This is a genomic window from Cellulophaga sp. 20_2_10, from assembly GCF_023476645.1.
Classification (GTDB): domain Bacteria; phylum Bacteroidota; class Bacteroidia; order Flavobacteriales; family Flavobacteriaceae; genus Cellulophaga.
Window position 1 is genome coordinate 379,590 of record NZ_JAMCOJ010000002.1, and the last position, 57,671, is coordinate 437,260.

A 57,671-nucleotide genomic window follows, 5' to 3' on the forward strand; every position below is an offset into this window, starting at 1 on the left:
ACTATACCTTAAACTGTTAAATATAAAGTAGATACACCAGAAAGTAATGTGGTGTTTGTAGTTAATATCAAAACCTTTAGAGGAGTTGTGATCAATAAAAGAGTCTACATTATTATTTATGTTCATTTATTTGGTTTCGTTGTTTTTGTCTCTACTATTTTATCGTTTAGCATTTGCCTGTCGTTATTGGTCTAAAATTATTTTCAGTATAAATAAAAAAAAGAATATTTATAAAGAGTTGTTGTACAGTATAAAACTAGATAGCCCTGCTTTGTACTATATGCAGAATAGGACGCGTGAAAAGTATAAAAAATAATTTAATTAACAACTAAATTATAATAAGGTTAAAATAAAGTTACCAATAATATAAGATTATGAGTGTAGATACTTCTGTAAAAACCAAACAAAAAATAGCTGTTTTTCTTTTTTTATTATACCTAGGTTGTGCTGCTGCGGCTGCCCAAGAAATGCCAAAAAAATATACAGCTTTTAAAGTGTTAGATAGTCTAACTGTAGATGGTTTAGATACAGAGGAATCTTGGAAAAATGCAGAGTGGTCAGATATTTTTATAGATATTGAAGGAGATAAAAAAGCAAATTATACCACAAGAGTTAAAATGCTTTGGGATGCAAAATACCTGTATTTTTTCACAAAATTAGAAGAGCCTCATATTTGGGGAGATATAACAAAAAGGGATGCTGTAATTTTTCATAACAACGATTTTGAAATCTTCATAGACCCTAAAGGCACCACTCATAATTATATGGAATTAGAGGTAAATGTGTTAAATACCGTTTGGGATTTGTTGCTTACAAAAACCTATAGTCAAGGTGGTGCCGCTATAAATAATTGGGATATAAACGGATTAAAATCTGCCGTACATGTAAACGGAACTTTAAATAATAGTTCTGATACAGATAAAAGCTGGACAGTTGAAATTGCTATTCCTTGGGCAGCTATGTTAGAACCTTCTAATTTAAAAACAATACCTGTAAATGATTTTTGGCGTATAAATTTTTCGCGAGTGCAATGGCAGCATACTATTACAGATGGTACGTATGCAAAAAAGAAAGATGCTAATGGTAAAGCACTACCAGAGTACAATTGGGTTTGGTCTCCGCAAGGTGTAATTAATATGCATAAGCCTAATAAATGGGGTTATGTTTATTTTTCTGATGAGGTGGATGGATCTCTACCAGAATGGAATATTCCAAAAGACGAACATCTTAAATGGTATTTGTATGATGTTTTTTTAAACTTTGTAGATCATAAGGATGAAAAATTAATACAACCTAAAAAGGTATTAGGTGCACTAATAAAACCTACGTTAGAAAAGCATACAACAGGATTTAATATTTGGGTAAAGAGTCCATTTACAAATAAAATACTAGCAATTAAAGAAGATGGTAAATTTAGTAGTTATGAAGCAGAATAAGATATTTTTACAGGTAGTAGTGGGTTTTTTAGCCGTGATATTGTTGTTTTCTTGTGAAGAGAAAAAATCCAAAGAAACAGTGGCTCCAGTGGCTAATGCTACTACAGATAGTTTTACATTTTGGACGTGGACATCTGCGAATGCAGAAAAAGAAGATGCTGCATACCAACAAGAGTTTGCTAAATATAACGCAAACGGAATTACAGATGTTTTAATTAATACAGGTACAGACCCTAAGTTATTAAGTAGAATTACGCCTATAGCAAAAAAAGAGGGTTTAAATGTACACGCGTGGATGTTTACAGTTAACAGACCAGGAGATGCAATTGCAGAACAACACCCAGATTGGTACGCAGTTAGTAGAGATGGTAAATCTTGTTTTGATGAGCCACCGTATGTGGGTTATTACAAATGGTTGTGTCCTACTAGAAAAGAATCTAAAGCACATATTTTAAGTTTGGTAGAAGGTTTAGCAAAAGTAGAAGGTGTAGCAAGTGTACATTTAGATTATATTCGTTATTCAGATATTTTTTTACCTATTGGCTTATTACCAAAATATAATTTAAAACAAGAGGTAGAGTTACCTGAATTCGATTTTTGTTACTGTGATGTATGTGTAGCTGAGTTTGAAAAGGGGCACCATAAAAACCCTAGAGATTCAGAAAATCCTGCTATAGATATGGAGTGGAAACAGTTTCGATTAAATAAAGTAAAAGCTATTGTAGACGAAGCTTATGAAATTGCCCATAATAACAATAAACTATTAACTGCAGCAGTATTTCCTTACCCAGAAATGGCAGATCATATGGTGCGTCAACGCTGGGATAAATGGAACGTAGATAAAGTATTACCAATGATTTATCACAATTTTTACAATGAAGAAATAGATTGGATTGGTTATGCTACAGGAGAGGGAGTAAAAGATCTTAAAAATTCTAAAACCGAATTACATACAGGTATTTATGTGCCTGATATGTCGGTTTCTGATCTAGAAAAAGCAATTCTATTAGCAAAAGATAATGGCGCAAAAGGAGTTTCTATCTTTGATGGTAATGCACTTACAGATGAACAATTTAAAGTGATAAAAAGACTTAGTCAAGAACTAAATTAATTGTTGCAATTTATGAAGCACTCTAAATACATATTAGCCTTTTTATTGTTAGTAGCTGCTTTTGGTTGTGAAAATAAAGAAGAAAAAATATTTACAAAAGAGGATATAAATATAATTCCTAAACCACTATTTACAAAGCTAAACACCGGTAGTTTTAGGTTTACGAATGCCACCAAATTAGTTGCAGAAACAAAAGAACAACAAAATTTATTGCGCTCTTTTTCTATTAAATTGGAGAAAGTCTCTGGCATAAAAACAGAAGTTGTTTCTACAGTACCCACAAGTAATTATATTCAGTTTGTGGTAGATACTACTTTAAAAGAAGAGGAGTATAACCTGGCAATAAAAACAAATACAATAGTTGTAAAAGCAAATGCATATTCAGGTTTTGTTTATGGTCTAGAAACTATTAAACAACTACTTCCTGTAACTATAGAAAGTGCTACGTTGGTACAAGAAGATTGGGTTGTTCCTAATCTAGAAATTAGAGATACTCCTCGTTTTAAATGGCGTGGTTTAATGTTAGATGTTTCTCGTCATTTCTTTGAGGTAGATTATATTAAAAAAACCTTAGACCGTATGGCAATGCTAAAAATGAATACTTTTCATTGGCATTTGGTAGACGATCAAGGCTGGCGTATAGAAATAAAAAAATATCCAAAACTTACAGAAGTGGGTGGTTTTAGAGTAGACCAAGAAGATAAGCCTTGGAACGCTAGACCTAACGCTTCTTTAGGAACAGAAGCTGCTTACGGTGGTTTTTATACCCAAGAACAAATAAAAGAAGTTGTTGCTTATGCAGCAGAAAGAGGTATTACGGTAGTTCCAGAAATAGAAATGCCTGCTCATGTTAGTAGTGCAATAGCAGCGTATCCAGAATTTTCTTGTTTTGCTAAACCTATTGTGGTTCCGTCTGGTGGTGTTTGGCCAATAACGGATATTTACTGCGCTGGAAAAGAAGAAACGTTTACTTTTATAGAGGATGTTTTAACAGAGGTGATGAATTTGTTTCCGTCTAAATATATACACGCTGGCGGAGATGAAGCTACTAAAACCAATTGGAAAACCTGTCCGCATTGTGCAGCTAGAATACAGGCAGAAGGTTTAACAAACGTAGAAGAGTTGCAAAGCTATTTTATTAAAAGAATAGAAGGTTTTATAAGTTCTAAAGACCGAGTTTTAATTGGTTGGGACGAGATTTTAGAAGGAGGTTTGGCACCTGGAGCAACGGTGATGAGTTGGCGAGGTGTAAAAGGAGGTTTAGAAGCATCTGCAGAAGGGCATGATGTTGTAATGACTCCAGGAACACATTGTTATTTTGATCATTACCAAGGAGACCAAGATAAAGAACCTCTTGCTTTTGGTGGGTATACACCTTTACGTAAAGTGTATAATTTTGATCCTGTAGTAGAGGGTATGTCTGTTGCACAAGAAAAGCACGTGTTAGGCGGACAAGCTAATCTATGGGCAGAGTATTTGCCAACAGAAGAGCAGTCCGAGTATATGATTTTTCCTAGACTAGCAGCTATGTCAGAAGCTGTATGGAGTTCAAAGGAAAATAAGGATTGGACAAATTTTTCAGGCCGCGTAAAAGAGTTGTTTAAGCGTTACGATGTAATGGGGGTTAATTATGCTAAAAGTGCTTATCAAATTACAACAGATACTAAAATTGATGTAAAAACGGGAATTTTAACCATTGCTTTAAAAAATGAATTTCCTAATTCTGATATTAGATATTCTATAGATGGTAGTGCTGTTCATCAATCTTCATTTCAATATAAAAAACCTATTACGTTAACTGCTTCAACAAAGATAAAAGCAGCAATGTTTGAAAACGGAAAAAAAGTAGGCCCGGTTTTAGAGAAAGAAATTAACTACCATAAAGCTACTGCTAAGGAGGTTGTTTACAAAGAGGAGTATCATAAAAGTTACCAAGGAGCAAAAGAAGTGGGATTGGTAAATGTGCTGCGAGGTTCTAAAAATTTCCACGACGGTCAATGGCAAGGCTGGTTAGGTAACAATATGGAAGTGGTTATAGATTTAGAGAAAGAAACCGAATTTTCTAAAATGACTTTAGGTACATTAGAAAATCAAGGTTCTGGTATTTATTTTCCAATAAAAGTTGAAGTGTTTACATCTAAACATAGAAAAAAGTTTACCAAAGTAGGAGAGATTAGTAGAGCATTTAAAATCAATGGAAAATCAGAATTAAAAGATTTTACAATAGATTTTGATCAAACAAAAGCAAGGTATATCAAAGTAGTAGCAACGAACTTAAGCCGTCCGCCAACAGGAGGAGGAGCTTGGTTGTTTGTAGATGAAATTGTTGTAGAATAAATAGATAAATATGAGATTTAAAATTTTAAGTATTTTTTTGGTTGCAGTTGCATTTGTTTATGCGCAAGAGCCTGTAGATTATGTAAATCCGTTTATTGGCACTTCTAATTTTGGAGCAACAAACCCTGGAGCTATTGCACCAAGAGGTATGGCAAGTGTATCTCCTTTTAATGTAGCTGTAGAGAAAGATGCTGGTTGGTTGTCTAACCCCTATGTAAAACAAAATACCTTTTTAACAGGTTTTACTCACGTTAACTTAAGTGGTGTTGGTTGTCCAGATTTGGGAGTAATATTAACAATGCCTACAACAGGAGTACTTAAAACAAACCATATGGACTATGGAACTACATATACAGATGAGGTTTCTAGAGCAGGTTACTATTCGGTTAACTTATCAAAATACAACATTAAAACAGAACTTACTGCAACAACAAGAGTAGGTGTTTCTAGATATAGTTTTCCTGCAGGAGAATCTAATATACTTGTAAACCTTGGATTGGGTTTAACCAATGAGCAAGGTGCTATGGTAAAAGTAGTTTCTAATACAGAGATTGAGGGGATGCGTACTGTTGGTTCTTTTTGTTACAATAGCCCAGAACACGCTTATCCGGTATATTTTGTTGCTAAATTCTCTAAACCAGCCGAAGAATTTGGTGCCTGGAAAAAACCTAGAAAATACAATGGTGTAGAAGCGCAATGGATGACTTATAATGGTAAAACCAGACTTATGAAGGGGTATACTAAAGAGGTTGTTGGCGATAGTATTGGTGCATATATGCGTTACAATTTTAAGCAAAAAACGAGTGTTGAGGTTAAAATAGGGGTTTCTTATGTGAGTATAGAAAACGCTAGAGAAAATCTAGAAAAAGAAACAGCAACTAAAAGTTTTGAGGACATATACTCGGAGACAAAAGCAGCTTGGAACAAGAATTTATCAACGGTGGAAGTAGAAGGTGGTACAACCGATGATAAAACAATATTTTACACAGCATTGTATCATACACAAATACACCCAAATACGTTAAACGATTTTAATGGGGACTATCCAGAAATTGCAACTGGTAAAATTGGAAATACAAAAGGAACTAGATATACTGTTTTTTCACTTTGGGATACCTACAGAAATTACCATCCGTTAATGAGCACCTTGTACCCAGCACAACAATCTAATATGGTTAATAGTATGCTGTCTATGTATAAAGAGAATGGTTGGTTGCCTAAATGGGAGTTAAACTCAACCGAAACTTTTACAATGGTTGGTGACCCTGCACCTGTAGTTATCGCAGATACCTATTTACGTGGTATTACAGATTTTAATGTTGATGAGGCATATGCTGCAATGGTAAAAGGAGCAACTCAGCTAAATAATAATCCGTTGCGACCAGGAATTAAGGAATATTGGAAAAATGGATATTTAAGTGTTGACGGAGGCGGAGAAGGACCTGTTTCTTCAACCGAAGAATATAACATATCTGACTTTGCAATAGCACAATTAGCAAAGGCATTGGGTAAAAAAGACGATTATAAAAAGTTCTATAATCAGTCTTTATCATACAGAAAATTGTTTGATAAAAAACTTAAACTAATGCGACCAAAAAATAGTGATGGTACTTGGTACACACCCTTTGATCCATACAAAGGAGCTAATTTTGAAAAAAATGTTGGGTATATAGAAGGTAACGCTTGGCAATATGCTTTTATGGTACCGCATGATATAAAGGGATTAATGAAATTAATGGGAGGTAAAAAACAATTTGTATCTCATTTAGATTATATTTTTGAGAATAACCAGTTTGATATGGCTAACGAGCCAGACATAGCATATCCCTTTTTATACAACTACAGTAAAGGAGACGAGTGGAAAACGCAACAACGTGTACAACAATTAATAAAAACATATTTTACAAATACACCAGCAGGTTTACCAGGTAATGATGATACAGGTACTATGTCTGCTTGGTTGGTATATGCAATGATGGGTATATATCCTGTTAGTCCGGCTACACCAATTTATACTATTTCTACGCCAAGGTTTACATCTATGACCCTTCATTTAGATACTACCTATTACAAAAATGAAAAGTTGGTTATAAAAAGAACAGGAGATTTAGACGGAAAAATAAAGTCCATTACATTAAATAATAAAGCTGTACAAGGTTACTTTATTAGTCATCAAGACTTATTAAACGGTACTGTTTTAGAAATAAATATGGATTAAGAGTACTTTTTTTAACAAGTTTTTTCCTTTGTAATCTTCTAATTATCTAGTAGTTGTAAGGTTTTGTGCTTGTTTGGTTTAACATAAGATAGCAAGTATTAAGCAAATGGTTAACGCTTATTCCTTTTTTGTACCTCTTTTTAATGTCGCTTAGCTTTTCCACAAAGTTGTTAGTCGAATTAATTTCTGTCTTTAACATGAATAGGCAAAATTTAATCATTAATTAACTAAAACTAACGTAACAATTAAACTCAATTAAGTATGCAAAGAAAAACTCATTACTTACTATTGTTTGTGCTGTTTCTCCTTACCACTGGTATGGTAGCACAGAGCAAGACTGTAACCGGTACGGTTACAGATGAATCTGGGATGCCTCTCTTGGGGGTTAATGTATTAGAGAAAGGAACTTCTAACGGTACATCTACAGATTTTGATGGAAAATATACTATAACTGTTGCAGATGAATCTTCTGTTTTAGAATTTACATCTATTGGTTATACGCTTAAAACTTCTTTTGTAACAGGTAAAACTACTGTAAATGTTACAATGGCTGAGGATGCAGAACAATTAGGCGAAGTTGTTGTAACGGCTTTAGGTATTAAAAAGGAAGCAAAAGCACTAGGATATTCATTAACAGAAGTTGGTGGAGACGAATTATCTAATGTAAAACAAGTTAGTGCAATTAACTCTTTACAGGGTAAAGTAGCTGGTGTAAACATTACACAAAACTCTACAGGTGCAGCAGGTTCTAGTAGAGTAATTATTCGTGGTAATAGTACATTAACGGGTAATAACCAGCCACTATACGTAGTAGATGGTATTCCTATTGGTAATGATAACAATGGATCATCTGGCACATACGGAGGTAGTGACGGTGGTGATGGTATCTCTAGTATTAATCCAGATGATATAGCTACTGTAAGTGTGTTAAAAGGTGGTGCAGCAGCAGCTCTTTACGGATCTAGAGCAGGTAATGGTGTTATTATTATAACAACAAAAAATGGTTCTCAGAAAAAAGGATTAGGAGTAGAAATAAGTAGTTCTGTTACTTTTGATGAGGTAGATACTTCTTTAACAGATTTTCAAACTACATACGGACAAGGAACTAGAGGTAGAGTACCATCTAACCAGTCTGAAGCTTTTGATTTAGGTTTATCTTCTTGGGGTCCAAAATTAGATGGCTCTAGTGTTGTACAGTGGGATGGTGTAGAAAGACCTTATTCTTATGCAGGTGATAATAGAGAGCATTTTTATAGAACAGGTACTACGTTTATTAATACAATTGCAATAACTAGTGGTTCTGAAAATATGAGTTACAGACTTTCTGTATCTGATCTTGATAATGAAGATATTGTTCCTAATTCAGGAATTAACAGAAAATCTTTTTCTTTAAACACAAGTGCAGTATTAGCAGATAAATTAACGAGTCAGGTTAACGTAAAATACATAGTAGAAAATGCAACTAATAGACCAAGATTATCTGATGCTCCTGGTAATGCAAACTATTCTGTAGCATTACTTTCTCCTAACATAGATGTACGTGATATGAATCCGGGTGCAAATCCAGATGGATCTGAAAGAGGATATTCTGCAAACATATACTCTCAAAACCCATACTACGCAGCTTATAACTTTAGCAATGAAGATTCTAAAAATAGAATTATAGCTTCTACTTCTCTACGTTACGAGATTTTAGATTGGTTATATGCTTCTACTCGTGTTGGTGTAGATCATTATACAAGAAAAGCAACTAATGTAGAACCTTGGGGAACAGCTTATAAAGTTTTAGGAGGTATGACAGAGACTGAGGGAAGATATACTCAGATTGATGCAGATGTAATGTTAGGTGTAAATAAAGCTATTACAGATAAATTTACCATAGATGGTTTATTAGGTGCAAACTCGAACCATATTAAAACTGAAAATTTATATTTAGGAGGAGACAATTTTGTTGTTCCTGGTTTTGAAGATATTTCTAATTTAAGAGATCAGTCTAGAAGTAGAGACTACCAAGAGAGAAAAATTTCTGGTATTTATGGTTCTCTAGGTTTTGCTTATGATAAATGGGCTTACTTAACATTTACAGGGAGAAACGATTGGTTTTCTACATTATCTTACCCTGGTAAAACAACACCAAATAACGAATTTTACTTCTCTGTAAATTCTAGTATTATTTTATCTGATGTTTTAGAGTTACCAAGCTTTATAGATTTCTTAAAAATTAGAGGTGGTTATTCTGGTGTAGCTGGTGGTGGAGATTCTGCCTATCAATTATCTCCAACATATCAAATATTTGGACAAGGACATCAAGGGCAAACATTAGGTAGAATTAACGGTAGTTCAGTTCCTAACGCAGATTTAGTTCCTTGGGAAAAGGATGAAACTGAAATTGGTTTAGATCTTAGACTTTTTGGTAGTAGATTATCTTTAGATGTTGCTTATTATCAAAATGAAACAACAAAAGATATTGTAAATATTTCTACATCTGTATTCTCTGGTTACGATAGTGCTACGGCAAATATTGGTAGCTTAGAAAATAAAGGTATAGAGTTTTTAATATCTGGAACACCAATAAAAACTGAGGATTTTAGTTGGAACACAAGCTTTAATGGAGCTTATAATAAAAGTGAAGTTACTGCAACTAATGATGACGGAAATCCTATTAGTTTAGATGAGCCAAGAACACAAAATGCTAGAATTACGCATATTGTAGGTGAGCCTTACGGTTCAATCGTAGGTGTATCTTATAATAGAGATGATACAGGTAATATTATTTACGATATAGATTCTGATGGTGTGCCAATTGCACAAGAAGGTGAACGTAAAATATTAGGAGAAGGTGTGCCACCATTAACTTTAGGATGGAGTAACACATTTAGATACAAAGATTTTAATCTTGGATTTTTAATAGATGGTAAATTTGGTGGGCAGATATTGTCTGGTACTAATGCATTAGGCTATAGTACAGGTTTACATAAAACAACTTTAGAAGGAAGAGAAAATGGATTAGAAGTTTCAGGGATAGATGGAGATACAGCTTTGCCATTTACAACAACAGTTGCTCCAGAAGATTTGCAAACATACTACGGAAGAGTTAGTCGTATTGCAGAAGAGTTTGTTGAGGATTCAGATTACATAAAATTTAGAGAACTTAGTATTGGTTACACTTTACCAGAAGCAATGTTAGAAAAGACATTTATTAATAGTGTAAGCGTTTCTTTAATTGCAAGAAACTTATTCTACATTTCAAGAAGTATAGATAATGTAGACCCAGAAAGTACATATAATGTAGGTAACTCACAAGGGTTAGAATATTTTGGTGTACCATCAACTAGAAACTATGGTTTTAGTCTAAATGTAAAATTTTAAGAACATGAGAAAAATATTATTTATATTATCATTTGTATTAGTTCTTGGAGCCTGTGATAAGGGTTTTGAAGAGTTAAACGTGAACCCTACTGCACCAAATCAGGTGCCAGTTACAACCAAATTTAGCGCAGCACAGTTGTATACTTCTGGTGAGCGTTATGAAAACTGGAGAGCAAATTTAATTTACTCTTCTACAATGATGCAACATTTGTCTACTACCGCTGGTTACTGGTCAGGAGATAAGTATACGTGGAATAAAGGGTATGCTTCTTCTATGATAGACCGTATTTACGGCAATGCTATTAAAACTGTAGAAGATATGCTTGTTCAATTAGATGAAGAAGAGCAGCCAGAAGAAATGAAAGCTATTACTAGAATAATGAGAGTTTTTATTTACCACAGATTAACAGATTTGTATGGTGATGTTCCTTACTCAGAAGCTGGTAAAGCTGTTATTACTGGTAACTTAACTCCTAAATATGACAAGCAAAGCGATATTTATGCAGATATGTTAAAAGAATTAGAAGAATCTGTAGCCGCTTTAGGTTCTGGAACTTCTGGTTTTGGAGATGCAGATTTAATGTTTCAAGGAGACCAGGCTAAATGGAAAAGATTTGGTAATTCTATGATGCTTAGATTAGGTCTACGTTTAATAAAAGTAGATGCTAGTGCTTCTGAGGCTTGGGTAACTAAAGCTATAACAGGTGGTGTCATGGAGTCTAATGCAGATATTGCTTACATACAGCATACTGTTGGACCAGAAGGGATTAATAAAAATGGTAATGGAGAAGCTTTTTCAGCGGATAGTAATCCTCGTATGAGTAAGACTTTTGTAGACTTTTTACAAGACGATCCTAGATTGCCAATTTTAGCTGCTCGTAGAAGTGATGGTAGTACTGCTATTGCAGATCTTAAAGGTTTACCTAATGGTTTAGATAGTCAGTTATTAGAAGAAGCAACAGGAGAATTAGATACAGATTTGTATGCAGAACCTAATAGAAGTATTATTACTGGTGAAGGTGCTCCAATGTTTTACCAAACATATGCAGAGGTAGAATTTATGTTAGCAGAAGCAGCAGAGCGTTGGGGCTTAGCTGGTGGTGATGCAGAGGTACATTACAATGCAGGTGTAAGAGCAGCAATGAAAATGTTATCAATTTATGGTGATGATGCTATTATTGCAGATGCAGACATAGATACATATTTAACTAATAACCCGTTTGATGCAGCTAATGCTATAGAGCAGATTAATACACAGTATTGGGCTGCCACTTTCTTAAATGAATATGAAGCTTTCGCAAACTGGAGAAGAGTAGGTTTTCCTAATTTAACACCAACAAATTACCCAGGTAATGAAACAGGTGGAACCATACCAAGAAGACTTACATATGCAACTAGCGAACAAAGTAATAACCCAGAGAACTATGCAGCAGCAATAGCTTCTCAAGGACCAGATGTACTTACAACAAGAGTATGGTGGGATAAATAATTTTTTAGTGTAATTATTTAGTTTTTTAAAAGAGGAGGGAATTATTCCTCCTCTTTTTTTAGTTACAATAAGAGCGCAAATAGCCTTAAATTAGTAAAATATTTCCTATTCAAAATAGTGTAACAATCTCAAAAAATGAAATTAACAAAAATACTTTTTCCCCTAATTGTACTTGTAAACACAGCCATATTTGCTCAAAGTAAATCGGCAATATCTTATGTAGATTATGTAAACCCATTGGTAGGTTCAGATTCTGAGTTTGCTTTATCTAACGGTAATACGTACCCAGCAATTGCTACGCCTTGGGGAATGAACTTTTGGACACCCCAAACAGGTAAAATGGGAGACGGCTGGGGATATACCTATGATGCTTTAAAACTTAGAGGTTTTAAACAAACGCATCAACCAAGTCCGTGGATCAATGATTATGCTGCTTTTTCCTTGTTTCCGGAAACAGGAAAATTAAAAATTAATGAAGATGATAGGGCTTCTTGGTATTCGCATAAATCAGAAATTAGTAAACCGCATTACTATAGCGCGTATTTGGCAGATTATGATGTAACTACAGAAATTACACCAACCGAAAGAGGAGCACAGTTTAGGTTTACATTTCCGGAGTCTAAAAAATCTCATATTCTTGTAGATGGTTTTTTTAAAGGGTCTATGGTAAAAATAATACCAGAAGAGCGTAAAATTATTGGCTATTGTAGAAATAATAGTGGTGGTGTGCCAGATAATTTTCACAATTACTTTGTCTTAGTTTTTGATAAAGATTTTGATGAGGTTCTAACGTGGAAAAAAGAAAAAGAAGGTAAAGAACAAACATCTTCTAGCAAAGAAGCAGAAGGCTATCACGTTGGTGCTGCAATTAGTTTTTCTACAAAAGATGGCGAGCAGGTTACGGCAAAAGTGGCATCGTCTTTTATAAGTTTAGAGCAAGCAGAGATCAACTTAAAAAGAGAAATTGGTAGTGATAGTTTTGATCGGACTAAAGAGAAAGCTGCAACTGCATGGAATAAAGAATTAGGACGTATGGAGGTAGCTGGTGGTACTGTAGAACAATACAGAACATTTTATACAGCTTTGTATCGTGTGTTATTATTCCCTAGAAAATTTTATGAGTTAAATGCTGCAGACGAAATAGTACATTATAGTCCTTACAATGGTAAAGTTTTACCTGGTTATATGTTTACAGATAATGGCTTTTGGGATACGTTTAGAGCTGTTTTTCCATTCTTTACTATCATGTATCCAGATTACTTAAGTAATGTAATGCAAGGCCTAGTAAATACATATAACGAAAGTGGTTGGTTGCCAGAATGGGCAAGTCCAGGACATAGAGATTGTATGATAGGGTCTAACTCTGCCATAAATATTACAGATGCATATTTAAGAGGTATTAGAGGTTTTGATATTGAGACCTTGTATGAGGCCGTTGTTAAAAACTCAACAAGTAAAGGACCTGTTAATTCTGTAGGTCGTTTTGGAGCTGAATTTTATAATGATTTGGGCTATGTTCCTTATGATGTTGGCGTAAACGAAAATGCTGCACGTACATTAGAGTATGCATATGCAGATTGGAGTATAGCAGAATTAGGAGAAGCTTTAGGAAAACCTAAAAAAGAGGTAAAATTGTTTAGAGAACGTTCTTTAAATTATAAAAATGTATTTGACCCTAAAATTGGTTTTATGCGTGGTAAAAATAAAGATGGTTCTTGGGCAACTACATACACGCCAGATAAATGGGGGGATGCTTTTACAGAAGGTGCTGCGTGGCATTGGACGTGGTGTGTTTTTCACGATCCGTTAGGGTTAGCAGATGACTTTGGTGGTGTAGACAAAATGCGTTCTAGATTAGACGATGTTTTTACAACAGCACCAACTTTTAACGATTCTTATTACGGACAACAAATACATGAAATTACAGAAATGTTAGTTGCAGATATGGGGCAATATGCACACGGAAACCAACCCATACAACACGCAATTTATTTGTATAATTGGTTAGAGCAACCTTGGAAAACGCAAATGCACACACGTAATGTAATGGATAAATTATATTCTTCTGCACCAGATGGTTTGTGTGGTGATGAGGATAACGGACAAACATCTGCTTGGTACGTATTTTCTGCAGTTGGTTTTTACCCTGTAACCCCAGGAACGGGTGAATATGCTCTGGGTAGTCCTTTGTTTAAAAGTATAAAAATGCATTTAAGAAATGGTAAAACTTTTACAGTAAACGCAGCAGAGAATACTAAAGAGAATATTTATATTGATGCAGTACAGAAAAACGGAAGTAGTTATGCTAAAAACTATATTACGTTTGATGATATTATGGATGGTACAACATACGATTTTAGTATGAAAAATGTGCCAAATAAGAGTAGAGGTACAGCTAAAGAAGCTAAGCCATACTCTATGTCAGTTACTAAAAAATAGGTTATAATTTTAAGAACTGGGTTATGTTTTAGTCAAGCGTAACCCAAGTTCCTAAATGAGCCTTATTGCTTAATGTATACCCTACTTTGTATGCATTCTCTGTTATTTCTATAATTTTCCCAGGTGCAGGTATAATGTTATTTTTTAAAAGTAATGTATTGTAGATTGCTAGATCTTTAGCAGAAATTACCTTTCCATTTTTTTTAATATTGGTGCCGTTAATTTCTAAAAGAAACTTCTCTTTTAAGGAAGATATATATCCTTTTTCTTTTAAGTTTTTTAAGAAATTAGTTAAGCTGGCATTGGCATTAAGAACTACAATGTTAGAATTTGTTTTGTAAAACGAGAAAGTATTGTTTTTGGTAATATTATATTTTGCTAAAATATTTTTATACTTCGCAATTTGGTTGTTATTTAGTTTAGTACCATTAATATATACTCCACTATGGTCTGCATTGCAAGCAATGTCATCCTTAGATGTTATTATACGGTCACTTAAAAGAGCAGATACTAGCTCTTTTTGCGCAGTAGGCCAGGTATAATTGTTGGCGTTTTGTGTAGTACTACTTAAAAATGTTTTATCACTATTTAATAGCGTTTTTAAAGGTGCACTAATGGCACCTTTATGACTAGCTTCTGTACTAATATTTGCAGCCTTTTCTGCTAAGCGTTTTGCTTCTTCTGCAATATGCATAGCATCTTCTTGGTAGCTTTTTAAGTTTGCTTGCTCTATACGTTTTGCCTCTTGTTGTATTCTGGTAGCTTCACGTTGCATTCTTTCTGCATCTCTAAGTAACTTATCAGCTTCACGCTGTAATTCTTCTGCTTCACGCTTTGTATCACTATTGCCAGTAATTGCTGTTTTTAAAGTTTTTCCTAGGGCTTCAAATTTATGAATTAGCGTAGCAGAAGCAACGTTTTTATCTAAGAATATTGTTAATTTTTTTGAGGTGAATTCTACATTGTAAACTTCATTATCATCGGCATTAGAAATCCAAGTATAAGAGTTTCCAGACTTTACCATTTTTTTAGATTCTAATTCATTTTTTAAGATGGATAAAAGGTCTGTATATCTTTTACTAGGAAATTTTGCTTTAAACTTATAGCTCCTATTTGTATTGCTAATGGCTATAGATACGTTGCCACTATAATCATCACTATTTGTGCTAGAGTAAGAAACCGTACTAGAGCTTGTTGTGTGTGTTACTGGTGGTGCTGGAGGTGTGGGTACTGTTTGCCCTAAAGCATTATGTATTGTAAAAAATAAGGCTATTTGTATTGCTACTATTGTTACTGTTTTCATAAGTTTTTGTTTTTAGTTTCTGCTTAATGCAGAAGTTTGTGACTACATTTTACTCCTTAATTTTAAATGTTAGACCAACACCACGCGCACTCTCTATAGAGATGTTGTTGTCTTCTTTAAAATATTTACGGAGTCTACTAATAAAAACATCCATACTGCGACCAGAGAAAAAATCGTCTGTACCCCAAACAGCAGTAAGCAGATCATCTCTTTTTACCATTTGGTTTTTATGTTCAAAAAAATAGGCTATTAACTGTGCTTCTTTTTCTGTAAGTCGTTGTGTGGTGTTGTTAAAAAGTAATTGGTAATTAACAGGGTTAAAAACATAGGCGCCTATGTTGTAACTACTGTTGCTTTTTGATTGATGAATGTTTTTTTGTGTTCTTTTTAATATATTTTTTAATCGTAGTATTAGTATATCTGCTTCAAAGGGTTTTACGATATAATCGTCCGCTCCAAGCTTTAAGCCTTTGATCTTATCTTCTTTCATTTTTTTGGCAGTTAAAAAAACAAAAGGAGTTTCTGGACTGTTGTTTATTATTTTTTCGGCTAAGGTAAAACCATCCATTTTTGGCATCATAACATCAAAAACACAAATGTCAAAAGGGTTGTTGTTGCTTGCTTCTTTTGTAAAAAAGTCTAACGCTTCTTTTCCATCTTTAGCCCAGGTAACCGCAAAATCGTGAATTTCTAAGTATTGCTTTAAAATACTTCCAAAATCAAAATCGTCCTCGGCTAATAAAACAGTTGTGTTTTGCATTAGTTTATAGGTGTTTTAATGGTAAATGTTGTTCCTTTATGTAATTGGCTCTCTATTGTAATAGTACCATTGTGGGCATTTATTATTTGTTTTGTATAATAGAGTCCTAGTCCTAATCCTTTTACATTGTGTAAGTTACCCTCTGTAACTCTATAAAATTTATCAAAAATTAAAGTTTGTTTTTTTTCTGATATTCCAATGCCATTATCGCTAATTTTAATACAATACTCACCATTTTTATGCTCTGTTTTTATACTGATTTCTATAGATTCTGTGCCATATTTTACTGCATTTTCTAAAATATTGAGCAATGCTGTTGTAAAATGAAACTTATCTATACGCAACAAAACTTCTGGAGTACAAACTTTGTTTACAATGGTAACATCTTGTTGCTGTACAGATAGTTTAAAATCTTCGATTAAATTTTTAAAATATTCGTTATCTATAACTTGTTCTCTGTTTAAAACAATTTCTTCAGCGCTAAGACTATTGGTCATTACCTGGTCTATTAGTTTTTGCAAACGTTCATTTTGCCTGTCTACAATATTAAGTGTGCTATTAAAAATTGCTTCGTTATTCTTAATTTCTGATTTTTTTAAACTTTTAGAAGCAATACTTAATGTTGCTAATGGCGTTTTTAACTCGTGCGTAATGTTGTTTATAAAGTCGGTCTTAATCGCTGTTATTTTTTTCTGTGTTATTAGGTTTTTTATAGAGTAATATAAAAGACCAATAACTATTAAAAATAAGAGCACGGAGGCAAAGAGTAAAAATGCCATTCTTTTATATACAATGCTTTTCCACTCTTTAATTACTATTTTATTTTCCGATTTAACCTCTAGATCAAATGTGTTTATTTTTATTTCACCTTCAATTTTTTCTACAAACTCTTGTTCAGAAAACCATTTGGCATTATTTATTGTTGTGGCATTTTTACCATCAAACTTTTCCCCAAATAATCTAGATTGATTTTTGCTTGCCGAAAATATAGTGTCGTTTTCAATTTTATCTAAAAGAACAACGCTGGTTAAATTCATTTTAAAATTTACGTCATACCCTAAATTAACTTTTTTTAATTCTTCTTTAAATATTCTTTTAAACTCGGTATTTAAACTGTCACTCTTTTCATTAGATCTACTTATAATTTCGGCTTTAGAGATGCGATTGTTTTTATAATCTGCTATGTTATTTTTTAAATCGTCTCCCCAAATATTATATAAAGAATCTAGTTTAGGGTTGTCATCTATAATAGAAATAACATCTGTTGTCTCGTTAATAAATGCCTTCTTTTTTAGTTGATAGGTATTGTTTATTAGGTATGCCTGTATAGAGGATAACGCTACTAAAACGAGTATAGCTGTACTTATTAATATGGTTGTTTTGTTTTTCATTGGTTTTTTTCTGCACCTCAAAAGTACCAATAAACCTAGATTAAGTAATACAAACGGAAGCCGTTAACCCTTCATTAACGTTAATATATGCTGTGTTTACCGTGTTTATAGGTCTTTTCCTTTTTTGTTAATTATTTAAAGCATCTAGTGGTCTTTGCATTAACCGCCCTTTAACCTTGGGTTAACCAACTTATTAGTAGAACAACCTCACATTTGCCGCATCAATAAAAAAACAATCAATTATGAAACTATCAAATAAATACAAAATGTATAAGTTACTCGTCTTTTGTGTATTAAGCCTTATGCTGTATAAGGTATCTGCTCAAAAAAGTATTACAATACACAAAGTTAGCGAACCTATAAAGATTGATGGAGAAGTAACAGAGTCTATTTGGGAACAACACTTAGAGACCGGTAATTTTATACAAACATTGCCAGAGTCTGGTAAACCATCTAGGCAACATACTGATATTGCTATTTTGTTTGATGATGCTTATTTATATGTTCTAGGTGTTTTACACGTTGTAAATAAAGAAGCAATAAGTAGCCAGTTAACCGCAAGAGACAATACTGGTAATGCGGATGTTTTTGGAGTACAAATAGATCCTTTTGGAGAGGCAAGAGAGGGTTACGATTTTTCTGTTACGGCAGCAGGAGTACAATCAGACCAAAAAATAACGGCAACCGATTCTTATTCTAACTATAACGTAGTTTGGCAAAGTAGCGTAAAATTATATGATGATAAATGGATTGTAGAAATGAAAATACCTTTTAATAGTATTCGGTTTCCTAAGGAGGGTTTAAGCAATTTTAAAATAAATTTTCAGCGTATAACAAATGGTTTAAACGAGGATTCTTATTGGAATCCTATACGGTTAGATGTAGATGGATATTTAAATCAGCTTGGAAATTTAAAGGGATTAAATGCGATAGCGCCACCACTTAATTTATCTTTTAACCCGTTTATATCTGTTGTAACCGAAAAGAGTCCTGTTGGAGATAAAAAGACAACATTTAATGGGGGTTTAGATTTAAAGTACGTACACAAAAATGCATATACATTAGATGTTTCTCTTATTCCAGATTTTAGTCAGGCTCCATCAGACGATCAAATTTTTAATTTATCTCCGTTTGAAGTGAAATTTAATGAGAACAGGCAGTTTTTTGTAGAAGGAACAGAGATTTTTGACAAGGGCGGATACTTGTACACACGTAGAATAGGAGGTAGCCCAATCTATAAGGATATTATTAAAAAGACTGATGAAGAAGAGATTACAGAAAACCCGGCAACCTCCAATATCGTAAACTTAATTAAGTTTACAGGTAAATCTAAAAACGGATTATCTATTGGTATTTTAAACGGAATAACAGCGAAAAGTGAAGCTCTTTTAAAAAATTCAACAACCCATAGCTCTAGAAAATTTGAAACAAACCCATTAAGCAATTATAATGCTATTGTTTTAGATAAAACACTAAAAAACAACTCTTCTTTAACTTTTATAAATAATTCCGTTCTACGTAGCGGTTCTGCATATGATGCTAATTTAACGGCGCTTTTATACAGATATTACAATAAAGATAGAACGTACTCTATGTACTTTAAGAAGGCACTTTCTCAAAAGTATTTTACTGTTGAAGAAGACCAATTTGGACACGAATATTATGGGTATGCAGGCAAAGTAAGCGGTAAATGGACAGGTGGTGTGTCTGTTAAATTAGTAGATGATAAATTTGATTCTAATGACTTTGGGTATTTGTCTAGAAATAATGAGCTACGCTTTAAAGGCGATTTACGATATACAAACAACAACCCAGAAAAAACTTTTTCTAGATACCAACTTTTTCTAGACCACCAACAAGTGTATTACCACAGTTTAATGCAGCAAGAACAAACCTACTACAAGTTGGGAAGCTATGGGGTTTTTAAAAAGAATAATCATACTGCTTTTGCGGAGTTTACATACTTACCCAAAGGGCGTAATTTTTATGAAGCTCGTACTAAAGACAGATATTTTAATATGCCTGCACAGACAGAGACTTTTTTGGAATACCAAACAAACGGTAATAAAGCACTTTCTTTATCTGGGTATATGGTCTTGGTTAAATATTTTAATTCTAATGAGTTTACTAATGCATTTATAGCAGGTTATGGCTTGCGAGCGCGAGTTGGTCAGCATTTTTCATTATATTTTAGTCAGGGTTTAGAAGATAAGCCAAACGGAGTGGGTTTTTTAACAAAGCAAGATAATAGTATTGTTTTTGGTCGTAGAAAAGTAAAAGAGTTAAGTAATGCAATTACATTAAATTACGCCGTAAATTCTAAACTAAATGTAAATATGCGTTTGCGTCATTATTGGATAACGGTAGATTATAAAGATCAATTTTCATTAAAAGAAAATGGAGATTTTACAACTAATAATTTTGCAATACATCCAGATGATTACGATGATAATTTTAATCAGTTTAATATAGATTTTATATCTAAATGGCAGTTTGCCCCAGCCAGCGAAATTAGCTTAGCCTGTAAGTTAGGATCCAATTATTACAGCACAGATGTAAACTCTGGCTATAGTGCCAACCTTAAAAAGGTTTTAGAAGAGAAAAATAGTACTACGATATCTTTAAAAATGACATACTTTTTAGATGCTAATATTTTTAAAAAGAGGAGTTAATTGTAATAAGAATTAGAATATTGACTTGTTGTTATTCCTTTTAAATTATGTACAATAAGATGGTGTAGAATTGTATTAAGATCATAGATCGTAAAAAGATGATCTACTGTAAATGCAATAGATTCTATTCTTAAAAAATAGAGTTCTGTAACTAATTTGAGATTTACATTGTTACGTATATTGCCTTCTTCTTTTGCTTTTTTTAGCAAATCTAAAATAGTAACGTATGCTAGTTCTATTCTAAAATTATCGAAAATAGTATACGCATCAGGATAATATTTTTTTAGGTCAAAAATAAAAGAGGGTTTAAAGTATCTAAGATACTCTAACCCTCTTTTGTATATTAATATAATAGTAAGTATAGCGTCTTTTTTATTATCCGCTACAATATTTTTAATGTCTACTTTGTATTCATCGATTAAAAACTCTAAACTATTTTCTACTAAAGTTTCTTTATTTTTAAAATGTAGATAAATTGTTTTTTTAGATATCCCTAGAATTTTTGCTAATTCATCTAAAGTTAAACGCTTGCTACCAAATTTTATAAAGTTGGTAATTGCACATTTTAAAAGTTCCTTTTTAGTAATCATTACTGTTTTTTATCTCCAGCCACCGCCAAGTGCTTCATATAAATTTACAATACTTGTTAGTTGCTGTAACTTACTGTCTATAATACTAAGCTCTGCATTTAAAGCACTCTCTCTAGCTGTTAATAAATCTAGGTAGTTTGCGTACCCATTTTTAAGTAACTCCTCAGAATTAAGCTCTGCCCTACGTAAAGCTTCAACTTGTTTTTGTCTGTATTCGTACTTTTCAGTTTCGGCATTATAGGTATATAAAGCATTAGAAACTTCAGAACCGGCAACTAGTAAAGTCTTTTTAAATTGTAGTAAAGACTGTTCTTGTTGTGCTAAAGCAACTTCTTTTTGTGTTCTTAGCTTACGCTGATTAAAAAGAGGTTGTGTTAAGCCACCGATGATATTTGCGAAAAGCGAATTAGCATCTATTAACTGGTCTAACTCTAAACTCTGAAAACCTCCAGAAGCCGTTAGTGTTAATGATGGATAAAAACTACTTCTAGCAACATTAGTAAGTTCAAAAGACTGAATTAATCCATACTCAGCAGCCATTACATCTGGTCTGTTGCTAAGTAAGGTAGAAGGTACACCAACAGTTAAATCTGTTGCTATATCTTGTACATCTAAACTAGTTCTTTTAAAATTTTGTGGTGCTTTACCCAATAAAATACTAAGTGTATTTTCAGTTTTAAAAATAGCAGTTTCTAAATCTACTTTTAAAGCTCTAGCACTGTTGTATTGTGCTATATTCTGGTCTACTGCAACTTGCGTTACGTTACCAGCATCTTTTAAAGCTTTTATAGTTTCTACGCTACTTTCTCTTGTTTCAATAGTCTTTTTTGTAACAGCCAATTGAGCATCTAAAGCCAATAAGTTATAGTACGTATTTGCGATACTAGAAATAAGTTGCGTTTTTACTGCTTGATGTCCAGAAACACTTTGCATATAAGCAGCTTGTGTAGCTCTTTTGTTACTTCTTATTTTACCCCAAATATCTGCTTCCCAAGATAGGTTAGCTGTAATATCATATTGGTCTAAACTACCATTAAAGAAAGATCCAAACTGACTATTTTTAGAAAGCTCTTGGTGTGTTAATTTAGCACCAACATCTAAAGTAGGGAGGTAACCAGCCTTGCCTTGTTTAGCATAAGCTTCTGCAGCAGCTAATTGTTGTATTGCAATTCTAATGTCTAAATTGCTTTGCAATCCTTCATTAATATACTGCTCTAAATAATTGTCAGTAAAAATTGTTTTCCAAGACACATTTGCCATAGATATACTATCTGTAGGCAAATTGTCTGTTCTGTATAAGGCTTCAGTTTCTTTAAACTCAGTCCTTTCATAATCCTTAGCAACAAAACAACTTTGTAGTGTAAATGCAACAACTACGACAAGTGCTGTTTTGCTAATAAATTTATATTTCGTTGTAGATTTCATAATTCTTATTCTTCTGTAGTTTGAACTGCTGGTTTACCTGAAACTTTTTCTTGCAACCATTGAAATAAAATAAACAGTATTGGAATAACAAATACACCTAATATGGTACCTATTAACATACCACCTGCTGCACCGGTACCAATAGAGTTGTTCCCTTCTGCACCAACACCTTTTGCTAATGCTAATGGCATTAAACCTAAGATAAAAGCAAATGAGGTCATTAATATTGGTCTTAAACGAGATTTAGCACCATCTATAGCAGCATCTACAATAGATTCTCCTGCTTTTCTACGCTGCAGAGCAAACTCTACAATTAATATGGCATTTTTGGCGAGTAGACCAATAAGCATAATTAGGGCAATTTGAAAATAGATGTTATTTTCTAGTCCTAAGAATTTAGTACTAATATAAGCTCCAAATACACCAAATGGTAATGATAGTACTACTGCAAATGGTAACAAGTAACTCTCGTACTGTGCACTTAATAAAAAGTAAACAAATAAGATACTTAGTATAAATATAAACGTAGTTTGACTACCAGCATTTACTTCTTCACGTGTTAAACCAGAATAAGCAACTGTATAATTACTAGGTAATTTAGCAACCTCTTCTTCTATAATTCTAATAGCATCACCAGTACTAAAACCATCGTTTGTAGCTCCTGTTATTTTTGTAGAATTAAATAAGTTAAAACGAGTTACAGATTGTGGCCCATAAACACGCTCTAAGTTTACAAATTGTGTAATAGGCGTCATTTCACCCGCATCTGTTCTAACATACATGCTGTTTAAATCTTCAATAGTCGCTCTATCTTCTGGTAATGCTTGTATGTAAACTCTAAACTGTTTACCAAATCTAGAGAAATCCGATGCATACACACCACCAATATAACCTTGTAAAGTAGAGAAGATACTGCTAACAGATACTCCTTTTTCTTTAGCTAATGGTACATTTATATCCATCTCATACTGTGGGTAACTCGTATTAAATGAAGATTGTGCATACTTAATTTCTGGGTGAGACATTAAAGCCATTGCAAACTCTTTGTTTGTTTTGTCTAATTCTGTAAACTCACCTCCAAATTTATCTAATAAATTCACTTCAAAACCAGCAGAGTTACCAAAACCACGTATACTTGGTGGAGAGAAGAAAATAATATTTGCTTCTGGCATTGTGGATACCACGCCAAATAACTTACCTGTTATGGCTTGTACAGATGTAGAAGGATCTTCACGCTCTGTCCAATCTTTTAATTTAATAATACCAAAACCGTAGTTTGTACCAGCACCACTAATTAAACTTCGACCTTTAATAAAGTTAACACCAGCTATACCTTCTATACCGTTTATTTTAGAGTATAAATCTCTAGAAACAGCATCAGTTCTATCTAAAGAAGAACCAGCAGGCAATTCAATATTTGCAAATATAATACCTCTATCTTCATCTGGCACAAAACCTGTTGGTGTTGTTTGTGAAGCCCAGTAGATACCTACACCTGCAATTATTAATAATATTACAGATATAAATTTCTTCTTATATAAAAAATGAAGTGATTTACCATACCTGTCTATGGTAGCATTAAAACCACGGTTAAACAAAGTGTAAAAACGCTTTAAAGGACTTTTTCCTTTCAGCTCCTCATCATGCTTATGTTCTTTTAATAATAGTGCACATAAAGCCGGACTTAATGTTAAGGCGTTTACTGCAGAAATTAAAATGGCAATAATTAATGTAACACCAAACTGCTCATAAAATACACCAGTAGGACCTGTAATAAAGGTTACAGGAATAAATACAGCAGCCATTACTAATGTAATAGATATAATAGCACCTGAAATTTCGTTCATTGCTATAAGCGTAGCTTTTTTAGGGTTTTTAACTCCCTCATCCATTTTAGCATGGACGGCTTCTACCACCACAATGGCATCATCTACCACAATACCAATGGCCAGTACTAATGCAAATAAAGTTAATAGGTTAATAGAATACCCAAAAACATTTAAGAAAAAGAATGTACCAATAATAGATACCGGAACAGCAATTGCAGGTATTAACGTTGATCTAAAATCTTGTAAAAAGATAAATACAACTAAGAATACTAGCAAAAAGGCTTCAATAAGCGTACTAATTACTTTTTCTATAGATGCGTTTAAGAATAAACTTGTATCATAAGGAACAAAAATACTTAAGCCTTCTGGTAAGTCTGCCTCAACAGATGCTAATGTAGTTTTAATATTCTCAATAATTTCTTGAGCGTTAGAACCTTTTGTTTGGAAAATCCCCATAAAAACAGCAGGATTTCCTAAACTCATAGCGTTAGAAGAGTAAGATTGTGCATCTAGCTCAATTGTAGCAACATCATTTAAACGTAAAAATTCTCCGTTACCTAATGCTTTAATTATAATGTCTCCATATTGTTTTTGCTCTTTAAAACGGCCACTATATGTTAATGTGTAAGTAAATGCTTCACCGTTGTTTTCTCCTAAAGAACCAGCGGCTGCTTCTAAGTTTTGTTCTGCTAATGCAGCAGATATATCTGATGGTATTAAGTTGTATGCAGCTAATTTTTCTGGTTTTAACCAAATACGCATTGCATAATCTTGTTGAGAAAATACAGATACATCACCAACACCACTAATACGTTGCATTGCTGGTATAACGTTTATCTTTAGGTAATTCTGAATAAATGTAGCGTCATAATCTTCATTCTCAGAATACATAGATATAAACATTAAAGCACTAGTTTCTTGCTTTTGTGTAGTTACACCTGTTTGTATTACTTCTTGTGGTAATAAAGGATTTGCTCTTGCAACACGGTTTTGTACGTTTACAGCAGCAATATCTGCATCTATTTCCTGATTAAAATAAACTGTAATTTCTGCAGTACCGTTATTAGATGCTGTAGAGGTAATATAACTCATACCTTCTACACCGTTAATTTGCTCCTCTATTGGGATAATAACACTTTCTAATACAGTTTCTGCATTGGCTCCTGTGTATGATGCCGACACCTTAATTGTTGGTGGCGCAATATCTGGGTATTCTTCTATTGGTAAGCTTGTTATACTTATAACACCAAGCACAACAATGATAATAGAAATTACTGTTGAAAGAACGGGTCTTTCAATAAATGTTTTTAACATAACTAAATTAGTTTAGGTTTTTAGTTTTTAAATAATGTAGCTATAGGTTTAATAGCATCATCAAAAGAAGTTTCTTGTGGAGCTATTTCCATACCGGTTTTTAACTTGCCAACACCATTTGTAACAATTTTATCTTTAGCATTTATACCAGATTCTACAACATATAAATTAGCTACAGAAGCTTTCACTTTAATAATAGACGTAGTTACTTTGTTATCTTCACCTACTTTAAAAACCATAATGTTACCTTGTTGCTCGTACGTAGCTTGTTGTGGTACAACTGTTACGTTTTCAAAAACAAGAGGAATTTGTATTTTACCACTGTTACCATTAGTTACCAAAAGGTTAGGGTTGTTAAATACTGCTCTTAAACTTACAGTACCCGTCTTTGGGTTAACTTGACCTGTACTGGTTTGTATTTTTCCTTTTTCAGAATATGTACTACCGTTCGCTAATATTAAGTTTACTGCAGGATAATTGGCTAATTTCTCTTTCAAAGTTTTACCTTCTGCTTTCTCTAAAAAGTCTAAATATTGAGTTTCATTTAAGCTAAAGAATGCATATACTTTACTAATATCACTAACAGTTGTAAGAGGAGTAGGGTCACTAGGGCTAATTAATGTACCTTCTCTAAAGTTAATTGCACCAACATAACCATTTACAGGACTTTTAATTGTTGCATAGCCAATATTTGCACTTACACTGCTGTAATTAGCTTTTGCTTGTGCTAAATTTGCCTTTGCAGTCTCTAGCTGTACTGCACTAATAATGTTTTTTTCTACAAGAGGCACTAATTTATCTACCTCTACTTGGGCTACATTAATACGTGCTTTTGCCGCACCAGCATCCTGACTTAAAGATTGTGTTTCTAGTCTAAATAAAACTTGACCTTTACGTACCTTTTGCCCTTCGTCTACTAATACACTTTTAATGTATCCAGATGTTTTAGCTCTAACATCACTATTTACAATACCTTCTATAGTTGTTGGGTATTCTGTGTAACCTGTTACCGTTTTTGGTTGTAATTCTGCAACAGGAAAAGGTGCAGGTGGTGCCTGTGGAGCTTGCTGTTCTTGCTTGCTTCCACAACTTACAATGACAAGGAATACTGCCATTGGTATTAAAATTCTACTAATAGTTCTCTTTTTCATCTTGCTTTATTTTTATAGGTTAATGTTGTCTATGTCTAGTTTTGATATAGACGTAATTGCTTGGTTTAAAAATTGTATGTAATTGTTATGAAATGTTAAATCGAATTTTTCCTCTTCTAATGTTGTTTCTATATTATTAATTTCTTTTTTATAACTTCTAACTTCTTCATGTAGTTCTTTTTCTATTTCCCATTTATGAATCATTGTGCTTATATGATTCTTAATTTTGTTGGTCGTAATTACATAATATTTTTTACGATCACCTGTTTTGGTAAAATATTCTATCTCTTTTAAATCTGATAAGTAATTTAAATGTGTAGAGATGGTACTTTTACTTGCACACAATACTGAAACTAAATCTTCAAATGTTGTTCCTATTTTTCCGGTAAGGATTATATAAGCTAAAATTCTTGATGCAACGGGAGCATATCCATTATTTGCTTCTATATGTACTCCTAACTTTTCTATTAATGCACTTTTTTTTGTACAAATGTTTTTTTCCATTTGTTATATGTTTAATATTTATATTCTTTAGTAAAATCTCTTTTTGTGTAAAAAAAGAAAGTGCAAATATATAGTTGGTTCGGTGAGTACCGAACTAATCGAAGTTAATTAATTGTTAAAGCAATTATTATAATTAAATTAATAACAATCAAGGTGTTATGTTGGTTATTTGCTTAATTAAAGCATTTTTTTATACTAATTTAGCGACTTAAATAACGCTTGTTTTTTTAATTATGAACTACTGTATATGACAAAAAAGTCGCTTAAAAGAATGCTATTATTCTTTTAAGCGACTTTTTATAAAGATGATTAGAACTTGGTGTAAAAAAAAGATACGATAATTTAAGAAATCTTAAATTACCGTATCAATTCAACTAAAAATCTAACTACTATATTTTAAGAATTAATAACCAGCATTTTGATCTGCTTGTGTTAATTCTGAATTTTTTTCAATTTCTGTTTCCGGAATAGGGAACAAGTCATTTTTAGCAGTATAACCTGTGCCAGCTAATTCTGTTGCAGCTTTACCCCAACGTACTAAATCCCAGAAACGTTGTCCTTCATGAGCTAATTCTAAAAACTTTTCGTTTACAATGGCTTCAAATAAATCGTCACCAGCTAAAGATGCATCTACATTTGCTAAACCAGCTCTGTTTCTAACTTTATTTAACTCAGTTCTAGCTTGTCCGTCTTTACTGTCTTTATTATACGCTTCTGCAGCTAATAATAAAACTTCTGCATAACGGAACAGTTTATAGTTTGTACCATAATTTAATTCCTTAACACCGTCAGAACTTGTATCTTCTTCTTTTGTAGCATATTTAATTCTAATACCACCTTCGTAATCCCAAACAGCACCACCAGTTGCAAGAGATTGGTCTACACCACCACCAGCAGCTATTAATTCTGCTTCTGTCATAACAGTAGCTACTTTTCTTTCTGTGTCGCCAGCAGCATCAAAAGCGTTCATTAATTTTGCAGTTGGTAGGTTAAAACCCCAACCGTTTATTAAACCTATAGTAGAAACATCAAAAATACCGTCTCCACGTGGGCCCATTAACTGTATATGTATGTTGTTCTCGTTTCTACCTCCCCAGGCAAAGTTACCCCAGTCTCTTCCGGTAGTAGAAATAAAACCAATTTCGAATAAAGATTCTGGTCCAAATTCGTGATTAATACTCCACACATCTTCTGGATTTGTAGCTAAATCGTGAGCTGGATTAGCAATTACATCTTCGAAAAAAGGAATTGCTTCGCCATGTTTACCTTCAAAAACTAATACTTTACCCATTAGTGCTTGTGCAGCACCTTTAGAAGCTCTAAAGTTATCTGCTAATGCAGATTTATCTTTTAAACCAGCAATTGCATCTGTTAAGTCTAACTTTATTTGGGTATAAATATCTGCTCTAGAAGATTTAGCAATTCCAAATTCTGTAGCAGAAGCAGGTATTGTTAATCTTAAAGGAATATCACCAAACATAGTTGTAAGCTCAAAATAAGACCAAGCTCTTAAAAACTTAGCTTCAGCTAAAGCTTCTTCTTTGTTGCTTAATTCACTATCCTTAATGTTTTCTATAACTAAGTTTGATAAAGAAATTGTTCTGTAAAACAAATCCCAAACGCTTCTTATAGATTGGTTAGATGTAGATACGTTAGCGTAATCATCTATATCTTGCAATTGTGGTTGATCATCACTGTTACCACCAGCGGCATTCATATCATCTCCAGGTAATTGCTTTACCAAAAATGCACTGTTCCAATCTACAGAGTAGTTGTGTTGCATTAGATCATATATACCCACAACAGCAGCATCTACATTTTCTTCTTCAAGAAAAAATGTTGCTAGGTCTTCACCATCCTCACGCGGATTGGTTGTAAAATCTTCACTACATGAAGTAACTCCTCCTATTAATAGGATAGTTACCATTGTTACTATAATTTTTTTCATAATAATATATCTATTTTATTAAAAGTCTAATGAAATACCAAAAACAGTTTTAGCAGCTGTAGGATAAAAACCTCTGTCTACACCAATAGAGTTATAGCTAAAGTTTCCAATTTCTGGATCTAAACCTTTGTAATCTGTAAATGTAAAGTAGTCGTCTAGAGATACATACATTCTTAAATTGTTAATGCGTAGTTTTTCTGCAATTTTCTTAGGTAATGTATACCCAACTTGTATTTGCTTAATTCTCATATAAGAACCGTCTTCTACCATTAAATCTGTATCGTAAGAATCTATAACATTAGCTGCTCCTGGAAAAGTAGCAACATCACCAGGTTGTGTCCATCTTTCGTTATAGAAATGTACTGGTTTGTTAGTTATAGGTCTAGAAGGTTGGTGGTACGTAGCAAAAATATCGTTACCAATAGTACCTTGAAACTGTACATTAAAATCAATAGCTTTGTATCCTAAAGCAATGTTACCACCAAACAATACATCTGGGTGAGGAGAGCCTACATTAACTTTATCTGCATTATTTATGATGTTATCACCATTAGTATCTACCTTAATAACTTCACCAGTTGCAGTATCTATACCATTAGTTTCGTAACCGTAAAAGTACCAAGAAGGTTGCCCTTGTGTAAAACGTGTAACACCATCTGGATTCTGTTGTGCACCAGCACCAATTATAGATGCACCTTCTGGTACAAATAAAATTTCTGTTACTTCATTTTTTAGGGTTGATAAGTTAGCGTTAATATCATACCTAAAACCACTACTAGTTGTATCTCCGTAGCCTAGTTCAAATTCCCAACCTTTGTTTTCTATAGTACCAGCGTTAAATTCGTTAGACTGAAAACCAGCAGAACCAGGAGTAATTAAACTACCATCATTAACAATAGCATCTCTTGTAGTCTTTTTGTAATAATCTACAGATAAGGTTAATCTGTTTTCAAAAGCTCTAAAATCTGCACCAAAATCTAACTGTTCAGATGTTTCCCAAACTAAATTAGGGTTAGAGTAACCAGAAATCTGTGCTCCTGTTAAACCTTCGTAGTTTATACCTGTACCGTTAATTGCTCTAATAACATACGTTTTGTCAGAGTTACCAATAAGGTTACTTCTACTCCCGTTTTGTCCCCAACTAGCTCTTAATTTAGCATAGTTTATTTTAGAATCTTCTTTCCAGAAATCTTCTTTAGATAATAACCAACCTGCAGAAAAAGCAGGGAAAGTACCAGCCTTATTAGCACTTGGGAATTTATCAGATCTATCTCTTCTTATAGATGTTTCAAATAAATATTTACCCGCAAAATCATAAGATAACCTACCGTACATAGAAACCATATTATCAGGGGCAGGTAAAATATCCTTAACTTCTACAGTGTAACCAGGTAAGTCTAAATCGAATCCAGTAAATTGATCTATGTCTACAGAACCATTTCTAGATAATGTTGTTTTAAATCTTGTTTGCTCAGCAGAATAACCAGCTAATAACGTAAAATTATGGTCGTTGATAGACTTAGTGTATGTTGCAAAGTTTTCCCACAACCACTTTTTAGTTTCGTACTTAGTTTGTGATGTCGTGTATTTAGTATTTGAAGCTTCAGAAGAAACGTAATACGGATTTACATTGTTTCTTACTTCAGTTTCTCCATTTTCATATCCAAATCTAGATGTAAAAGAGAATCCTTCAAATAAATTAAATTTTAAATAAGCAGAACCTAAAAACTGATTTGTATCTGTAATAGTTTTATTAATACTGTTCGCAAATGCTACAGGGTTAATTACCTCACCAGTAGAATAACTTGGATATCCATATACATTACCATTACTATCTGTTAATAATGGTACATTGTTATTTGCCGCCTTATCTATTACAGATTGTGGTACTGCACCATTAGCATAAGTAGCAGGAGTTAATGGGTCTATAATTAACATATTTTGTATAACACCTCTAGTGTCACTGTTTTCTTGTATACCGTTTTTGTCTGTAATAGAGTAGGTAGCATTTACGCCAGCTTCTAGCCATTTAGTTACATCTACTTTTACGTTAGCTCTAAATGTAGAACGCTCAAAAGAAGAATTTCCTTTACCTACAATACCATCTTGGTTTAAGTTAGATGCAGACATATAGTAAGATAATTTTTCTGTTGCTCCAGAAAGGTTAACATCATTTCTAAACATAAAAGCATCGTTAAATGTTTCGTCTATCCAATCTGTATCATAACCGTTATTAACAACATTGGCTTGTCCTGCTTCGTTCATATACTTTACAAACTGATCAGCATTCATTAAATCCATTTTGGTTTTAACTGTTTGTATTGCTATTTGTGTGTTAAAGCCAACTTTTAAACCACCAATTTTACCTTTTTTAGTTGTAATAATTACAACACCATTTGCACCTTCTGTACCATATATTGCAGCAGAAGCAGCATCTTTTAAAATTTCTAAATTAGCAATGTCTCCAGGAGCTATATCTACTATAGAAGAAGTTTTCATACCATCTACTATATATAAAGGATCTGAGTTACCACTAGAACCAGCACCTCTAATTCTAATTTTTGCTCCAGAACCTGGCGCACCAGAAGAAGAAGAAACACTAACACCAGAAGTTCTACCTTGTAATACTTGTTCTACTCTTTGACCAGATGCGCTTTTAATGTCTTCGCTATCTATGCTAGAGATGGCACCAGTTACTAAGCTCTTTTTCTTAGAACCGTAACCTACAATAACAACTTCGTCAAGGGCTTGTGCGTCCTCTTTTAGTGTTACGTTTATTGTTGTTTTGCTACCAATAAGAATTGTCTGAGCTACCATACTTATATAGGTAAACTCTAGTTTGTCCGTAGCCTTAGTGTTTTCAATAGTATAGTTACCATCAAAATCTGTACTGGTACCATTAGTGGTTCCAGATACAAGAACAGTTACGCCACCTAGCGGAATACCGCTTTGGTCTGTAACAACTCCGCTTACAGTTTTTGTCTGCGAGAATGCTGCTTGTGTAAAGATAATTACCAGTGTAGCAATCACGTATTTTAACCTTATTATCATATTAAAAAGTTTAAGTTAGTAAATTAGTTTTTTGTGAGTTATAATTGTTTAGTTTTTAGTTTTAATTCGTTTTTGGGTTGTTTGTCATAGGCTTTCTTCATTAATTATATAGTTATTCTAGTTGTTACGTTTTGTAAAAAGTTATTGTTTATATTATGTAAGTAATAATAAAAACGAGGAGTGCAATTATTGCTGCTATTAAGCCAATTTCTACGATGCGTCTCCATCTGGAATAGTTAATCTTCATAGTTCCAAATATATATAAAGAACCCTGCTAGTTGGTAAAACATATAAAGCGTTTATGACAGGATTTGCAGCAATATGCAGTAATACCAGGTATTTGCAACATTTGTAGCATTGTATGCAACATACCTTTTAGTAGCGGGGAGTTTGTTGTGGTGCTGTAGTACTATGGTTATAGTAATTTGTGTGTTTGTGGGTACTAAATATCTTAATTCTTTTGTAGTTAAAACTAATTATGAAATACAGAATACATGAAAACGATGTCTATGCTTCTGTGGTTTTAGTTGTATTTGTAAGATATATGAAGCTCTTTACAACACACCCTTACGAGGTAATTAAGTAGTAGTATTGTACCATAAAAAGAATTGTAATAACCTTTGTATTAGACGTAAATATGTATTGTATTTAGTACCTGTATTGATTAAAGAAAAGTAATTGATTAAATAGGCTTAAGTTAACTTTAGAACTAGGAGTCTGTTGGTTTAATATCTGTGGGTAGCAGGTCAAAATAGTTTTTAAAACACTTTGTAAAGTAAGATGGAGAAGAGAACCCTACTTTATAAGATACCTCACTAATATTTGTGTTACCCATTTCTATAATTTGTTTCGCTTTTTGTAAACGTATATTTCTTAAGAACTCAATTGCCGTTTGGTTGGTAAGTGCTTTTATTTTTCTGTAAAACTGACTTCTACTCAAGTTTAATTCATATGCTAATGACTCTACATTTAGGTCCGGATCTCCTATGTTCTCATTAATGTATACAAGTACTTTTTGTATAAACTCTTTATCTAAAGAAGTTGTATTTATATTTTTAGGCACATCATTTATTAAACTAAAATATTTATTAAAAATGAGTTGTCTACTGGTTATGAGTTGCGAAACTCTTAATTTAAGTAATCGCATATCAAAAGGTTTAACCATATAGGCATCTGCGCCTTTTTCTATGCCCTCTATACGGTCGTCTATCCTAGCTTTTGCAGTAAGCATTAGTAGTGGTATATGGCTTGTCTTTAGGTCATTTTTAATGCTTTCACAGAACTTATAGCCATTCATTTCTGGCATAATAATATCTGTAATTATAACATCGGGCAAAGCTTCTTTTGCAATTTTTAAACCTTCTAATCCATTTACTGCGGTTAATACTCTATACAAATGTTTTAGTTCGTTTTTTAGATAATTTCTTAGTTCAGTATTGTCTTCAACTATTAGGAGCGAGTGTAGATTAGAGCTGTTTTCTATCTCTAAAGTATCCATTTGGGTGTCTATTTCTTCTGAAGAAAAGCGTTCTTGTTTAGCGTTAATACTAACGGCATCTTGTAAAATTTCATCTTCGGAGAAATGAGATTTACCTGCAGGGAGTATAATTTTAAACTTTGTGCCTTTACCAACAATACTATTAACCTCTACTTTACCTTTGTGTAGTTGTACAAAACTTTTTACAACCTCTAAGCCAATACCTGTGCCATCATAATATGTTTTGTTAAGGTTGTCTACTTGGTAAAAGCGCTCAAAAATTCGTTTTACTTGTTCTTTTTTTAATCCGGGACCAGTATCAGAAATCGTAATTTTAATTGCACTAACTGGCCTGGTGGTATTAACAAGCGGTAGTATTGCTAGTGTACTTTTTGGTTCTAATTTAATTTTTATAGCTCCTCCATTAGGAGTAACCTTCATTGCATTAGATAAAATATTAAATATTATTTTTTCTAATTTGTTCTCATCCGCCCAGATAGCTAAATCTTCTATAGTAGAGCTAACCCATAAATTAATGTTTTTAGAATTTGCTTCTTCTTTAAAATGACTTGCAATTTCCTTAGTAAAAGCAATAAGGTTAAGTTCTCTTACTTTAATATTTATTTTGTTAAGTTCTAATTTTCTAAAATCTAAAAGCTCATTTATTAATCGGTAAAGTCTATCTGTGTTTTTATGTATTATGTTTAGTTTTTCTTTAGTACGAGCAGGTAAACTAATAGTACTATCGTTAATAATATCTTCTAATGGATTTAAAATAAGTGTTAAAGGTGTTCTAAATTCGTGAGAGATATTTGTAAAAAACTGAAATTTTTTCTCGTCTAAATCTTTTTCTTGCAGTCTTTTATCCCTTTCATTATTAATAAGCTGTTTCTCTTTTATTCTGCTTTGTGTCATTTTATTTAAAATGTACACACCCAAAAGAAAAAGAATAACATAGGCCAATAGTGCCCAAATGTTTTTCCACCAAGGGGGCAATATTGTAATTTTTAATTCCAACGGATCTTCATTCCAAACGCCATCATTATTAGATGCTTTTAGTTTAAAAACATAATTGCCAGCATCTAAATTTGTGTAAGTAGCATTTCTGGTATTACCAACATAGTTCCAGTTTTTCTCGTATCCTTCTAAATAATAAGCATATTCATTTTTTTCTGGCCTTGTGTAGTTAATACCAGAATATTCTATTGTAAAAACAGACTGTTTGCTGCTTAATGTTAAGCTATCTGTTTCTGATATAACTTTTTTTAAGGGCGATTTAGCTTGTATTGGGGTAACCTTTTTATTAAAAAGTTTAAAATCTGTTAGGTAAATAGAAGTTAGTGTTTTGTTGGTTTGTATATTTTTAGGATTAAAATAATCTACACCCTTATAATTACCAAAATACAGTTTTCCTTCACTGTCTTTATAGGTTGCATTTATATTAAAGTCGTTAGATAATAAACCGTCGTTACTTGTGTAATTAGTAATGCTATTATCTTTTTCTATAATTTTAGAGATACCTGCGTTACCTGTAACCCAAATGTTACCATCTGTACATTCTATAATTCCAGATACATTTTCTTCGGTTAAACCATTAAATTTATTATACCATTTAAAGCTATCTTCTGCTACATTGTATTTGCACAGACCTGCACCTTTAGTGCCAATCCATATACTTCCTTTGCTGTCTTCATGTAGTGTTAAAATATGGCTAGCACTTGCTTGGTTTTTGTATTCTTTAGACATCCTAGCAGACATTGGAGTGACAATAAAATTACCATTGTTTGTTTTTTTAACTCTAAATAACCCTAAAGTTGTACCAAGCCAAATATTATCTTCATGATCTATTAAAACTTTCCAGATATCACTAATAGTAATATCATTTTTTACAAAAATTTCTGTATTATGATGCGTAATTTTTTTAGTTTTTGGGTTGTAGGAATGTAAACCTCTATAAAACGATCCTATCCAAATAGTTCCTTCAGAATCTTCATCTATACTAAGAACGGTGTTAGAACTTAAATTACCATTGGTGTTTTCTATGTTAAAGTGAGTAAACTTAGTTTCTCCTTTTCTTAACATGTATATACCATTATCCCAACTAGTCGCCCAGATATTTTCTTTGCTATCTATAAAAATAGCTTCTATATAATCACTGGTAAGCCCAGAATAAGTGCTATTTTCTTTTAAATTTATATGAGTAAATTTATTTGTTTTAGGATCTAGCACATCTATACCACCACCATCCATACTAATCCAAAGTTTGCCCTGACTATCTTGAGAAATGCCCGTTACAGAACCAATTTGAAGCGAATTTTGAGTGTTATTTAAACTTTCTATGTTTTTAAATTTATCATACAACTTATCATAAACAGCAACACCAGAATTGTAATAACCCATCCAGATTCTTTCATTCTTATCAAGAAATAAAGACCAAATAGAGTTGTATAGAATACTTTTTTCATCAGTCTTACTAGAAAGATATCTTTTTATAATACTGCCATTAGAGTTTAAATGAAAAAGGCCGTTGTTCTCTGAGCCTAACATAATGGTGTTGTCTGGTAGCTGAATAATAGAAAAAATCTTGTTATCAGAAATTGAAAAGTGATATGTATTTAGTAGATTATCAATTTTATATAGTCCGTTACCAATTGTACCCACCCAAATGTTATTTTTTTTATCAACCATTAAAGATTGTATGGGATGTTTAAGGGCAGACGAGTTATCATCTGTATTTAGTAAAGATTGCTTTAAAGTATTTGTGTTAGAATCAAACTCTTGTAAACCAATGCTTGTGCCTGCGTAAATTTTATTGTTGTTATCAAGCCGTAGCGCATAAATGCTAATAGGGATATATTTGTATTGATTTTGTATTTTTTTAGCCTCTAGGGTTTCTAAATTTAATTTAAACAATCCCTGCTCATAGGTGCCAATAAATAGATTTCCTTTTTTATCGCCCTCTAAACTACGTATAGATATGTTTTTACTATTATCTTTTTCTTCTGTAGTAAGGTGTATTTTTTTAAATTGATCGGTATCTCTATCATATACGTTTAAGCCTTCTTCAGTGCCAAACCAGAGTCTATTGCTTTTGTCTAAATAAGAGCAATAAACCAAACTACTACTTATAGATGTAGAGTCGTTTAAAATGTGCTTGTAATATGTGTAATCTATGCCATCGTAACGGTATAGGCCAACACCATTAGTACCCATCCACATAAATCCGTGATGATCTTGTACAATTGTAGATACACCAACCTTAGAGATGCCTTCTTTAATACTTACAAAATTATATTCTTTAGATAAATCTTGAGAAAAGACAGTATTAGAGATTAGGTATAAGAAGATAATAAGCAATACTTTTCTCATAAAAAGCGCATGGTTTTTTGCCTGTACAATTTATAAATTAAAATCTAGTTAGAGAAGAAAATGAACTAATTGCTTAAATTAATGTTAATTTAAGTTGAAATTAGCTATAAAATGTAAGTAGATTTTGTTTTAAAAAGGTATAAATAAGCTAAACTAAATTATGAGATAATGGTATTTTAACAAGGGTACTAATCTCTTTGGTACCCTTGTTAAAATTGGTTTAGTATAGCAAAATTTTAAACAAATTCTGTTCTAATTGTACGAGTGTAAAACTCTGTAGTATTGGTGATTTTTATGCGTTGTATTACAAGTTTAGCAGCTTCTTCTCCCATTTTTTTGGCATTCTGATTTATAATTCTAAGTGCGGGATTCCATGCTATTTTAGAATTGTTGCAGAAGCCTGTATATGCAATTTTAACCGTGTTTAAGTTTCTCTCTATATCCATAGTTTGTGCCAACGCCAAATCATTTGCGCCAAAAATGCCATCTATATTATTTTCTTGTAATACAGGCTTAACTTTAGAAATTAACTCTTCTATAGTTGTAGCATCGATAATACTATCTTCTGTAGAAATATGATGTTTTTTTAACGCATCTGTAAATCCTTTTGCTCTTAATTTACCGTGTTGCAATTGGTTAATTAGAGATACCAAAATTGGTTTTTTACAATTTTTGTTTACTATTAAATACTCAGTAGCCTCAAAAGATGCTTTATAATCGTCAATTCTAACACTATCACACCTTTTTAAATCACTAATTCTATCAAACAGAACAAGTGGCGTACCTTGTCCTATAAGCGTATCTATGTGTTTGTATTTATTTGTAATTTCAGTTTCTTTAGATACACATATAATAACCCCATCTACATATCCACTACCTAAGAGGCTCAGGTACTTTGCTTCTTTCTCTGCAGATTCGTTACTAATACTTGTTATTAATTTGTATCCATTTTCGTCTAAATATTTTTCTACCCCAACTAATACTTTCGCATAAAAAGGGTTTAAAACACTAGGTATAATTAAACCTATATTTTTGGTGTACCCCCTTCTTAAACTAGCAGCAAAACTGTTTGGCCTGTAGTTGCATTTACGAGCAAATTCGCGTACTTTATTTTTGGTACTTATACTAATTTCTGAACTATCTGAAAGCGATTTAGACACAGTGGATATTGACAAATCTAATGCTTTTGATATTTGCGATAATGTAGGTCTTGTTTGTATCATTATTTTTGTTCTTTTCTTACGTTTTGTTCCCATTTCCAAGAAGAACTTATCATTTCATTTAACTCCCTTTTAGGTGTCCAACCTAATTTCTTTGCAGCTAATTTAGTCGCGGCATACAACTTAGGAACATCGCCTTCTCTTCTGCTTGTAATTTCATAATTAAGTTTAGAGTTGGTGACCTTTTCAAACGTTTTTACAATATCTAAAACGGAGTAGCCAATGCCTGTACCTAGATTAAAATATTCAAAAGACTTCTCTTGTTCCTTGTTAATTAATCTTTTTACAGCTAAAACATGTGCTTTTGCTAAATCTACTACGTGGATATAATCTCTAATTGGTGTACCATCTTTAGTAGGGTAGTCGTTACCATATATCATAAGCTTTTCTCTAATTCCGGCAGCTGTTTGTGTTACATACGGCATGAGATTATTAGGTATGCCAGTTGGTAATTCACCAATTAAACCGGACTCGTGTGCGCCAATAGGGTTAAAGTAACGAAGAGATATTGCGGTAAAATTAGGATCAGAATTTGTCAAATCCTCTAGTATTTCTTCAGCTACTTTTTTAGTGTTACCATAAGGAGAGAACGGACGTTTGGTCTTATTCTTTTCTGTAATAGGTAAGGTTTTAGGTAAACCGTAAACAGTTGCAGAAGATGAAAATATAAAATTTGTAATGTTATTTTTTAGTTGAGAATTAAGAGAGTTTATAAGCGAGTAAAAATTATTTTGATAATATTTTAATGGCTCTTTTACCGATTCTGCTACGGCTTTATGTGCAGCAAAATGTATCACTGCTAGTGCATCTTTATGTGCTGTAAATACCTTATCAGTTTCTGTTTCGTTTTTTAAATCGACCTTTACAAAAGTGGGTGTTTTTCCCGTAATTTGTGATATTCTATCAATTGTTTTTTCTGTAGAGTTAGATAAATCATCAAAAATAACAACTTCAAAATTACTTTCTAACAGTTCTATAACTGTATGAGACCCTATATAACCACAGCCTCCGGTTACAATTATCTTATTTTTCATCATCTAAATTATTTAGTTGCGTTAATTTGAAGTAGCTATATTAAGGAAAATAAATTAAAAACCATACTAGTACCTACTAGTTTGTTATTTTGCTTTTTTATTTTATATTTGTCATATGGGTATAGTTTCTATAAAAGGCAATTCTGGTGTGCCAAAGTATAAACAAATTATAGCTTCTGTAGAGGAGGCTATAGAACTTGGTGCATTAAAAAAAGGAGATAAGTTACCATCTATAAATAGTATTAGAGATCAACATAAACTATCCAGAGATACGGTTTTAATGGCCTTTAATGAGCTAAAAACGCGTGGTATTGTACAGTCTATAGCTGGTAAAGGATACTATTTAATTAGTGAAAATGTTAATGTAGTACAAAAAGTTTTTTTGTTGTTTGATGAGCTAAACTCTTTTAAAGAAGATTTGTATAATTCTTTTTTAGAAAGATTAGGAGCTAATGTACAGGTAGATATTTATTTTCATCATTTTAACCCAGCTATTTTTTCAAAATTAATTTATGATAATATTGGTGACTATAAGTATTATGTACTTATGCCGGCCAACTTGCAAAACATTAAGCATATTGTAGAAAAACTACCAAAAGACAAGGTTTATATATTGGACCAGACCAACGAGGAGTTGGCAGAATACCCTGCAATTTATCAGAACTTTAAAAAGAACGTTTTTGAAGGCTTACAAGAATGCTCTTTGTCAATTAAAAAATATAAAAAAATGGTTTTGTTGTTCTCACAACAGAAGCAACCACAAGGTATTTTAGAGGGGTTTAATGTTTTTTGTAAAAATAATGCTATTGCACAAGAACTAGTTTCTAGCATAAAAGAATGTACCCCTGTTAAGGGAGAATTGTATTTTATTTTGGATGATAGAAGTTTAATTATTTTAATAAAAAAGATACAACAACAGCAATTAGTTTTGGGTAAGGACATAGGTATTATTTGCTATAACGATAGTCTTTTAAAGGAAGTTGTAGAAGGTGGTATTACTACAATATCTACCAATTTTAATACTATGGGCGAACGTTTAGCAGAAATGATATTATCTAACGAGAATATACAAATAGAGAACCCAAATAGTTTAATAGTCAGAAACTCATTATAAAATGAATAAGAAGTTAATAAAAGAGGTTAAAAATAGTTTTAAACATACATTTAAAACTAAGCCACTTATGGTTTTTTCTCCGGGTAGAATTAATCTAATTGGTGAGCATACAGATTATAATGATGGTTTTGTTTTTCCTGCAGCTATAAACAAAGGTATTGCTTTAGCTATTCAAAAAAGTAAAAATAAAGTGTCTACGGTTTATGCTTTAAATAAAGAGGAAACATACCAATTTAGTTTAGATACTGTTTCTCCTTTAGAAAATGGAGGCTGGCGTAATTATATTTTGGGGGTTGTTGCAGAGCTAAAAAAACGAGGCATAGAGCTAGGTAATTTTAATATTGTTTTTGCAGGTAATATTCCCGGTGGTGCGGGTATGTCGTCTTCTGCAGCATTAGAAAACAGTGTGGTTTTTGGTTTAAATAAACTGTTTAAATTGGGTATTCCTAAAAAGGAAATGATTCTAATTTCACAACAAGCAGAACATAACTATGCAGGTGTAAAATGCGGAATAATGGACCAATACGCAAGTATGTTTGGTGTTAAAAAAAGTGCATTATTATTAGACTGTAGAACTATTAAATCTAAGTTGTATAAAATTAACTTTGGCGATTATAAGTTGCTGTTAATTAATACCAATGTAAAGCATGACTTATCTGAAAGTGCTTATAATGATAGACGAGCAGTTTGCGAAAAAGTATCTAATAAGTTAAATATAAAGGCTTTAAGAGATGCTACTGTATCAGATTTAAATACAATTAAATCAGATATTACAGAAGAAGATTACCAAAAGGCATTGTATATAATTGAAGAAAATTTAAGAGTTCAAGAATTCTCTAAAGCTATAAAAGCTGATGATATTAAACAGCTAGGAGAATTGTTGTATAAATCTCATAATGGTTTAAGTACGCAGTTTAAAGTAAGTTGTAAAGAGCTAGATTTTTTAGTAAACAACACAAAAAACAACCCAAATATTTTAGGTGCAAGGATGATGGGCGGCGGCTTTGGAGGCTGTACTATTAATCTAATTTTAAAGTCTGAAGTTAAGTCGTTTAAAAAAGAAATCTCAAGTCTTTTTAAAAAGGAGTTTGGTAAAGATTGCTCTATTTACAACGTAAAATTATCAGACGGGACACAAAAAATAAAATAACACAACCACAATTCTACTATAAAATGAATACAGATTTACAAGATTTTTCACATAAACGTTTTAATATCCTAACTGGAGAATGGGTTTTAGTTTCTCCGCACAGGGCAAAAAGACCTTGGCAAGGACAAAACGAAACTATTTCTAATGAGGTTAGGCCAGCGCATGATCCTAGTTGCTATTTATGTGCAGGAAATACTAGAATTAACGGAGAAGTAAATCCGGATTATAAAGATGTTTTTGTGTTTACTAACGATTTTGCAGCCTTGCAAACCGATTCAAAAATTTTTTCTGTTAACGACGGTTTGTTTAAAGCAGAGAGTGAGCAAGGTATTTGTAAAGTAATATGTTTTAGCCCAGACCACTCTAAAAGTTTAGCAGATATGGCTGTTAATGATATTAGTAAAGTAGTGGCAACTTGGCAAAAAGAATATGTAGAATTGGGTAGTAATGATACCATAAATTACGTTCAAATTTTTGAAAACAAAGGAGCTGTAATGGGTTGTAGTAATCCGCATCCTCACGGACAAATTTGGTCGCAATCTACCTTGCCTAATGAAATTATAAAGAAAGAAAAGGAGCAAAAAGAATATTACGCTAAAAATAAAAGTAGTCTTTTAGGAGATTATTTACAACAAGAAATAGAAGCAAACGAACGTATTATTTATAGTAATGATGATTTTGTTGTGCTTACTCCTTTTTGGGCAATTTGGCCTTTTGAGGCTATGATTGTTCCTAGGAAACAAAGTCAGGATATTAGTAAACTGTCAGCTAAAGAATCTACAGCATTTGCAGATGCTATTTCTGCTATTACTAAGGCTTATGATAAGCTTTTTAATACTTCTTTTCCGTATTCTAGTGGTATACACCAAGCGCCAACAAATGGTGAGGATAATAGCCATTGGCATTGGCATATGAGTTTTTACCCGCCATTGTTACGTAGTGCAACAGTTAAAAAGTTTATGGTTGGGTATGAGATGTTTGGTTCTCCACAAAGAGACATAACAGCAGAGCAAGCAGCAACAAGGTTAAGAGACTTAATTTAAAATAATATAAAACCTGTTTAGCAAGTAAACTATAGTAGCATGCGAAATAATATAAAACATAGTGTTTGTCAATGGTGTTTTAACGACACTCCTTTAGAAGATTTTTTAATTATAATTAAAGATCTTGGAGTAACTGCTATAGATTTAATTGGACCTAAAGACTGGCCATTACTTGCTAAACACGGTGTACATTGTGCCATGTGTAATGGTGCAGAAATTAGCTTGGAACAAGGTTGGAACAATCCGGAAAACCACCATCAACTTACAAAAAATTATACAGAATTAATACCGCAAGTAGCCGCTGTAGGTTACACTAACTTAATATGTTTTAGTGGTAATAGTAATGGTTTAGATAAGGAAACTGGTATGCAAAATTGTGTAGATGGCTTATCTAAAATATTACCGTTAGCAGAAAAGCATAATGTGGTTTTACAAATGGAATTGTTTAACCAAATAGATCATCCAGATTATATGTGCGACTCCTCTGAATGGGGAGTAAATTTGTGTAAAAAATTAGATTCTAGTAGTTTTAAGCTTCTTTTTGATATTTATCATATGCAAATACAAGAAGGAGATATTATAAGAACAATTAAGAAAAATCATCAGTATTTTGGTCATTACCACACCGCTGGTGTTCCTGGACGTAATGAAATAGACCATACGCAAGAAATAAACTACTCGGCAGTTATGAAAGCCATTGTAGATACTGGTTTTAAGGGGTATGTAGCTCAGGAATTTATGCCTTTATCAAAAAATAAAATACAATCCTTAAGAGAATCATTCTTAATATGTGATGTATAATTTTTATATTGTGAGCTGTCGCGTTTTCAATAAAGAAAATACGTTCTAAATTTTATATGGGTAAAAAAGTATATATAGTAATAGTACTATTTTTGTGTTTTTTATATGTGTCTAATGCACAGGAGAAAACACTGAATTACTCTCAGAAATTAACAATTTCAGAGGGCTTAGCTCATAACGGAGTAACTTCAATATTAGAAGACTCTAGAGGTTTTTTATGGCTTGGTACGTATGAGGGTTTAAATAAGTACAATGGGTACGAGTTTAAAGTTTATAAAAATACTTTAGAACAAAACATTTTAACCAGCAACCGTGTACGTACTATTAGTGAAGATTTAAAAGGTAATATTTGGATTGGTACAGACCAAGGTGTGTCTATTTACAATTATGAACAAGAGGCGTTTACTAAACTATACTCTAATAAAGAACTAGGTAAAGGTAATAATGGTCCCGTAGTTCGTAAAATACTAATAAACAAAAAACACAACTTAGTTTTTTGTGCCACAGAAGGCAACGGAGTTTTAATTTTTAAGGACGATTATACTTTTGTTAATCAGTTTTTTTTACCAGGAGGCTCAGAGAATAAAGATATTTCATACCTAGATGCTGTAGCTTTAGATGAAGATAACTACCTTTTTTCTACCTCTAGTGGTTTGGTGCTTTATAATATAGAAAAAGCAAAATTTAAAAAAGTTTTAAGCAAGCGTATCTTAACTAGTCCTGCTATTTTAAAGGTAGATGATAAAACAATTATTGCCGCTTGTTCTACAGGAGTTTCTGTGGTTACGTTTAAAAAAGAAAACGATTCTTTTTCTGTGCAATTGAAAGAGAGAAAGCTACAGGATAATCAATTTAATAGTATTTCTAAAGACAAACTAGGTAATATATGGTTGGGAACTTATACAGATGGCGTAGTGCGTATAGACAATGTATCAGACTTTATAAATAAAGGAAACCCTGTAACATCATCTTTTTATTTTGAAAAAGGTTTAATGCGTGTAAGTGCTATTGCGGCTGCAACTACTACGGGTTGTTGGGTGTCTACTTTTAATGAAGGTATTTATAAGTTTGATGTAGATGAAAATCCCTTTAAAAAATACACAACAGATCTTAATTACAAGCACGGTCTGTTTTCTAATAATATCTCCTCTATTTCTGCTTTAGATACCAATAGAGTTTATGTAACTGCCAGTAGAGGCGGAGTAGGACTTTTTAACACTAAAACAAGTAGTTTTGAACCTTTGCCTTTTTCTTTGCCAGAAAAATATAAACTCAGAGTTGCTGGCTTTTTTGTAGACTCCAAAGAAAACTTTTGGATTCAGATTACCAATTCTGGTCTTTTTAGAATTAAAAATGGAGAAACTGAATTAAAAAAAGTTTTAATTAATAATAAGGTTGACAAAGAATTTTTTAGACCAAGGAGAATTACTGAAGATAAAGAAGGTAATATTTGGATGGTTTTTGCAGATGAAGTTTTTAAAATAAAATTAGATGCCAAAGGAGAAATTATTAAAATAGAATCTTTATTTGATAATCCTTTTTTTAAAGATAATCAGCCCTCGTTATCTAGAGTTATGTATGTAGATCCTCTATATAATTATGTTTGGTTGGGGACAGATTTAGATGGTTTATACAGAATTAATAATTCTAGCAAAAATTTAAAAGATGCTAAAATAAAACAATTTCTAAATGATAAAAACGACAGTTTATCTCTGTCAAGTAACTTTGTAACATCTTTGGTGAGGTTGTCTAATGATGAGCTCTGGCTGGGTACAGAAGGCGGAGGTATTTGTTATGTAGAAAAAAGTAGTAGTACAAAACCAAAATTTGTTCCGTATACAGAAAAGCAAGGTTTATCTAACAATGTGGTTAAAAGTCTTTTGGCAGATGATAAAAATAACCTGTGGATTTCTACCAATATAGGCTTAAATAAGTTTGATGTTAAAGAAAGACGTTTCAGAAATTTTAATAAATCTGATGGATTACCTTTTGAGGATTTTTGGTATGCTAGTACAAAACTGAAGAACGGTAAATTTATATTTTCTGGATTAGACGGATTTTGTTTTTTTAATCCTAATGAAATATCTAACCAAGAAAGCTTGCCTAAATTACAGTTTGATGATTTTAAAATTTTTAATAAAAATATTTTTCCCGGTGATACCATAAATAATAGAGTTTTATTAGATAAGCGTATAGGAGATATTAATAAAATTCAATTAAAACACAACGAGAATGTTTTTTCTTTAGAAGTAGCAAGTCTTCATTTCTCTAACACTAGAAATCACAATATAAAATATAGGTTGCTACCATTAAATAAACAGTGGATAGAGGTTCCTTCTAATCAAAAAACAATTTATTACAATGGGTTGCAACCAGGAGAATATGAGCTAAGTGTTATGGCATCTAATTCTTTAAATGAATGGACGGCTCCCAAAAATCTTAAAATAGAAATTTTACCTCCTTTTTGGAAAACTACCTGGGCTTACCTTTTATACGCATTGCTTACTATTTGCTTTATATATGTAGTTGTACGTATTATTTTAAAAATACAATCTCTAAACCATAAGGTAGAGATAGAAAAATTAGAGAAGAGTAATGTTAATGAGGTTAATGAAGCTAAACTTCGGTTTTTTGCAAACATATCTCATGAAATAAAAACACCACTTACACTTATTTCTAGACCACTAGATATTTTAGCAGACCGATTTAAAAATAATGAAGATGCTAGTGAAAAACTTCATCTTGTGATGAGGCAATCAAAAAAAATTCAGCAATTAATAGAGCAAGTCTTAGATTTTAGAAGGGCAGATGCTAACCTATTAAAAATGAATTATTCTAGATTTGGTTTTGATGGTTTTGTAAAAGACCTAATTATAGATTTTAACTTTTTGGCAGAAAACGATTCTAAAAAGTTAGTAGTAGAAAAAGGAGATTGTAGAATAACTGTAGCGGCAGATAAAGATAAATTAGAAAAGGTTTTTAATAACTTGCTTAGTAATGCATTTAAGTATACAAGTTCTGATGATGTTATTACCATATCTTATAAAAGTGTAGATAAGGATTTAATTGTAACGGTAAAGGACACAGGTAGAGGTATAGACAGTGTAGATTTAGAGCATATTTTTGAGCGTTTTTATCAATCTCAAAAAGAAAACAATACCCACATAAGTGGTTCTGGTATAGGTTTGGCTTTTTCTAAGCGCTTGGTAGAAATGCACTATGGTTTTATTAAGGCAGAAAGTGAAGTTGGTAAAGGAACGGTAATTACCGTTAGGTTGCCAATTGTAAAAAGCAATTTGCCTACAGATAAAGATGTTCCAGAAGATTTAGACCTTCCAAAAGAAAAAGAAGTAACCATAAATAATAAGTTAATACAAGAGAACTCGCCAGCTAAAATTATTGCTACAGGAGATTTTTCCGATTCATTAATTTTTTATGCTGAAGACAATTTAGAAATGAGAAATTTTGTATCTAAATTATTGTCTAAGTTTTTTAAAGTAAAAACCTTTAGAAATGGTAAAGAATGTTTAGATGCTATGGAAGATGAGTGGCCAGACATTGTAATTAGTGATGTTCAAATGCCAGAGATGAATGGATTAGATTTATGTTTACGTATTAAATCTGATTTAAAAACAAGTCATATTCCAGTAATATTACTAACCGCTTTAAGCAATATAGAAGATCATTTACAAGGGATAAGAGATGGTGCAGATGCATACATAAAAAAGCCATTTAATGTACAACGTTTAATTACAAATACAGAAGCATTGTTATCTACACGTAAACAACTTAGAGAGCGGTATCAAATAGGTATACCTTTAACTAAGGAGAATAATAAAAATAATAGAAACGATAATGCCTTTTTGGAAAAGTTATATAGTTTAATTGAAGAAAACTTAGACAATCAAGAGTTCGATTTAAATAGCCTTGCTAAAGAATTGTATTTAAACAGAACGCATTTTTATCAAAAAGTAAAGGTGCTTACCAACCAAACACCGTTTGAGCTTTTAAAAATTTACAGACTTAAAAAAGCAGCAGAGTTACTTAGTCAAAAAGGACTAGCGGTTAACGAGGTGTATATTATGACAGGATTTAAAAGTAGAACGCATTTTGCTAAAATTTTTAAAGAGAAGTATAATATTTCTCCAGGGAAGTATGCGGCAGAGATTAATAAAAAATACGAGTCAGAGTAAAAAAAAGCCGGTTTTTAATGGTTTTTACTGAAAACTACATTAAATGTATGTTTAAGTACATAAAAAGGTAGAAACTAAGCTTTCTTTACAATGTAAGGCTAGCATTATAGCACTTACAGAATTAGTTTTTATTTTGAGTTACTATTGAAAATGAAAAGGTGCTTTGCGCCTTTTTATTTTTTTATAAAAGTACTGTTAACTCAATTTCTAAAATAACCACTTTAGACCAATTAAAATGAAAAAAGTAAAGCTGTTTTTAGTCTTTGTATTGTTTGCTGGTGTTTTTATAATGCAGGCTCAACTAGAAAAGATCGACTTTAAAAATAAAGGTATTGCCAGTATAGAAACAGGGTACACAATTACAAAAGTTCGTACGGCATTAAAGAAAAACAAAACATATATAGTAGCTACTAGTTTTGAAGGTGCAGTCTTGGGTATTTCTTATGAAGGTAAAATTCTTTGGAAAAACGAATTGTCTGGCTTTATGAACCACGATATATGGTGCCAAGATATAAATGGAGATGGCGTAGATGAAATTTTAACAGCTAACGCAGATGGTACCATTTATTGTTTAAATAGTAAGGGAAAATTACTATGGAAGTTTAAAAAGAATTCTGCTCCTATGTATGCTGTTTGTGTTGTTAAAAAAGGAGGTAAGGCATACGTTGTAGCTGGTGGTTTTGATAAGAGTATATATTACATATCTTCAACCGGAGAAATGGTTAAAGAGCTTAAATCATCTACCTATTCTATAGAAAAACCTTGGGCGCAGTTAAAAAAAGACTTGCCAGAAAGTAATGTATCTACAGCTAATTTTATAAGACCAATACCTCAAAAAAATGGGGATGATGTTTTAGCTGTTTTAGGGACTAACAATCATATGAATGTACCAGGAACAATGTATTTGTTTAAGCCACTAGAAGATGTGCCATTTAGAAAAGATAAGTTAGCAATAAAAGGTAAAAGAGTACGGGTAATAGGACATTTTGCTGTAGATGATGCAGTTGTAGAAGGAGAACAAACGGTAATTTTGGGTACCTCTGCACACTCTAATGATAGTGCTCTTTTATTATACAACCCACAAACCGGGAAGGTCACATACCATAAAAATACTAAAATACCTTTTGGGTATGATGTTACACATACAGTAACTATTAAAGACAATAATAAGACACTTTTTTTAACACGTGTTAGAAACCAAATTAGATTATTAGATCTTAATTTAAATGAAAAAAAGGTTGAGCGTATTCTAGGTAAATATGCCTTTAATGACCTATGGAAAGACCCAAAAACTGGCTATGTTATTTTGGCTAGTGCGCAAAGTGGTGGTAGTAGTATTCATGTAATTAACCCTAATAAAAAATCTTGGAAAAAGGATTTTGAAAAGTTGACGCCTCCTGGTAAAATAGCTTCAATAGTCGCAAATACAAAAGCAACAAGAGAAGATTTAAAAAAATATACTGCTAATAAGTCTAAAAGAACGCAATTGCCTGTTTATTTAATGACAGAGAAGGTGCCTTCTTCTTTAGAGTCTCTAAAAAATGAAATAACCAATAATTACCCAAGTCCGGTGTTTTTAAACTCTAAACACTTGCCAGAAGTAGAAAATTGGGATAGATCTATTTTAACAAATGAGAAATTTAGAAAAAAGAGAGACCGTAGAAAAAAGTATGTGTTAAGTCAGCAACAGGTAGTAGATTTAATTACTAAAGAATATGCAAATGCTCCTGGTTTGGCGTATTGGGCCGGACACGGAAACGATCCTTATATGTTTAGTTTAGCTACAACTAAAAAGGTTTTAGATGCTGCTAATGGTAAAAAAACGGTTCTTATTTATCCAGAGATGGAAGACCATTCTGAAGATTTAAATTTTGTGGTTAACAATTTATTGTATCCATTAGCAACCTACGCTAAAGATAAAAATGCTTCTATATTTTTACGATCTAAAAATGTATTTTGGTTAGGATCTAATTATTTAGATGCTTGGTCTGGCTTAATGTCTGGTACTTATGCAGATGTTTTTGTACCTGCTATGGAAGAAACTACAGATAAAACGATGGAGCTTAGTTTGGCTGGGAGAACTGGTATGTGGGCCAGTGGTGCTGTAAATTCTTGGGGTACGCGGGCTGTTCCAGATAATACTGCTTTTGATAGGTCTAGACAGTACGGCTCGCAACAACTACCAAATCATTTTTTAAGAATGCTAATTTTTCATACCGCAAATGGTGCACAATACATAAATAATTTTGCTGTAGACCAAGAGTATTTAAGCGTGTATTGGGAGTTAATAGCTAAAGGTGTTTTGTTTGTTCCGAAACGAGAGGAAATAGTAAGTTTTTCTCCGGTACATTTAAGTATGAAGTCGCCAAATGAGCACTTTTTAGAAGATGGATCTAACGTAAAATGGACTATAAAATATAATGAAGAATTTGAAAAAAACAATCCTTTTGTTTTTAGTAGGATGAATGGTTCTTGGCCAGGTGCTCCCGTAACAGAATGGGATTTTTCTAAATATGCAGCAGGTGTAAAAGAGCGTAGATTAAATTTTTTAGCGCCCTATAATAATGGTTTAGTTTTAATTACTCCACCACAAGAAGGTATTTTTGCCACTAAAAATGTGGCTAGAGGTTCTTTAAAATCTCATTTGCATCCTTTATATAAAAATATAACTAAAGAATATATTACAGATGGGGAATCTTACTTTTCAAAAGATGGTAAGCAAACATATGCGGCAGATACATACTATAAAACAGTAGAAAAATCTATAAAAGAAAGTGCAAAACTTTTACCTATTACCGTAGACGGTGATGTTGCTTGGGTGGTTGCTCAAATTGCACCAAAAACACTTAGGTTAACGCTTATAGATAATGGGTATCTTAACCCAAGTAATAAACAGGCAACTATACACTTTAATACTGTTGCTCCTGTAAAAATAACAGACGTTTTAAATAAAGAAATTTTTAAGGTTAAAGGTGAAGCTGCATCAACAACAATAAATGTTCCTTTGGGCTTATTTCGTTTTATAGATGTTGAGCTAGCCAAAGAGTTAAAATAAGCTTTGCTTAAGATAGTATGGTGTTTATTATTTAGAACTACATTTTATTTATTTACAAGTACAAACAAGAACAAACTCATAATTAAGTTTACGTTAAGTAAAAACTTAAAAATATAATTATGAAAATTGTAAAAATCACTTTGGTGCTATGCTCTTTGTGTTTTGCGACTTCCGCTATTGCACAGGATAAAGAGGCCAAAACTAAAAAGAAATTTAGTAGGATAGATACCAATAAGGATAACGCAATTGACATAGCAGAAATAACTACTTTCTACAAAGATAAAACCAATAAAAAAGGAGAGAAAATTGATGCAGAATTATTGTTTCTTGGTTTGGATGCGGATGCAAATAATAGTATTACTCTTCAAGAGTTTGGACAAAAAGTAAATTGGAAAGCAGCCAAAGAAAAGAGAAAAGCCAATAAGAAGTAGAGCTACTTTCTTCAGTTAAAATAGTAATATCAATTTATACCCTTATCAAATGAAGTGTGTTTTAAAAAAGGTAACTTTTATTGCTTTTAGTGTTCTTGCATTAGCTAGTTGCGACACTAACAAAAACGATAAAAAAACAGAAAATAAAGTAGCAGATATAATTGCGAACCCAGCAGCACCAAATATAATTTTATTTGTAGCAGATGATCACGGTATAGATGCTTTAGGTGCTTATGGTAATACTGTAATAAAAACCCCAAACTTAGATAAGTTGGCTACAGAAGGCACAAAATATACAAATGCCTATTGTACAAGTGCTAGTTGTGCGGCCAGTAGATCTGTAATATTAACGGGTAAATTTGGACACGCAACTGGGTCTTATGGTCACGTGCATGACTATCATCATTTTAGTACGTATGACTCTATTACCTCATTACCAATTTTATTAAGTAAAGCCGGTTATGAAACTGCTCGTATAGGTAAGTATCATGTGGCTCCAGAAAAGGTATATCATTTTAATACTGTTCTAGAGGCAAATCCAAGAAATACAGTAGAAATGGCAGATAAATGCGCAAGTGTATTAAAATCTGATAAACCATTTTTTCTATATTTCTGTACAGATGATCCCCACCGTGGACAACCTTTTACTCCAGAGGAATGGGATGTGCCAAACAGCTTTGGTAATAAAAAAGAAGGGTATAAAGATGTAGAAACGGTTACCTATAATCCAGATGATGTTTTAGTGCCATCATTTTTACCAAATACCAAGCAAACAAGAGAAGAAATTGCCCAGTATTACCAAAGTATTTCTAGAATAGATCAGGGTTTTGGTAAGCTTATGGCAATGCTAAAGGCAGAAGGTAAAGATAAAAACACTGTTGTTATTTATATTTCAGATAACGGAATGGCATTTCCAGGAGCCAAAACTTCTGTGCATGAACCAGGAATTAAATTACCGTGTATTATAAAAGATCCAACTGTTAAGGAAACAAATGTAACAAGCAGCGCAATGGTTTCTTGGGTAGATTTAACGCCAACTATTTTAGATATGGCTAAAGTAAACTACAATAAAAATAAGTTTCACGGTACTTCTTTTAAATCTACAATTGGAAAAAATGAAGCAAAAGATTTTAATGAAATTTATGCGTCACATACGTTTCATGAAATTACAATGTATTACCCAATGCGTGTGGTTAGGAGTAACAATTACAAACTTATTTGGAATATAGCTTACCGCTTAGAGTATCCTTTTGCATCAGACCTTTGGGCATCTTCTACGTGGCAAAGTGTGTACAGAACGCACCAAGAGTATTTTGGGCCTAAAAAAGTAAAAGACTTTTTGTTTAGACCAGAGTTTGAGCTTTATGATTTAGATAAAGATCCTAATGAGTTAAACAATTTAGCAGATAAAGAAGCTTATAAAAACACATTAGAAAGTTTAAAAACGAAGCTTAAAAATTTTCAGACAAAAACATCAGATCCTTGGAAAATTATGTGGAACCATGATGCAACGTTACAAGGAACAGGAGTAAACTTATAATAGCAATCTTTAAATGAATAAAATATCAAAATTATTACTTGCATTTACTTTAGCTTTTAGCAGTGTTTATGCTACAGAAACTATACATATAAGTCATTCTAAAGAAGACATGTCTTATACCGTTAGGCAAGCTATAGAAAATGCAAAGGATAAAGATATTGAGTTAGTTTTTGAAAAAGGAGACTATACGTTTTTAACGGATTATGCCGTTGGTAAATACCTATATGTTACGAATCACGGTAACGGATTTAAAAAAATAATTTTCAATTTTGAAGGTTTTAATTCTGTTGTTATAAATGGCAACAATTCTAAGTTTATTTTTCACGGTCAGACTGCTCCTTTTGTTTTTAAAGGTTGCTCTAAAATAGACGTTAAAAATGTAACATTAGATTGGGATATTCCTTTTAGTTTTCAGGGCGATGTTGTTGCCGTTAATAAAAAGGAACATTGGTACGAGCTTAAACCTTATACAAAGGGTTTTTCTTGGAAATTGGTTAATGGTGCAATTGAGTTTCCTGGGGTTACTAATTTTAATTTCTCTTCATTAGGGAGTTCTCTACCGCATAATAAAGAGACTAAAGCTGTAGATTATGGCGCTTTTGATACTTCTTTAGATCTTAATTTGGTTGAAGAAAAAGCAAACGGAGTGCTTCGTTTTTATCAATATAACTTAAATAAATTTCCAAGGGTAGGCAGTGTTCTTCAGTCTAAAGGAGATAAAAAAAATAACCGCTATGCACCAGCTTTTTTGGTTCGTAATTCTAAAGAAATTGTATTTAACAATGTTGTAATACACCACGCTTTAGGAATGGGTTTTTTGTTTGAGCGGTCAGAAAATATCAAAATAATAAATAGTGGTATTTATATAGAAGAAGGTTCAGATCGTGTAATGTCTATTGTTGCAGATGCTACCCATTTTGCAAATTGTAAGGGAGATATACTTATTGAAAATTGCCGTTTTGAAGGGATGTATGATGATGGTACAAATGTACACGGAACATATGTAGAAGTACATAAAATTATAGATTCTAAAACTATACGTATAGCACTAAAGCACAACCAACAGTATGGGTTTGAGTTTGCAGGAGAAGGGGACGAAGTGTGGTTTATAAAAGCGCCAAGTCCTGCTAGAAAAGAAATAAATACAGTTGCTACAGTTAAAGTAATTAACGACCATTACACAGACCTTACGTTTAAAAATGATATAGCTAAAGGTCTTAAAATTGGGGATATTTTAGAAAACAAAACGTGGAATCCAAGTTTTACAATGCGTGGTAATACTATTCGCGACCATAGAGCAAGAAATATAATTATAAAAACTCCTAAGAAAATAGTAATAGAGAATAATAACTTATCGTCTATGATGTCTTCTATTATGTTAAGAGGAGAAACGTTTTACTGGTTTGAGTCTGGTAATGTAGAGGACGTAATTATTAGGAATAATAATTTTGTAGATTGTGCTTATGGAGGAGCTTCCGAACACGCTATTTTAAAGGTGTCTCCAAGGTTAGGAAAAACATTTAGTGATACTGATTTATATGATAGGAATATCACTTTTGAGAATAACACCATAGAAACTTTTGGCAACCGTATTGTTTGGGCAGATAGGGTAGATGGGTTAACAATTAAAGGAAATACCATCAAGCAGACAACAACCTTTAAACCACAATTTCCAGATGCGTATTTGTTTGATTTGATAAACTGTAAGAATGTAGAAATTATAAGTAACACGTATAAAGGCGCAGTAACTAATGGTGTGCAAGCAGATAAAACATCCAAAAAAACACTGAAAGTAAAGAAAAATAAAGGCTTTAAGTATGAGGAATAAAAGTAGTTTACTGGTATTAGTTTTTTGCTTGTTTTCTTTTTTACTACAAGCTCAAAGTTTAGAAGAGGTTGCAAAAACTAAAATAGCAACTCTTAAAAATTTGCGTGATAAGGCAAATAAAAAAGGTATAGATGTTTTAAAAGAAGACACTACCATTAGAACAGCAGAACTATTTTTAAAATATGCTAATTGGGACGAGAACAATATACAGGCAAATGAAAAAGCATTTTCACTAGTTAAAATTTACGCGGATAAAGCCGAAGAAATGGCCGCAAATCTTCCTGATTTTGAACGCGAAGATGTAATAAAAATGCTAGATGAAGCTACAGCATATTTAAAGTTGCTTTTAGATAAAAAAGTCTTTAGAACACCAAGTCCAAAAGTAGACTGGTCTAAAGTAAAAGTAGGTAAAGACCAATTGCTTTTTAACAACAAACCTGTGTTTTTGGCAGACTACACTTGGAAACCAGATGCTGCGGAGTTAAATGAGTACCACGGAAATCAAGACGGTTTTTTTGTAACTCCTTCTTATGTTGTAAAAGAAGATGGCACCATAAATTTATCTAAGAAGAATGAGTTGGTTGCTAAACCAACTGGCAACTTAGGATTTATATTTTTAAATCATAAAACAACACCAGATTGGGCTATTAAAAAATATGGAAAAGATTTTGTTATGCGTACCAATACGTATACTGCTTACGATATAGACAACCCAGGAGCAAAAGATGTACAGCAAAAATTACTAGCAGGTATTGTACCAACTATGGCTGGTAAAAACTATACTGGTTTGGGGTATATGTTGTGTAACGAACCTCATTTTTTTACTCAAAAAACAGGTGATAAACTAGCTTGGGCTTCAGGGCCAGTTTCTGCTTATACAATAGATAAGTTTAAAGTTTGGCTTAAACAAAAGCATACATCTATAGACGTATTAAACACCTTATGGCATACTAATTTTAAAGATTTTGATGCGGTACATATTCAGATACCAATAGATACAAGTTTAAGAGGTACGCCAATGTGGTACGATTGGTCTTTGTTTAATATGCACAGAGTAACAGAGTGGTATACTTTTTTAAAAGCAGAAATATTAAAGTATGATGCTAACGCTAAAGTACATTTAAAAATTATGCCTAATTTATGGACAGAGAATAAAAGAGTACACGGAATAGATTTAGAAGCGCTAACAGATTTAAGCGGAATTATAGGTAACGATTCTGGATCCGAAAACAACCATATGTGGGGTCCAAAAGAGGAGTGGGAAGACCATTATGCGCTTAATTGGAGAGAACTTTGTATGGGGTTTGATTTTATGAAATCTGTGAGTCCCAATAAACTAAATTTTAATTCCGAACTGCATTATTTATCAACTAACAAATCAAGAGATTTATACCAAGATCCTAAATATGCTAGAGCCACTTTTTGGTTGGCACACACCTATGGGATGACGGCTAGTCAAATATGGTTTTGGCCAAGAAAAGCAGACGGAGCTATATCTGAAAAAGCAACAAACGATAAAAGTTACGCAGGTAGTAATAATCAGCAACCAAGAATAACAAACGAGGTTGCCACTACATTAATAGATTTAAATGCGTACTCAGATTATATTATGGGGATGCAACGCCAAAGGAAACCATTGCGTATTTTTTATTCTAAATCTTCAGCAATAAATAAAGAGCGTCATATGGATGATGTCTTTGAGCTGTACGAGTCGCTTCATTTTAACGGTACATCGTTAGGCTTTGTAACTAAAGATATTCTTAAAAAACAAGATGCAGCTAACTGGGACGCAATTTTGGTAAGTAAAACTCAATTTATCACTTTAGAAGAACAAAAAGAATTGCAAAACTATTTAGATAATGGAGGTGTAATTATAACAGATAAGGTTAGTGTAAGCAAAGATGAATATGGGAACTCTATTACTAAACTAAAAAAGAGCAATGGCACATTAGTAGTTTGTAATTCTTTAGAAGATATTAATGAGCATGCAATGAATTTATTAAAAAATAAAAATTTGTTGCCAAAAATTACAATTACAGAAACTAATAAATTAGGAGTTAAGGGCTGTGCTTGGAAGGTAATACAGAATAAAAAAGGAGCATATGTTTTGTCTGTAGTTAACCTAGGGAAAACGGATGCAACTTTAAATATCAAATTAAAAAATGTAGAAAAAGCTGTTTGTAAGGATTTATTAAATGGTGTAAAAGTAAGTTCTAACCCAACCCTAAAACCTTATGAGGTTTTTTATGTGGAGGTTTTAGAAGCAAAATAAAACTATATGTTTAAAAATAGAAATTGGTTAAAGTTATTTACAATGTGTTTTTTGTGCATTAGTATGTCGTCTGCACAAAAAAAAGTAAAGGTTATTTTGTTGTCGGGACAGTCTAATATGGCAGGTGCTGGTAATTATGATAATTTAGATTCAGAAATAAAAAACCGAATTGTAAAAGCATCTAAAACTGTACGCTTAAGTTTTAATGGTGAAGAGGCAAAACCCTTATCTTATTATGATAACAAGCCAAGTGAAAAATATAATTTTAAAAACCGATTTGGACCAGAATTACTACTAGGTGTAAGCTTGGCAGAAAAGTATCCGAATCAAGAATTTTTAGTAGTGAAAAAGTCTATGGGAGGTACAGCCTTGTATGGTGCATGGAACCCTAATTGGACTTTGCAAAAATCGGAAGCAGTAGAAAAAGGAGAAAAGAAACATCATCTAAAATTATACAGTACCCATATACAAGATATTAAGCAAAATTTAGATCTAATTGAAAAAGAGGGGAAGACATACACTATTATTGGTCTATGTTGGATGCAAGGTGAGAATGATGCTGCGAAAGAGGTTTCTGCTAGGAGCTATAAAGTAAATTTAAAAGAATTGCACAATGCCTATAAGAGAGATTTAAACTTAGAAAAGTTACCTTTTGTTATAGGGCAAATTAACTCTACTTACGGTAGATTTAAAGAAGGTCCAGATATGGTTAGACAAGCAATGGCAGATTTTTGCAAAGAAAATAAGAATGCTATTCTTTTAAAAACAACCACAAACAGAAAATGGAAAGACTATCCTAAACACACA

At 32.4% G+C, this 57,671-nt stretch carries 33 protein-coding genes (2 of these 33 cut by a window edge); 19 read left to right on the plus strand and 14 right to left on the minus strand.

The window, feature by feature from the left end; translation table 11 throughout:
* Positions 1-126, minus strand: partial view of a sensor histidine kinase gene (locus M4I21_RS05675; protein WP_249558150.1) — the start only. It extends 960 nt beyond the left edge of the window; only the first 126 of its 1,086 coding nucleotides appear in the window; it begins with the start codon at positions 124-126; its stop codon lies off the left edge, out of view.
* Between the two features lie 248 nt (positions 127-374).
* Here M4I21_RS05675 and M4I21_RS05680 point away from each other — a divergent pair, with 248 nt between their 5' ends.
* From M4I21_RS05680 to M4I21_RS05710, 7 genes are all read left to right on the plus strand, one after another.
* The gene (locus tag M4I21_RS05680) at positions 375-1,436 is read left to right on the plus strand and encodes a carbohydrate-binding family 9-like protein (protein ID WP_249558151.1); all 1,062 of its coding nucleotides are present in this window, start codon (positions 375-377) and stop codon (positions 1,434-1,436) included.
* Complete coding sequence (locus M4I21_RS05685; protein ID WP_249558152.1) at positions 1,423-2,547, plus strand: family 10 glycosylhydrolase; 1,125 nt, start codon at positions 1,423-1,425, stop codon at positions 2,545-2,547. Before M4I21_RS05680 ends, M4I21_RS05685 begins: the two co-directional genes overlap by 14 nt.
* Before the next feature lie 12 nt (positions 2,548-2,559).
* Complete coding sequence (locus M4I21_RS05690; protein ID WP_249558153.1) at positions 2,560-4,884, plus strand: glycoside hydrolase family 20 protein; 2,325 nt, start codon at positions 2,560-2,562, stop codon at positions 4,882-4,884.
* A gap of 10 nt (positions 4,885-4,894) precedes the next feature.
* Positions 4,895-7,102, plus strand: a complete 2,208-nt coding sequence (locus M4I21_RS05695) for a GH92 family glycosyl hydrolase (RefSeq protein ID WP_249558154.1) — start codon at positions 4,895-4,897, stop codon at positions 7,100-7,102.
* 261 nt (positions 7,103-7,363) lie between these two features.
* On the plus strand, positions 7,364-10,471 hold the full coding sequence (locus tag M4I21_RS05700; protein ID WP_249558155.1) for a SusC/RagA family TonB-linked outer membrane protein: 3,108 nt from the start codon (positions 7,364-7,366) through the stop codon (positions 10,469-10,471).
* Positions 10,472-10,475: 4 nt separating this feature from the next.
* Positions 10,476-11,960: a SusD/RagB family nutrient-binding outer membrane lipoprotein gene (locus M4I21_RS05705; RefSeq protein WP_249558156.1), complete on the plus strand. Its 1,485-nt coding sequence runs from the start codon at positions 10,476-10,478 to the stop codon at positions 11,958-11,960.
* A gap of 135 nt (positions 11,961-12,095) precedes the next feature.
* Positions 12,096-14,399: a GH92 family glycosyl hydrolase gene (locus M4I21_RS05710; protein ID WP_249558157.1), complete on the plus strand. Its 2,304-nt coding sequence runs from the start codon at positions 12,096-12,098 to the stop codon at positions 14,397-14,399.
* 28 nt (positions 14,400-14,427) lie between these two features.
* Here the strand turns inward: M4I21_RS05710 and M4I21_RS05715 are convergent, their stop codons facing one another.
* From M4I21_RS05715 to M4I21_RS05725, 3 genes are read right to left on the minus strand one after another with little or no spacing between them, the layout of a single operon-like run.
* Entirely contained in the window at positions 14,428-15,702 is a 1,275-nt protein-coding gene (locus tag M4I21_RS05715) for a hypothetical protein (RefSeq protein WP_249558158.1), read from the minus strand.
* A gap of 49 nt (positions 15,703-15,751) precedes the next feature.
* Positions 15,752-16,462 (minus strand): response regulator transcription factor, encoded by a 711-nt coding sequence (locus tag M4I21_RS05720; RefSeq protein ID WP_249558159.1) that lies wholly within the window; start codon positions 16,460-16,462, stop codon positions 15,752-15,754.
* Entirely contained in the window at positions 16,462-17,853 is a 1,392-nt protein-coding gene (locus tag M4I21_RS05725; RefSeq protein ID WP_249558160.1) for a sensor histidine kinase, read from the minus strand. The genes M4I21_RS05720 and M4I21_RS05725 overlap by 1 nt, the downstream gene beginning before the upstream one ends.
* 242 nt (positions 17,854-18,095) lie before the next feature.
* Between M4I21_RS05725 and M4I21_RS05730 the strand changes: the two genes are divergently transcribed.
* Entirely contained in the window at positions 18,096-20,525 is a 2,430-nt protein-coding gene (locus M4I21_RS05730; protein WP_249558161.1) for a DUF5916 domain-containing protein, read from the plus strand.
* Here the strand turns inward: M4I21_RS05730 and M4I21_RS05735 are convergent.
* The 10 genes from M4I21_RS05735 to galE form a co-directional block, all read right to left on the minus strand.
* Positions 20,522-21,115 carry a TetR/AcrR family transcriptional regulator gene (locus M4I21_RS05735; RefSeq protein ID WP_249558162.1) on the minus strand — a complete coding sequence of 198 codons (594 nt, stop codon included), beginning with the start codon at positions 21,113-21,115 and terminating at the stop codon, positions 20,522-20,524. The two genes, M4I21_RS05730 and M4I21_RS05735, sit on opposite strands and share 4 nt — an antisense overlap.
* 9 nt (positions 21,116-21,124) lie before the next feature.
* On the minus strand, positions 21,125-22,540 hold the full coding sequence (locus M4I21_RS05740; protein ID WP_249558163.1) for a TolC family protein: 1,416 nt from the start codon (positions 22,538-22,540) through the stop codon (positions 21,125-21,127).
* 5 nt (positions 22,541-22,545) lie between these two features.
* On the minus strand, positions 22,546-25,683 hold the full coding sequence (locus tag M4I21_RS05745; protein WP_249558164.1) for an efflux RND transporter permease subunit: 3,138 nt from the start codon (positions 25,681-25,683) through the stop codon (positions 22,546-22,548).
* Positions 25,684-25,703: 20 nt separating this feature from the next.
* Positions 25,704-26,834 carry an efflux RND transporter periplasmic adaptor subunit gene (locus M4I21_RS05750; RefSeq protein WP_249558165.1) on the minus strand — a complete coding sequence of 377 codons (1,131 nt, stop codon included), beginning with the start codon at positions 26,832-26,834 and terminating at the stop codon, positions 25,704-25,706.
* Positions 26,835-26,846: 12 nt separating this feature from the next.
* The gene (locus M4I21_RS05755) at positions 26,847-27,338 is read right to left on the minus strand and encodes a GbsR/MarR family transcriptional regulator (RefSeq protein WP_249558166.1); all 492 of its coding nucleotides are present in this window, start codon (positions 27,336-27,338) and stop codon (positions 26,847-26,849) included.
* A gap of 403 nt (positions 27,339-27,741) precedes the next feature.
* On the minus strand, positions 27,742-29,286 hold the full coding sequence (locus tag M4I21_RS05760) for a RagB/SusD family nutrient uptake outer membrane protein (RefSeq protein WP_249558167.1): 1,545 nt from the start codon (positions 29,284-29,286) through the stop codon (positions 27,742-27,744).
* Between the two features lie 18 nt (positions 29,287-29,304).
* On the minus strand, positions 29,305-32,337 hold the full coding sequence (locus tag M4I21_RS05765) for a SusC/RagA family TonB-linked outer membrane protein (protein WP_249558168.1): 3,033 nt from the start codon (positions 32,335-32,337) through the stop codon (positions 29,305-29,307).
* A 709-nt stretch (positions 32,338-33,046) separates the two neighbouring features.
* On the minus strand, positions 33,047-37,183 hold the full coding sequence (locus tag M4I21_RS05770; RefSeq protein ID WP_249558169.1) for a two-component regulator propeller domain-containing protein: 4,137 nt from the start codon (positions 37,181-37,183) through the stop codon (positions 33,047-33,049).
* A 236-nt stretch (positions 37,184-37,419) separates the two neighbouring features.
* On the minus strand, positions 37,420-38,406 hold the full coding sequence (locus tag M4I21_RS05775) for a LacI family DNA-binding transcriptional regulator (protein WP_249558170.1): 987 nt from the start codon (positions 38,404-38,406) through the stop codon (positions 37,420-37,422).
* On the minus strand, positions 38,406-39,437 hold the full coding sequence (gene galE / locus M4I21_RS05780) for a UDP-glucose 4-epimerase GalE (RefSeq protein ID WP_249558285.1): 1,032 nt from the start codon (positions 39,435-39,437) through the stop codon (positions 38,406-38,408). The genes M4I21_RS05775 and galE overlap by 1 nt, the downstream gene beginning before the upstream one ends.
* 115 nt (positions 39,438-39,552) lie before the next feature.
* Here galE and M4I21_RS05785 point away from each other — a divergent pair, with 115 nt between their 5' ends.
* The 11 genes from M4I21_RS05785 to M4I21_RS05835 all read left to right on the plus strand — a co-directional run.
* Positions 39,553-40,551 carry a winged helix-turn-helix domain-containing protein gene (locus M4I21_RS05785; RefSeq protein WP_249558171.1) on the plus strand — a complete coding sequence of 333 codons (999 nt, stop codon included), beginning with the start codon at positions 39,553-39,555 and terminating at the stop codon, positions 40,549-40,551.
* A gap of 1 nt (position 40,552) precedes the next feature.
* A complete protein-coding gene (galK, locus tag M4I21_RS05790; RefSeq protein WP_249558172.1) occupies positions 40,553-41,701 on the plus strand; it encodes a galactokinase in 1,149 nt (382 codons plus the stop codon).
* Positions 41,702-41,724: 23 nt separating this feature from the next.
* Positions 41,725-42,744 carry a UDP-glucose--hexose-1-phosphate uridylyltransferase gene (locus M4I21_RS05795; protein WP_249558173.1) on the plus strand — a complete coding sequence of 340 codons (1,020 nt, stop codon included), beginning with the start codon at positions 41,725-41,727 and terminating at the stop codon, positions 42,742-42,744.
* A 39-nt stretch (positions 42,745-42,783) separates the two neighbouring features.
* Positions 42,784-43,545, plus strand: a complete 762-nt coding sequence (locus tag M4I21_RS05800) for a hydroxypyruvate isomerase family protein (protein ID WP_249558174.1) — start codon at positions 42,784-42,786, stop codon at positions 43,543-43,545.
* Between the two features lie 56 nt (positions 43,546-43,601).
* A complete protein-coding gene (locus M4I21_RS05805; protein WP_249558175.1) occupies positions 43,602-47,738 on the plus strand; it encodes a hybrid sensor histidine kinase/response regulator transcription factor in 4,137 nt (1,378 codons plus the stop codon).
* Positions 47,739-47,973: 235 nt separating this feature from the next.
* Positions 47,974-50,793 carry a hypothetical protein gene (locus M4I21_RS05810; protein ID WP_249558176.1) on the plus strand — a complete coding sequence of 940 codons (2,820 nt, stop codon included), beginning with the start codon at positions 47,974-47,976 and terminating at the stop codon, positions 50,791-50,793.
* A gap of 119 nt (positions 50,794-50,912) precedes the next feature.
* Positions 50,913-51,224 carry an EF-hand domain-containing protein gene (locus tag M4I21_RS05815; protein WP_249558177.1) on the plus strand — a complete coding sequence of 104 codons (312 nt, stop codon included), beginning with the start codon at positions 50,913-50,915 and terminating at the stop codon, positions 51,222-51,224.
* 49 nt (positions 51,225-51,273) lie between these two features.
* On the plus strand, positions 51,274-52,764 hold the full coding sequence (locus M4I21_RS05820) for a sulfatase family protein (protein WP_249558178.1): 1,491 nt from the start codon (positions 51,274-51,276) through the stop codon (positions 52,762-52,764).
* Positions 52,765-52,777: 13 nt separating this feature from the next.
* Complete coding sequence (locus M4I21_RS05825) at positions 52,778-54,592, plus strand: right-handed parallel beta-helix repeat-containing protein (protein WP_249558179.1); 1,815 nt, start codon at positions 52,778-52,780, stop codon at positions 54,590-54,592.
* Positions 54,582-56,864, plus strand: a complete 2,283-nt coding sequence (locus M4I21_RS05830; protein WP_249558180.1) for a beta-galactosidase — start codon at positions 54,582-54,584, stop codon at positions 56,862-56,864. The genes M4I21_RS05825 and M4I21_RS05830 overlap by 11 nt, the downstream gene beginning before the upstream one ends.
* Before the next feature lie 63 nt (positions 56,865-56,927).
* A protein-coding gene (locus M4I21_RS05835) for a sialate O-acetylesterase (RefSeq protein ID WP_249558181.1) crosses the window boundary here: on the plus strand, positions 56,928-57,671 show its 5' portion. Its footprint extends 81 nt past the window's final position; only the first 744 of its 825 coding nucleotides appear in the window; its start codon is at positions 56,928-56,930; the stop codon falls past the right edge of the window.

Excerpts from the sequence above, each read along its gene's own strand:
- M4I21_RS05680 (WP_249558151.1), top strand. The coding sequence starts at position 375 with ATGAGTGTAGATACTTCTGTAAAAACCAAACAAAAAATAGCTGTTTTT.
- M4I21_RS05685 (WP_249558152.1), top strand. The coding sequence starts at position 1,423 with ATGAAGCAGAATAAGATATTTTTACAGGTAGTAGTGGGTTTTTTAGCC.
- M4I21_RS05690 (WP_249558153.1), top strand. The coding sequence starts at position 2,560 with ATGAAGCACTCTAAATACATATTAGCCTTTTTATTGTTAGTAGCTGCT.
- M4I21_RS05695 (WP_249558154.1), top strand. The coding sequence starts at position 4,895 with ATGAGATTTAAAATTTTAAGTATTTTTTTGGTTGCAGTTGCATTTGTT.
- M4I21_RS05700 (WP_249558155.1), top strand. The coding sequence starts at position 7,364 with ATGCAAAGAAAAACTCATTACTTACTATTGTTTGTGCTGTTTCTCCTT.
- M4I21_RS05705 (WP_249558156.1), top strand. The coding sequence starts at position 10,476 with ATGAGAAAAATATTATTTATATTATCATTTGTATTAGTTCTTGGAGCC.
- M4I21_RS05710 (WP_249558157.1), top strand. The coding sequence starts at position 12,096 with ATGAAATTAACAAAAATACTTTTTCCCCTAATTGTACTTGTAAACACA.
- M4I21_RS05715 (WP_249558158.1), bottom strand. The coding sequence starts at position 15,702 with ATGAAAACAGTAACAATAGTAGCAATACAAATAGCCTTATTTTTTACA.
- M4I21_RS05720 (WP_249558159.1), bottom strand. The coding sequence starts at position 16,462 with ATGCAAAACACAACTGTTTTATTAGCCGAGGACGATTTTGATTTTGGA.
- M4I21_RS05725 (WP_249558160.1), bottom strand. The coding sequence starts at position 17,853 with ATGAAAAACAAAACAACCATATTAATAAGTACAGCTATACTCGTTTTA.
- M4I21_RS05730 (WP_249558161.1), top strand. The coding sequence starts at position 18,096 with ATGAAACTATCAAATAAATACAAAATGTATAAGTTACTCGTCTTTTGT.
- M4I21_RS05735 (WP_249558162.1), bottom strand. The coding sequence starts at position 21,115 with ATGATTACTAAAAAGGAACTTTTAAAATGTGCAATTACCAACTTTATA.
- M4I21_RS05740 (WP_249558163.1), bottom strand. The coding sequence starts at position 22,540 with ATGAAATCTACAACGAAATATAAATTTATTAGCAAAACAGCACTTGTC.
- M4I21_RS05745 (WP_249558164.1), bottom strand. The coding sequence starts at position 25,683 with ATGTTAAAAACATTTATTGAAAGACCCGTTCTTTCAACAGTAATTTCT.
- M4I21_RS05750 (WP_249558165.1), bottom strand. The coding sequence starts at position 26,834 with ATGAAAAAGAGAACTATTAGTAGAATTTTAATACCAATGGCAGTATTC.
- M4I21_RS05755 (WP_249558166.1), bottom strand. The coding sequence starts at position 27,338 with ATGGAAAAAAACATTTGTACAAAAAAAAGTGCATTAATAGAAAAGTTA.
- M4I21_RS05760 (WP_249558167.1), bottom strand. The coding sequence starts at position 29,286 with ATGAAAAAAATTATAGTAACAATGGTAACTATCCTATTAATAGGAGGA.
- M4I21_RS05765 (WP_249558168.1), bottom strand. The coding sequence starts at position 32,337 with ATGATAATAAGGTTAAAATACGTGATTGCTACACTGGTAATTATCTTT.
- M4I21_RS05770 (WP_249558169.1), bottom strand. The coding sequence starts at position 37,183 with ATGAGAAAAGTATTGCTTATTATCTTCTTATACCTAATCTCTAATACT.
- M4I21_RS05775 (WP_249558170.1), bottom strand. The coding sequence starts at position 38,406 with ATGATACAAACAAGACCTACATTATCGCAAATATCAAAAGCATTAGAT.
- galE (WP_249558285.1), bottom strand. The coding sequence starts at position 39,437 with ATGAAAAATAAGATAATTGTAACCGGAGGCTGTGGTTATATAGGGTCT.
- M4I21_RS05785 (WP_249558171.1), top strand. The coding sequence starts at position 39,553 with ATGGGTATAGTTTCTATAAAAGGCAATTCTGGTGTGCCAAAGTATAAA.
- galK (WP_249558172.1), top strand. The coding sequence starts at position 40,553 with ATGAATAAGAAGTTAATAAAAGAGGTTAAAAATAGTTTTAAACATACA.
- M4I21_RS05795 (WP_249558173.1), top strand. The coding sequence starts at position 41,725 with ATGAATACAGATTTACAAGATTTTTCACATAAACGTTTTAATATCCTA.
- M4I21_RS05800 (WP_249558174.1), top strand. The coding sequence starts at position 42,784 with ATGCGAAATAATATAAAACATAGTGTTTGTCAATGGTGTTTTAACGAC.
- M4I21_RS05805 (WP_249558175.1), top strand. The coding sequence starts at position 43,602 with ATGGGTAAAAAAGTATATATAGTAATAGTACTATTTTTGTGTTTTTTA.
- M4I21_RS05810 (WP_249558176.1), top strand. The coding sequence starts at position 47,974 with ATGAAAAAAGTAAAGCTGTTTTTAGTCTTTGTATTGTTTGCTGGTGTT.
- M4I21_RS05815 (WP_249558177.1), top strand. The coding sequence starts at position 50,913 with ATGAAAATTGTAAAAATCACTTTGGTGCTATGCTCTTTGTGTTTTGCG.
- M4I21_RS05820 (WP_249558178.1), top strand. The coding sequence starts at position 51,274 with ATGAAGTGTGTTTTAAAAAAGGTAACTTTTATTGCTTTTAGTGTTCTT.
- M4I21_RS05825 (WP_249558179.1), top strand. The coding sequence starts at position 52,778 with ATGAATAAAATATCAAAATTATTACTTGCATTTACTTTAGCTTTTAGC.
- M4I21_RS05830 (WP_249558180.1), top strand. The coding sequence starts at position 54,582 with ATGAGGAATAAAAGTAGTTTACTGGTATTAGTTTTTTGCTTGTTTTCT.